This window comes from Planctomycetaceae bacterium (assembly GCA_041398825.1).
GTDB lineage: Bacteria > Planctomycetota > Planctomycetia > Planctomycetales > Planctomycetaceae > F1-80-MAGs062.
The window spans coordinates 1-57,671 of record JAWKTX010000006.1; the positions used below are offsets into that span (position 1 = coordinate 1).

The 57,671-nt window shown below is 54.0% G+C and carries 40 protein-coding genes (1 of these 40 running past the window's edge); 21 read left to right on the top strand and 19 right to left on the bottom strand.

Features of this window, described 5'->3' with window-relative positions:
- Positions 1-746, bottom strand: a 746-nt coding sequence (locus R3C20_12010; protein MEZ6041226.1) for a PAS domain-containing protein, incomplete at its 3' end; no start/stop codon positions are given.
- A 341-nt stretch (positions 747-1,087) separates the two neighbouring features.
- Positions 1,088-2,356 carry a family 16 glycoside hydrolase gene (locus tag R3C20_12015; protein ID MEZ6041227.1) on the bottom strand — a complete coding sequence of 423 codons (1,269 nt, stop codon included), beginning with the start codon at positions 2,354-2,356 and terminating at the stop codon, positions 1,088-1,090.
- Between the two features lie 339 nt (positions 2,357-2,695).
- On the opposite strand from R3C20_12015, the gene R3C20_12020 reads away from it, so the two are divergent.
- Positions 2,696-5,638, top strand: a complete 2,943-nt coding sequence (locus tag R3C20_12020; GenBank protein ID MEZ6041228.1) for a DUF1553 domain-containing protein — start codon at positions 2,696-2,698, stop codon at positions 5,636-5,638.
- Positions 5,639-5,646: 8 nt separating this feature from the next.
- Positions 5,647-7,038 carry a DUF1501 domain-containing protein gene (locus R3C20_12025; protein ID MEZ6041229.1) on the top strand — a complete coding sequence of 464 codons (1,392 nt, stop codon included), beginning with the start codon at positions 5,647-5,649 and terminating at the stop codon, positions 7,036-7,038.
- A gap of 34 nt (positions 7,039-7,072) precedes the next feature.
- Here the strand turns inward: R3C20_12025 and R3C20_12030 are convergent, their stop codons facing one another.
- From R3C20_12030 to R3C20_12050, 5 genes are all read right to left on the bottom strand, one after another.
- Entirely contained in the window at positions 7,073-7,960 is an 888-nt protein-coding gene (locus tag R3C20_12030) for a DUF1559 domain-containing protein (GenBank protein MEZ6041230.1), read from the bottom strand.
- 38 nt (positions 7,961-7,998) lie between these two features.
- The gene (locus R3C20_12035) at positions 7,999-8,892 is read right to left on the bottom strand and encodes a hypothetical protein (protein ID MEZ6041231.1); all 894 of its coding nucleotides are present in this window, start codon (positions 8,890-8,892) and stop codon (positions 7,999-8,001) included.
- 336 nt (positions 8,893-9,228) lie between these two features.
- Complete coding sequence (locus R3C20_12040) at positions 9,229-9,684, bottom strand: hypothetical protein (GenBank protein ID MEZ6041232.1); 456 nt, start codon at positions 9,682-9,684, stop codon at positions 9,229-9,231.
- A gap of 236 nt (positions 9,685-9,920) precedes the next feature.
- Positions 9,921-11,948, bottom strand: coding sequence for a sialate O-acetylesterase (locus R3C20_12045; GenBank protein MEZ6041233.1), 2,028 nt, complete (start codon positions 11,946-11,948; stop codon positions 9,921-9,923).
- 118 nt (positions 11,949-12,066) lie between these two features.
- Complete coding sequence (locus R3C20_12050; protein MEZ6041234.1) at positions 12,067-13,350, bottom strand: sulfatase-like hydrolase/transferase; 1,284 nt, start codon at positions 13,348-13,350, stop codon at positions 12,067-12,069.
- A 358-nt stretch (positions 13,351-13,708) separates the two neighbouring features.
- Between R3C20_12050 and R3C20_12055 the strand changes: the two genes are divergently transcribed.
- From R3C20_12055 to R3C20_12065, 3 genes are all read left to right on the top strand, one after another.
- Positions 13,709-14,131 (top strand): BlaI/MecI/CopY family transcriptional regulator, encoded by a 423-nt coding sequence (locus tag R3C20_12055; protein ID MEZ6041235.1) that lies wholly within the window; start codon positions 13,709-13,711, stop codon positions 14,129-14,131.
- 215 nt (positions 14,132-14,346) lie between these two features.
- Entirely contained in the window at positions 14,347-18,309 is a 3,963-nt protein-coding gene (locus R3C20_12060; protein ID MEZ6041236.1) for a M56 family metallopeptidase, read from the top strand.
- A gap of 305 nt (positions 18,310-18,614) precedes the next feature.
- Positions 18,615-19,976, top strand: a complete 1,362-nt coding sequence (locus R3C20_12065) for a membrane dipeptidase (protein MEZ6041237.1) — start codon at positions 18,615-18,617, stop codon at positions 19,974-19,976.
- Between the two features lie 190 nt (positions 19,977-20,166).
- Here the strand turns inward: R3C20_12065 and R3C20_12070 are convergent, their stop codons facing one another.
- Positions 20,167-23,346, bottom strand: a complete 3,180-nt coding sequence (locus tag R3C20_12070) for a DUF1553 domain-containing protein (GenBank protein MEZ6041238.1) — start codon at positions 23,344-23,346, stop codon at positions 20,167-20,169.
- A gap of 68 nt (positions 23,347-23,414) precedes the next feature.
- Between R3C20_12070 and R3C20_12075 the strand changes: the two genes are divergently transcribed.
- Together R3C20_12075 and R3C20_12080 are read left to right on the top strand one after the other, a co-directional pair.
- The gene (locus R3C20_12075; protein MEZ6041239.1) at positions 23,415-23,699 is read left to right on the top strand and encodes a hypothetical protein; all 285 of its coding nucleotides are present in this window, start codon (positions 23,415-23,417) and stop codon (positions 23,697-23,699) included.
- A gap of 430 nt (positions 23,700-24,129) precedes the next feature.
- Positions 24,130-25,056, top strand: coding sequence for a DUF2059 domain-containing protein (locus tag R3C20_12080; protein ID MEZ6041240.1), 927 nt, complete (start codon positions 24,130-24,132; stop codon positions 25,054-25,056).
- A gap of 273 nt (positions 25,057-25,329) precedes the next feature.
- Here R3C20_12080 and R3C20_12085 read toward each other — a convergent pair whose 3' ends face one another.
- Positions 25,330-25,515, bottom strand: coding sequence for a hypothetical protein (locus R3C20_12085; protein MEZ6041241.1), 186 nt, complete (start codon positions 25,513-25,515; stop codon positions 25,330-25,332).
- Between the two features lie 138 nt (positions 25,516-25,653).
- On the opposite strand from R3C20_12085, the gene R3C20_12090 reads away from it, so the two are divergent.
- From R3C20_12090 to R3C20_12100, 3 genes are all read left to right on the top strand, one after another.
- Positions 25,654-28,569 (top strand): PSD1 and planctomycete cytochrome C domain-containing protein, encoded by a 2,916-nt coding sequence (locus tag R3C20_12090; GenBank protein ID MEZ6041242.1) that lies wholly within the window; start codon positions 25,654-25,656, stop codon positions 28,567-28,569.
- A gap of 81 nt (positions 28,570-28,650) precedes the next feature.
- Positions 28,651-30,090, top strand: coding sequence for a DUF1501 domain-containing protein (locus tag R3C20_12095; GenBank protein MEZ6041243.1), 1,440 nt, complete (start codon positions 28,651-28,653; stop codon positions 30,088-30,090).
- Positions 30,091-30,348: 258 nt separating this feature from the next.
- On the top strand, positions 30,349-32,811 hold the full coding sequence (locus tag R3C20_12100) for a bifunctional serine/threonine-protein kinase/formylglycine-generating enzyme family protein (protein ID MEZ6041244.1): 2,463 nt from the start codon (positions 30,349-30,351) through the stop codon (positions 32,809-32,811).
- A 400-nt stretch (positions 32,812-33,211) separates the two neighbouring features.
- On the opposite strand, the gene R3C20_12105 is transcribed toward R3C20_12100, so the two are convergent.
- The 3 genes from R3C20_12105 to R3C20_12115 form a co-directional block, all read right to left on the bottom strand.
- Positions 33,212-33,553: a hypothetical protein gene (locus R3C20_12105; GenBank protein ID MEZ6041245.1), complete on the bottom strand. Its 342-nt coding sequence runs from the start codon at positions 33,551-33,553 to the stop codon at positions 33,212-33,214.
- A 66-nt stretch (positions 33,554-33,619) separates the two neighbouring features.
- Positions 33,620-34,060 (bottom strand): hypothetical protein, encoded by a 441-nt coding sequence (locus tag R3C20_12110; protein MEZ6041246.1) that lies wholly within the window; start codon positions 34,058-34,060, stop codon positions 33,620-33,622.
- Positions 34,061-34,385: 325 nt separating this feature from the next.
- A complete protein-coding gene (locus R3C20_12115; GenBank protein ID MEZ6041247.1) occupies positions 34,386-34,823 on the bottom strand; it encodes a BLUF domain-containing protein in 438 nt (145 codons plus the stop codon).
- Positions 34,824-35,118: 295 nt separating this feature from the next.
- Here R3C20_12115 and R3C20_12120 point away from each other — a divergent pair, with 295 nt between their 5' ends.
- Both R3C20_12120 and R3C20_12125 read left to right on the top strand, forming a co-directional pair.
- The gene (locus R3C20_12120; GenBank protein ID MEZ6041248.1) at positions 35,119-35,457 is read left to right on the top strand and encodes a hypothetical protein; all 339 of its coding nucleotides are present in this window, start codon (positions 35,119-35,121) and stop codon (positions 35,455-35,457) included.
- Between the two features lie 415 nt (positions 35,458-35,872).
- Positions 35,873-37,099: a sialidase family protein gene (locus R3C20_12125; GenBank protein ID MEZ6041249.1), complete on the top strand. Its 1,227-nt coding sequence runs from the start codon at positions 35,873-35,875 to the stop codon at positions 37,097-37,099.
- Between the two features lie 60 nt (positions 37,100-37,159).
- On the opposite strand, the gene R3C20_12130 is transcribed toward R3C20_12125, so the two are convergent.
- On the bottom strand, positions 37,160-38,809 hold the full coding sequence (locus R3C20_12130) for a hypothetical protein (GenBank protein ID MEZ6041250.1): 1,650 nt from the start codon (positions 38,807-38,809) through the stop codon (positions 37,160-37,162).
- 402 nt (positions 38,810-39,211) lie between these two features.
- On the opposite strand from R3C20_12130, the gene R3C20_12135 reads away from it, so the two are divergent.
- The 3 genes from R3C20_12135 (at position 39,212) to R3C20_12145 (ending at position 43,516) form a co-directional block, all read left to right on the top strand.
- Positions 39,212-40,984 carry a hypothetical protein gene (locus R3C20_12135; GenBank protein MEZ6041251.1) on the top strand — a complete coding sequence of 591 codons (1,773 nt, stop codon included), beginning with the start codon at positions 39,212-39,214 and terminating at the stop codon, positions 40,982-40,984.
- A 131-nt stretch (positions 40,985-41,115) separates the two neighbouring features.
- Positions 41,116-42,555 carry a sulfatase gene (locus tag R3C20_12140; GenBank protein MEZ6041252.1) on the top strand — a complete coding sequence of 480 codons (1,440 nt, stop codon included), beginning with the start codon at positions 41,116-41,118 and terminating at the stop codon, positions 42,553-42,555.
- A 136-nt stretch (positions 42,556-42,691) separates the two neighbouring features.
- Positions 42,692-43,516 carry a hypothetical protein gene (locus R3C20_12145; protein MEZ6041253.1) on the top strand — a complete coding sequence of 275 codons (825 nt, stop codon included), beginning with the start codon at positions 42,692-42,694 and terminating at the stop codon, positions 43,514-43,516.
- A 56-nt stretch (positions 43,517-43,572) separates the two neighbouring features.
- Here R3C20_12145 and R3C20_12150 read toward each other — a convergent pair whose 3' ends face one another.
- The gene (locus R3C20_12150) at positions 43,573-44,973 is read right to left on the bottom strand and encodes a DUF1501 domain-containing protein (GenBank protein MEZ6041254.1); all 1,401 of its coding nucleotides are present in this window, start codon (positions 44,971-44,973) and stop codon (positions 43,573-43,575) included.
- 403 nt (positions 44,974-45,376) lie between these two features.
- Between R3C20_12150 and R3C20_12155 the strand changes: the two genes are divergently transcribed.
- From R3C20_12155 to R3C20_12175, 5 genes are all read left to right on the top strand, one after another.
- A complete protein-coding gene (locus R3C20_12155; GenBank protein MEZ6041255.1) occupies positions 45,377-48,088 on the top strand; it encodes a PQQ-dependent sugar dehydrogenase in 2,712 nt (903 codons plus the stop codon).
- Between the two features lie 66 nt (positions 48,089-48,154).
- On the top strand, positions 48,155-48,676 hold the full coding sequence (locus R3C20_12160; GenBank protein MEZ6041256.1) for a YaiI/YqxD family protein: 522 nt from the start codon (positions 48,155-48,157) through the stop codon (positions 48,674-48,676).
- 127 nt (positions 48,677-48,803) lie between these two features.
- Complete coding sequence (locus R3C20_12165; GenBank protein ID MEZ6041257.1) at positions 48,804-49,034, top strand: hypothetical protein; 231 nt, start codon at positions 48,804-48,806, stop codon at positions 49,032-49,034.
- A gap of 111 nt (positions 49,035-49,145) precedes the next feature.
- The gene (locus tag R3C20_12170) at positions 49,146-49,796 is read left to right on the top strand and encodes a hypothetical protein (protein ID MEZ6041258.1); all 651 of its coding nucleotides are present in this window, start codon (positions 49,146-49,148) and stop codon (positions 49,794-49,796) included.
- A 265-nt stretch (positions 49,797-50,061) separates the two neighbouring features.
- Complete coding sequence (locus R3C20_12175; protein ID MEZ6041259.1) at positions 50,062-50,709, top strand: hypothetical protein; 648 nt, start codon at positions 50,062-50,064, stop codon at positions 50,707-50,709.
- Positions 50,710-50,833: 124 nt separating this feature from the next.
- Here the strand turns inward: R3C20_12175 and R3C20_12180 are convergent, their stop codons facing one another.
- The 3 genes from R3C20_12180 to R3C20_12190 form a co-directional block, all read right to left on the bottom strand.
- Positions 50,834-51,952, bottom strand: a complete 1,119-nt coding sequence (locus tag R3C20_12180; GenBank protein ID MEZ6041260.1) for a DUF1080 domain-containing protein — start codon at positions 51,950-51,952, stop codon at positions 50,834-50,836.
- Between the two features lie 154 nt (positions 51,953-52,106).
- Positions 52,107-53,480 carry an arylsulfatase gene (locus R3C20_12185; protein MEZ6041261.1) on the bottom strand — a complete coding sequence of 458 codons (1,374 nt, stop codon included), beginning with the start codon at positions 53,478-53,480 and terminating at the stop codon, positions 52,107-52,109.
- Between the two features lie 134 nt (positions 53,481-53,614).
- Positions 53,615-55,126, bottom strand: coding sequence for a sulfatase (locus R3C20_12190; protein ID MEZ6041262.1), 1,512 nt, complete (start codon positions 55,124-55,126; stop codon positions 53,615-53,617).
- Positions 55,127-55,411: 285 nt separating this feature from the next.
- Here R3C20_12190 and R3C20_12195 point away from each other — a divergent pair, with 285 nt between their 5' ends.
- Complete coding sequence (locus tag R3C20_12195; GenBank protein ID MEZ6041263.1) at positions 55,412-55,624, top strand: BON domain-containing protein; 213 nt, start codon at positions 55,412-55,414, stop codon at positions 55,622-55,624.
- Positions 55,625-55,725: 101 nt separating this feature from the next.
- Here the strand turns inward: R3C20_12195 and R3C20_12200 are convergent, their stop codons facing one another.
- Both R3C20_12200 and R3C20_12205 read right to left on the bottom strand, forming a co-directional pair.
- Entirely contained in the window at positions 55,726-55,965 is a 240-nt protein-coding gene (locus R3C20_12200; GenBank protein ID MEZ6041264.1) for a hypothetical protein, read from the bottom strand.
- A 381-nt stretch (positions 55,966-56,346) separates the two neighbouring features.
- Positions 56,347-57,671: the 3' portion of an aldo/keto reductase gene (locus tag R3C20_12205; GenBank protein MEZ6041265.1), read on the bottom strand. 514 nt of this gene lie beyond the right edge of the window; 1,325 of the gene's 1,839 nt are visible here — the last part of the coding sequence; the start codon falls outside the window, past its right edge; the stop codon is at positions 56,347-56,349.

Genomic DNA, 57,671 nt, shown 5'->3' on the forward strand with positions numbered 1-57,671 from the left:
GCACGATCTATACGTCGGCTAATCGCCCGACGCATAGATCGCAATTCGATAGAAACGAACTGGCAGATTTTCCCGCTGTCATCCAGATACGGAACAATGGTGTTCTTGATCCAGAATTGAGTCCCGTTCTTGCGGCGATTGCAGACTTCTCCCCCCCAAACCTCGCCAGCTCGAATCGCCTGCCACATTTTTTCCCAGAACTCACCGTCGTGATAACCCGAATTCATAATATGCGGTCGGGCACCAACAAGCTCATCGCTGGAATAACCACTGATTCGGCACAATCGTTCATTGGCAAACGTGATGACACCGCGAATATCGGTCGTCATGAAAATGGCGTGCGAGTTGATTGCAAACTGAAACACGTCCTGCCGTCTCAATGCGGTGGTTAGTTCATGTGTCTGCAGCTCCAGCCGCATCTGCTGATCGCGGTAGCGGCCCAGAATTTCTGACGTGAAGACGGAGACACAACTGGCCATCAGCACGACCAGGACAATAATGATCCCTGTGGCCTCCGCCGAGACTCGCCGTATGAACGCGTCGCCACCGTCTGGATCGGCGTTGAGTGGATAAGCAGCAAACAGTCCGAATACGGTGATCAGAAGCGCAAGCGAGGCAGTCCATTTTCGTCGGGCAGGCGTGGCAAATCGCAGCAGATAGCAGCGATCTGTCAACCATGTGATTGTCAGCGTCAGTAACACAAATGCGGCAGCATCAAGGTGGTACTGAGTTACAAATTGCATCATCGAACCGAATTCCAGGGAAACGACCGATACGAACGACACACCACCAGAAATCGCAACCCTGCGACTCTGCAGACTCGGCCGACAGTATTCCATTCCGAACACGAAGCCAGGAACTTAACCTTTTGTGCAAACGTGATCGGACCCGGAATACGGTACAGACGCAACGGGGTGACGAACTTAAGCTAGCTCCCACGAATCAAGACTCGGTTTCGAAACACCACCAACGTGGCAAATACCGGTTGACCCAACAATCGGAGATCGGTGCAGACGGAATAGTCGCTACCCAGTCGACCGATCCTGGGTAATCATTCCCAGGATGAAACCTCTACTCGGAACAAATGCTACAGCTTCTTTCTGTCTTTCAGATAAAGCAGTGCTTTCTGTTCGTACTGAGGACTTTTCAGACCAACCCGAGCTGCTTCTTCCTTTGCCTGTGGCACAGCAACGCGGCCGTTCATCACTCGATGCACCATCCACACCGCGCCCACTCGATTCGCCGAAGCGCAGTGCAGCAGAACTCCGTTTTCCGCGGAAGCCGACTTCAACTTCTGCATTGCTTTTTCGAAGACGTCGTTTGTGAGTTCATCGGATTCACGAAATGGTAACTCAACAAATGTCATCCCAAGTGACTCCACCAGCTCTCGTTCATTCCAGTCAAGCTCTCCGTCTTTTCGAAGACTAATGACCGTCCTGATGCCTAAAGCGGGAAGTCTCCTGATTTGCTCCTGTGAAGGCTGCCCGGCCAGCCAGACATCCCCGGCACGGGTTACGTTTTTGGTATCTCCAAGTTCAGCCGTCTCCAGTTTCGCGTTCATGTCGAACACGCCTGCAGCCTTCCAGCCACCCTGAGGTTCGACCTTTTCGGCATCCGGACCTATCTTTGCTGCAGCATCAGCAACTGTCAGGATTGGCAAATCGTCCGGTAACCGTTTGAGTTTCATGTTTCGATAGCGAATCTCCATCTTTGGTCCAACGTGAACCTGAACACCAAGGACTCCCGCAAGTGACCGTTTCTTTTCGTCCAGATCAATCAGGTCCGCAGTTGGAACATCGTCGATCCAGTGACGATGATGGTTACCTTCCACCAGAATTCGAAACCGATGCCACTCACCGGGTGCAAAATGCTGCACCGGCATTTTACCAACGATCCATGGCTGCCCCTTCGGATCAACAATCACTTTTTCTCCCGTGTGTGACAGAATCCGCCGGCCGCGTTCCTCATAAAGCATGCCGTTGTAGCGATCGTTGTTGGAAACAACGTCACATTGGTAACCGGTGACAACAAATTCACCAAGATCCGGCCGTTCTTCACTGCGGTACTGCAGCCCGCTATTGCCGCCTGCAGAAATCCAGACCTCAGCAAGCAGCTCAAAATTCCCGACTGGATCAATATCCGCAACGATAAAACGATTGGATCGCAGCGTCCCGTCAGCCGTGCCAATCAAAGTGCCTTCCTCAACTCGCCAGGAGCTCAAATCTCCCCGCCAGCCAGCCAGCGAATCCTTTCCGATCAGGGACTGGTAATCATCAGCGATGGCGTTCGAAATCATGCCGAAACATGCAGACAGCAGGATAGACCTGACGACATAGTTTTTGATGACATTGTTCATGGAAATCCTCTTCAGGCTGGATCAATCGTGCAACCTTGGCAGCTTAGCAGGCAGCCACCCTTCACGCACGTGTATAACCCCGGCCAGTCTCCGATGACATGCCCTGCGTCATACACAGTCGCGCTGTCTGCCGATAAAATGCGGTCGAAGACCGGATGTATGAACAAAAAACGAGGTGAAACAGGGTTCCTCCGATTCTGCGACGGAAATCATGTCGCGGACGCACTGTAATTCGTTATGCTATCCGGCCCGGAACAGTTGACGAAAGTCCTTCATAAGACGGATAGAAGTCGCCAACTTCAACGTTGTTGGATCCCCGCCTGCAAGGCAACCTGCCTGATGAATCACTCACCCCAACTATCCAGAAGCCACGGCCCGGATCGATGGCGACATTTCGCTCTGGCCAGTCTGTCCGTCTTCGTTCTTCTTACCGGCAGCAACCATTGCACAATGGTTTCCGCGGATGATCATGCGTGGTTTGAAACAAACGTCCGCCCACTGCTGGTCAGACACTGTTATGAGTGTCATTCCACCGAATCAGGGAGTGAACTGAAAGGTGGACTGGCACTTCATAGTCGAGCTGGATGGATGGCAGGTGGTGACAGCGGAGCCGCCATTGTGCCGGGCAAGCCCGAAGAGAGTCTGCTGATTCAATCGATTCGTTATGAATCGTACGAGATGCCACCGAAGGGACGATTGCCAGACAACGAAGTCGCCATCTTTGAAGAATGGGTACGCCGCGGGGCACCGGACCCCAGAGACGAGGACTACAAACCACAGTCAAAAGGTGAAATTGATTTCAATGTCGCTCGTGAGTTCTGGGCATTTCAATCCCCGACCACCCATCATCCGCCGGACGTGCAGAATTCTGCGTGGCCGCGCGATGCCATCGACTTCTTCATACTTTCTGAACTGGAACAGAATGGCCTGCAGCCAGCGAATGATGCAGATCCCGCAGCGTGGCTGCGACGCACAACATTTGATCTGACCGGTCTGCCTCCAACCGTCGATGAACTGGACGCCTTTCTGGCTCACGGTGAAGAGGCAAAGAAAGTTAACGGCCCTGCGCGTCAACAGGTCGTTGACCGCCTGCTGGCTTCCAGGCAGTTTGGCGTTCACTGGGGACGACACTGGCTGGACGTTGCGCGATACGCCGACTCCAACGGTGGTGATTTCAATGCGACGTTCTACAACGCCTGGCGTTATCGAAACTATGTGGTCGATGCATTTAACAGCGACAAACCATTCGATCAGTTTGTGCGTGAACAGCTGGCGGGTGACCTGCTTCCCGCCAACAACGATCAGCAGCGTGCTGAGCAACTGATTGCCAGTTCATTCCTGATGATTGGCGTCAAGATGCTGAGCGAACGGGACAAGAATAAGTTGACGATGGACGTTGTCGACGAACAAATTGACACCACAGGAAAAGCATTCCTTGGCATGACGCTCGGATGCGCCAGATGCCACGATCATAAATTTGATCCCGTCCCGACAAAGGACTATTACTCACTGGCAGGCATCTTCCGCAGCACAGTCACACTGGAAGGCGAGAGCCAGCAGTACGTGTCAACCTGGGTCGAAACGCCACTTCCTGTGTCACCGGAAGAGGCCCAGCGGATTGCGGATCACGAGCAACACATCAAAGAGGCGAAGACCCGTCTGGCAAACGCAAAGAAGCAACAACAGGAACTGGAGAAGAAGGTAGCGCTGGCGGGATCAGCTAAGGGGTCCATCCTGATTGACAACGATGCGGCAAAGCTGACCGGCAAATGGCCATCATCCAGCCTCGCCCCTGCGCGTGTGGGTGCGACCTATCTGCGAGATGATCGGGAGAACAAGGGTCAAAAGTTCGTTGTCTGGACGCCGGACATCCGAAACGCCGGCAAGTACGAAGTGCGAGTCAGTTATCCGGGAAAAGGTGGCTGCGATGAACGCGTACCGTTTACCGTCAGGTTCAGCGGTGGTGAACGCCGTGTGCTCGTCGACCAGTCAAAGCCAGCCCCCATCGATGGGCTCTTCTGCTCACTCGGGACATTCGAATTCGCCGCAGGCACAACCGGCAGCATCACGCTTTCGACGGAGGGGACAACAGGCTTTGTACTGGCCGACGCCGTTCAGTTCATTCCGCAGAATTTGCCCGTCGCATCCGACGCGTCAATGATGCAGCAGCTGGCATCGCTGCAGCAGGAACTGGAAGAACTGAAGGCTTCCATCAGCATGCAGGAATCGGCCTTGAAGACGGCAGAGAAAGAGGGACCCAAACCACCCATGGCCATGGCCGCCCGCGAGGCATCGACGATCGAAGATTGCGAAATCCTTGTGCGCGGCGAACTTGCTCACCCCGGACCCAAAGTGCCCCGAGGCTTCATGCAGGTTGTCGCAGCGGGGCCTGGTGTCGTTCAACAATCGGAAGAAAGTGGCCGAGCTGAACTGGCCGACTGGATCGCGCGAGCAGACAATCCGCTCACCGCACGCGTTATTGTGAATCGTGTCTGGCAGCACATGCTTGGGGAAGGAATTGTCCGCAGCGTTGATAATTTCGGGCACCTGGGAGACCCACCATCGCATCAGAAATTGCTGGATACTCTGGCAACGGAGTTTGTACAGAACGGCTGGTCCGTCAAGCAGCTCATTCGCCGCATTGCCCTGACGCGAACCTACGCAATGGCCACAACTTATGATGAGCCGTCCTTTCAGACGGATCCGGACAATCGATTACTGTGGCGGGCAAACCGCAAAAAGCTCTCTGCCGAATCTCTGCGAGACAGCCTGCTGATGCTCAGCGGTCAACTGGATCTGACCCCCGGTGAATCCCCCGTCGCCGATCTTGGCGCGCTGGCGATCGACAATTCCAAACAGGGGGGTAGCGGTCGAAAGACGGATGCCGTCAAACGCAGCCTCTATCTTCCCATCGTGCGAAACGAACTGCCCGATTTTCTGGTCACGTTCGATTTTGCCGATCCCGATATGGTGACCGGCAGAAGACCAGAAACTAACGTCCCGGCCCAGGCCATGTATCTGCTGAACAATTCAGTAGTCAGAGAACATTCTCAGAAGATCGCCGCTCAGCTGATGTCGTCTGTACCGAAAGATACAACGGCACCAGATCAAATCATCTGTCGGGAGGCCTTCAAACGAATCCTGAATCGCCAGCCAACCGAAACGGAGATCAATAATATCTCCACCTACATCGATGGTCATCCCGACAGTGAACGCAACAACGTCTGGGCAGAGGTCGTACAAACACTTTTTGCCTCGACAGAATTTCGAATGCTGGAGTAAGTCTGAATATGCTATCGCAAACGACATCTCGCCGACATCTGCTTCAGACTTCGGCCTGTGGTTTTGGCATGCTGGCATTCGCAGGCATGGCATCGCAGGTCCGGGCGGTCAGCAAGACAACAGACCTGGCCATTCCGCAGCCACATTTTGCCGCCCGGGCAAAAAGGGTGATCTTCTTATTTATGCACGGGGGACCAAGCCACGTTGACCTGTTTGACTACAAGCCGCAACTGCAACGGGACGACGGGAAAGAATTGCCATTTGCTGCCGCACCAAACATCAGCGCGGTGCCAAAGCTCATGAAATCTCCGTGGAAGTTTGCTCAACACGGACAAAGCGGTCTCCGGGTTTCCGAACTTCTGCCACACCTGTCGAAACATGTCGACGACTTGTGCGTGATTCGATCGATGCATAGCCGGGGCCAGTCACATGGGCAGGCGGTTTGTATGCTGCACACAGGCAGCGACAATTTTGTTCGCCCCAGCGTTGGCGCGTGGGTGTCGTATGGTCTTGGCACGGAGAACAGCAGTCTGCCGGCCTTTGTTTCCATCAGTCCACCGACCGGTCATGGCGGCCCTCGCAACTACGGACCTGCTTTTCTACCGGCCTGTCATCAGGCCACAACCATTGGAAAGTCCGGGAAACTGGGCGACGCGAAAATCGCCAACATGAACAGTGATGCCTCTTCACTGGAAGGACAACGGCGACAACTTAATTTGCTGCAATGGCTCAACCGGCAACATCTTGAACGAGCCGTCGCGGATCCAGCGATTGAAGGAGCCATCGAATCGTTTGAGCTGGCATTTCGAATGCAGCAAACAGCTCCGGAGGTCCTGAATCTTGAGGAAGAACCAAAGTCGATTCAGGACATGTACGGTGTGGGCGAAAAGACGACCGACAACTTCGCAAAGCAGTGTATTCTGGCGCGACGCATGGCCGAAGCCGGCGTGCGATACATTCAGGTATCCACCGGAAACGTCTGGGACCAGCACGGGGGACTCTACGACGGACATACGAAGAACTGTCTGGCGGTGGACCAGCCGATCTCCGCGCTTCTCACCGACTTAAAACAACGCGGAATGCTGGAAGATACCCTTGTTGTCTGGGGTGGAGAATTCGGAAGAACTCCGATTGTCCAGGGCAGCAACGGTCGCGACCACAACCCGCAGGGATTCTGTATGTGGATGGCGGGCGGTGGCACAAAAGGCGGTCTCGCATACGGCAACACGGACGACTACGGATACTACAGCGTAGAAAACCGGGTTCATGTTCACGACCTGCATGCCACGATTCTTCATCTGCTGGGGATCAATCATCTGGATCTGACGTACCGCTACGCTGGCCGCGATTTCAGACTCACTGACATTTACGGCGAAGTCGTCCACGATGTGATTGCCTGACACCTGCATAATGGCGTGAGATTACATCGGCGGGCTACTGTCCGATGACTTCACCACCATTCGCCGATGCAAGCTGAGGCATTATCTGAGCAGCGCTGTACGAAATGTGGCGGACGCTTCCGTCGCACATCAGAAACAACGCACCCCCGTAATGCAGACTCCAGAAATGCAGGACATCACACGGAGCAGAGATCTTTCCTGGCTGAAGAAACGATGGACCAGTGCAGGCGAAATTCAGTTCTAACCGACCCCAGGGAACTTCCTCTACGCCCAGGAACAAATCGCCGTTTCCGGAACCATCCTGCCCAGCGCCGCTGTACCACCAGCCAAGGTTGCTGTCATGACTCGGAGGGCGTTCGCCAATGCACAGGGTGTTGCTGGTTCCGTCAGTGATGTCGCGCAACTGACATAATGAATCAAGAAACAGAACGCCGTTTTCCTGATGCAGATTGATTCCCGAGACACCAACATAGCTGCTCAATGCGACACGCTGATAGTTTAGCGTCGAAGCCACCTGAGACGTCTGGCAGCGTCCGTCCTCCGGACAGGCAAATAGCGGGATGGGCGTTGAAAGCGGTGTATGCGGCGGATTATCAAACGGAGAACCTGAGACTGCGTAGGCATTCGTCGAGACTTCGTAAAGCGTTGATCTCTCGATCTGAGGTAGGATCGCCGATTGCCAACTCATGTGCGGTCGCTCGCTCATTGCCCCGGTTTTGCCCGACGGAAAATGACCAAAGGTAGACTCGAAGTTGTGAAGGGCTACTCCAATTTGTTTCAGGTTGTTTGAACACGCCATGCGGCGAGCTGATGCGCGGGATTGCTGCACAGCTGGCAACAACAGGGCTAGTAGAACAGAGAGGACTGCGACACAGACCAGAACTTCGACAACTGTAAACCCCTGACAACGATACAGTCGCACGGTGGATTGCTCGTTAACTCCATGCTGTAGCAGAGTCCTCACGGCTGCACCTTTCGCCGAAGGAAAACCGCCACAGCAACAAGCACGCAACCAGCAAAGAAAAAGGTCGGGTACCAAGCTGAACGCAGGGCTCCCGGGACTGGCGGCTCCTCAAATCCAAATGCGGAGAGCCGTAATGAGTCCGCCACAAATGCGCCATCAACAGGAGCAGAAACTCTGAGGGGGAAGGCAGCAGGCCCAAACGTATAGTCGGCATCAAATACATCGTTATCAATCCAACCAGATTCTGATCGAATCAATCGAAAGTCACCGTCATTGGAATAATGATTGTTGATTTTGAATGTATGGATGACTTCCGAGTCATTCTCAATGTATTGACATTCCGAAGAGTCTATCACCCAGCCGTGCTCTGGCACTAATCGCACGGCTCCGCCCTTCAACCTGAAAACGGTCCGATCCGGAACAATGTCTGCCCGGAACTGAACCTCAACTAACGGACCATCACGCTTCGAAGAAATGATTTCGAAGCCACGGCTACGCCAAACCTCAGTGATTAGAATCCATTGAAGGGACAGTGGACGAAAGTGGTGGTTGCGAAAAACGTGCGGTAGCGATTCATTCAACTGCAATCGCACTTTACTCAACACCCAGTTCCCACCTTTCAAATCCACTTCGAACCAGTAATCGTCGTTGATACAGGCAACCGATGTCACTTCCCCGTTAACGAACGTCTCCACGCGCGATCCAAATTCACTTCCCAACAATCGAACTGTGCTCCCTCGGCCTTTATCAATAACGGCGGAAGCAGATCCCAATTCAGCAAGCGATTTCTCCCACGTTTCAGGAAGATGCGACAGGTCAACCTCGTTCGATAAAGCCGCACGAGGGGCCATGAAAGTCAGCAATACCGCAATCGCGATTCGATTCACCATTTCATGAACCCTCAATGCAGCAACCTAAGACCTATCGACACAACCCGTCACTTACAGGGGCAATCAGAGTCCACAGGCGTACAGAGTTTTGGTGCGACACACCCATTGTTTGTACAACCCGCAATGGCAATATGACATTCGATCGGTGTTGGAGTCGGCACGATTGCGAAGGCCGTCTCGGTCCCAGCCTGGAATCCCGACCATAGAACCAAGCCAAGCCCGGCGAGAGAACAAAAAGAGGAAAGAAATTGATTCACGACTGTACTCCTTTGGTGCAAAACAGTTGACAAAACTTAATGGCAAAACGATTGCCTGGAACTCATCAGTCAGTACTCATCAGTCAGTACTCTCCGTCGGCTCTGGAACCGGCGCCAAGCCATCCATGAAGGCGGATTCGCCACCAGCGGCCTCAACAACGCGAATTATCAGTGTAGACCTAAGAGGGTCCGGTAGCGGGGCAACTTCAAGTTCAAGAGGAAAAGGCATAACGTTTTCCGAGTAGTCTTCGGGCACCGCCGCAACAAGGCGAATCTCACATTCCTCACCGGGATCAATCGCCACAGGAAATTCAGTCAAGAACCAACAAACACAGCCTCTGTGTGGACCATACACAACAATGCGATTGCTCGACAGATTCTTCAGCACCGCTGAAAGTGTCACACTACCACCTCGCGCGCAGACGAATGCCCCATTGACGGGGCGAAGTTGAATTTGATTCGGTCCCGCAAGAAGCAAGCCAGCCATCCATGCCGCAGCAGCCAACAAAGGCAAGAGAGCAGTGAGCCAACGCATTCGAATTTGCACAAGGCACCCCAAAGATTGCAGGGAGTAGCACGCAGGGAGTAGCACGCAGGGAGTAGCACGCAGGGAGTAGCACGCAGGGAGTAGCACGCAGGGAGTAGCACGCAGGGAGTAGCACGCAGGGAGTAGCACGCAGGGAGTAGCACGCAGGGAGTAGCACGCAGGGAGTAGCACGCAGGGAGTAGAATACGAGCTGCACCAATTAAGTCAACCACAATCTCTAAACTTCAGGGACTGAACTTTGTCAACGAATATGAAGCCTGCTTCATACCAATCGCAAAAAGCTGTCCAAGCATCAACTGACCCGCTGCGTCGTAGTGGACAGTGTCCGGTTGAAGTGGCAATCCGTCCGTGGAAATCATCCAGCATCCCGATACAGATTCATTGCTTCCGGATCGCATGTCGGCCAACCATTGCTGCTCCCGAATCTCTTTTCGATGAGTGAACCGGTCCAGGCAGGGTTCATAAGGCAGAATCTGGCCCATCACAAATGGTACTGGCACCGGACTGGATGAATCAGGGCTCAAGTCCTGCTCAATTCGGCACTTCAGATTTTGAATCGACGACGCATAACTCGTGGCGCTTTCCGCATGCTTACTATCCTGTTCCCCCTGCATCCAGACGATTCCCTTCAAAACAGGCTTTCGTTGAGTTGCGTGCAGATGTTGAAATGCGGCTTGTACGGCTGCAATCATATCGCGGTAGTGTGTGCCAATGCTGGCATCGTCCTTCGATCGGCCAGGATAGAAGTTTCGACGACCGGGAGAGGGATCGCCGCCTTCCCATTTGTTTCCATTCCATCCGTGATGAAGCGGCTGGCCACTGCGAGCAAACTTGACGATGTAGATGGCTTGATTGGGATTCAATGACGTCATGGTCACCGCAAATCCAACTTCCGGGCCAAATTCACCGGCCCTGTCTGACGTTTGCAGCATCCCGGGATGCATCGTTTCAAAAGCATTCCCCGTCCAGAACTGGGCTGCAGGAATGGCCTGCAACCAGTTCTTCGGTACATCCGCAAGTTTTGCGTTCCCCTGCATATTGGACTGACCAGCCAGCAGATAAACATCTACCGGCTCCATCCGGCCCGCCTCACGACTGCTGCGGACATTCGGGCTGGATGCAGTCTCCCCGTCGGAATGATCCTTAACCGGCGAATGGTCTTTCAAATACGTGAGCCACTGAGCGATGATCGCCCCCTGGATATCACCCTGGGCCTCGTTCTCCTCAATCGTCTTTCCCCAGTAAAAACTGATCCAGCCATCAACTCTGACTCGTGACTGCGAGATGAATTCATCTGCCTCGTCGATTCCGCAACTGAGAGGAAAGATCTCTTCAATTACGATGGGTTTACCGATGTCGTAAACGGCCAGCGCTTCCAGAGTTTCCTTCACCTGACCCTTCTTTGGATAAAAGTGCACGCTGACAAAGTCCAGCGGTTCAACAACATCCGGGGAATAAAACAGCGGCTTCGCTCCTGGAAAGACCTGAGCCCACGGAATGACACCCACAGTAATCAGGTGCCGTTTATCCACGGAACGGATCGCATCGCTCATCTTTCGTACCCAGGCTGCTGCGACTTCGTTCCGAGTCCTCCCGTGTAAATCCAGTGAAATTCTCTGAACAAAATGCTTGCCTCCCAGTTCTCCGGTCAGCCATTCTGATTCCGGCTCTTTGCCCGGAAGGATGGGTTCATTCATCAGGTCGTAGCAGAAGACGGCAGAACTATCCCTGCACGTGACAGCGACAGCCGACCAGAAGCGAGACTGAACCTCCCAGCGTTGTTCTTCGCTCAGCGGATCGTACCAATCCGGGACGTCCTGTTTGTGGTAGCACCCCAGCCCGGTCAGATCGAGATACAGGCCGGTCTGCTCAGCAAGCTTCACAAGCTTCGCAAGCTGAGCCAATTGTTTTTCATCAGGTTCCACTGCAGATTTCATGAACTTCGAGAGCTGCAAATGAATCCGAACGACGTTCAGATTCAGAGCTTTCATTTCACCGAAGTCTTCAACAACCGTATCCCATTCGTCGAACCAATAATCCTCGATCAGTCGTCCGGCACCGTCGTGATCGTAATTGGCCCCCCAGAAGACGGCCTTTGTTCCTGACTCCTGGCCTGTAAAGTGGGTGCCGTCATCACTGACGCGAATCCACTCCATCACTGGTGCAGTTATCGCCGGGCCATCATCAATAACAGCCAGACAGCGATCAACACTAACGCACACCAAAGCAAGGACAAGACAGTTCAAACGCATTCTGGTCATCCTCAATCCATTCCATGTTCAGGACACTCGAATCAAATACAATCAAAACAACACAACCAAGATGGCAGCAGGTTGACAGCTGTGCGGCGCTAATTTGTCTTTGCAATCGTCAGTTTTTTTGATCATTCCATTTCCGGAATTCCTGATCCAGTGCCTGCACTGTCAGTGCATTAGCGGAAGAAACATCCCGGGTTTCCCCGATGTCAGAGGACAGGTCGAAGAGCTGCCAGGGCTCTGTTGCTTTCTCCCGAACGATTTTCCATTTCTCCATTCGTAGCGCTGCGTGTGTCCGATACTGAAAAACCAGCGAACGATGGACCGGTCGACTTTCACCTCGAAGAACCGCCGTCATGTCGTGACCATCTGTCTGCAACGTTTCCGACAACTCAACCTGCGCAAGACCGGCGCAGGTGGCCAGCAGATCGCACGACCACAACACCTCCGAACACACCGTTCCGGGAGGAATTCGCCCGGGCCAGCGTGCCATGGCAGCAACCCTCAGTCCCCCTTCCCAACATGTCACGCCGCCACTTCTTAGTGGCGTATTCTCGCCGACATCCAAACCGTCGCGGTTCAAACGAAACGCTCCGTTGTCGGACATAAAAAAGACAAACGTATTGTCCGACACACCCGACTCATCGAGCGAACGGAGCACTCGGCCAATGGCATCATCCATCGCCGTTACAACAACTTCGTAGCGCCTTCGCGGGTCCGACTCGTCGGCCTTCCATCCATATTTTTCAAAAGCGACAGCCGGCGCCTGCCAGATGTCAGGCTGGCCCGGCCGTTTGTTTTTTCTGTTCGGGAAATGCGGGGCATTGAATGGCAGATAGCAAAACCATGACTGCCCTGCCTTGCTGTGTCGCTGGATGAAATCGATGGCCGCATCAGCAAACAAATCGGTGGAATAGCTGCCGTCGGCATGCAACTCCTGAGTACCCTGATACAAATCATGCCGCCCATTATAGATGTGATGATAGTAATCCATATTGCCCGAGACATGGCCAACAAATTCATCGAAGCCACGATCGGTTGGCCGTGAACCTTCCGCAAAGCCAATGTTCCACTTCCCAAAGCAGCCTGTCGCATAGGGCGAAGAGGCACGCTTCAAAACCTGCGGGATCAGTGTTTCACTCTGACGAAGGCCTGTACCGTAGTTCCCGTCAATGCCGGCCAGCTGATCAATCAGTCCGTGCCGCTGCGGAATACGCCCCGTCAGCAGACTCGCCCTGGAAACTGAACATGTCGGAGATGCCGTGTAGAAGTCTGTCAGTCGAACACCTTCAGCCGCCAGTCGATCCAGATATGGACTGATGATGCGGGATGATGCGTTGTAGCAACGCAGATCACCGTAACCAAGATTGTCTGCTGTCATCAACAGAATGTTCGGCATGCGGTCTTCGAATGCCAATGCTGCAGGTATCGCCAGGACGCACTGCAGAAACAGAACGCAGTATCCCAAGACATGGATTCTCACCCGGCTTCGTTGGGCATGCAAATCGAGAGACGTCTGAATGAAGCGATGCCTGGTCATGAACTCATCTCGGCGAATCCAGGAAGACGGACTGCACACACGGAACGGCAATTCTGGAAGTCATTTGTGCCAATCGACAAAGCGATTCATCACCCACAGACACAAACGGCTGCCCGGCATTCTGGCAGTCAGACGACAAAAGAGCAAAACACAGGTTGACCCTACTGCTCCAGCAGTACATACTGTCGACACAGTACTTTGACAACAGGAGAACGAAATGGCGAAGACACCAGGCGATGCCGGGGACAACCGACCGGCCGAATTCGAAATGCAGATTCTTGGCGCGATCTGGGAACACGGTCCCGGCACGGTTCGTCAGGTCATGGAACGCCTGACCGACGGCAAGGACAGAGCCTACACGTCGATCCTGTCCGTCATGCAGGTGATGCAGAAGAAAGGTTTGCTGAAAGTCACTGACCGCGACGGTCTGGCCAATGTGTTTGATGCAGCCGTTTCGAGAGAAAAAGTGGTCGTGCCTTTGCTCCGAAGCCTGGTCACCAAGGTTTTTGGTGGAAGTCGCAAGGCCGCGTTACAGCATTTACTGCACGAAGACAAAATTGACCCCGAAGAGCTCAGCGAACTGCGGGAACTGCTGGATGAATTCGAAGCGCGAGCAAAGTCACGAAAAAAGAAGTCTTAGCCGTCCGTTGAAAAACCGGAACAGGCGCACAGGACGACTGGAAACCAATTTGTTTTCCGGTCTCCCGCTCGAGCCAGTCCCGTTTTCAACAGGCTGTCAGCGCCAAATAACGAAGCACCGACGCGACTTGTTCATTCCCCCAAACGATGCAATCGCGAACGATGCAAGTTCTCAGAGACAGCGATCTCGTCACAGCAAACAACCGGAGCTGAATGATGACTCAATTCCCAGACTGGCTGGCAAATCACGCTCAGATCATCGTCGAAGCATTGTTGCATTCTCTGTGGATCAGCGCAGCGATCGGGCTTTTCGTCTGGTTTGCATTAAGTCGTCTCCCCGCACGGCATTGCAATCTGCGATACGGAATCACGCTGGCCGGACTTCTGCTCACCACTGTGGGCACATTTGCCGCGGCCTCAGGCCTGCACTATTTTCGAGCGCACAATGCCCTTCGAGAGACCAATGCCCTTCGAAAGTATGAGACCGATCCTGCGTCTGAAGCTCATGTCGCTGTGCCTGACGTGCATGCCAACCATATTTCGCACTCCGACCATGCAGGACTCGACCGAAAAACAGAAAACACAGGCGACTCTGGAACGATGTCGGCCCCGCTGACGTCCGGCGACAACACACCTCCAGTCCATGCCCCGAATGTAAGCGAAGGATCCGGACCGAGTACAACATCGCCGTTTACTGTGAAACAATCGGATTCGCCGAAGCAAACAGTGACAACGGATTCGGAATCAGATCCAGATCCAGAATCAGGAAGAGCGACCGCTCAACAATGGCAGCGTGCCAGTCGATGGCTGTTAGTGATCTGGATCGCAGGCGTGCTATTCATGTTTTCCCGAACGCTGAATGCTCTGATTGGCATGCGCACTCTGAGGCAGGAATTACTCTCAGACGAACAATCGCAACTGGCTCAACTTGAATCCTTTGCCATGGAATTATGCAAGCGCATGCGGCTGCCCCAGCTGGTCAGACTCGCGATGAGCAACCAAACGACAACGCCTGCGGTTATCGGTTTTTTCAAACCTGTCGTGCTGATTCCGCCAGCGATGCTGACCGGCGTTCCGATCGACCATTGGGAAATGATTCTTGCCCACGAACTTGCCCACGTCCGCCGTTACGACGCGCTGGTTAACCTGCTTCAGATGATGATTGAATCAGCACTTTTCTTTAATCCAGCTGTCTGGTGGATGAGTCGACAGGTAAGGATTGAGCGAGAGGCCTGCTGTGATGCTGTGGCCGCCAGAACCACGGGAAGGTCAATTGAGTTCGCGCGGGTCCTGTTGAACGTGGCCGCCGGTACATGGAATGAAGAGTCGCGTGACCCAAACTTGAAGATACCGAACACTCAAGCGGGACAACAGCGTGCTTTCGTGATGGCACTTTCGGACAAGACCGATCTCACAACATTAAAGGATCGTGTCACCCGGCTGGCTGACCCTGAGCAACGATCAACCCCACGGTTTACTCGAACGGGTTTGATACTCGCTCTTGCCGCCCTGATCGGAACAACTATCGCCATTCAGAAAGGCACCGACATCGCTGTGAAGAAAGTGGCAGAACTGCTGACTCCGGCGGAAAGAGTGGAAACGCTGGCTCGTCTGCAGGCCGAGAACACCGGAGTCTTCGTGCCCGGAGGCAGCTCCCTGTTACAGCGGTCTGAACAGGATGTCGATCGGTCAGACAATCCAGACGCCACGGAAGATCGCTTTCCGGATCCACAGACGGATATGCTGGATGTCAAAGTGATTCTCCGGACCGAAGACGGAACACCAGTTCCAAAAGAACTTGTCATTCGTCGGCAATATGTCGTTCGTTTACCGGGCGGTTCAACTCATTCCACAGGAGACAATTTGTCGGGCCCCACAGAACCCGTTGAGGTCCATGAGATCACAATGAAGCTGCCTCGCTGCCAGTTTATCCTGGGAGGGTCAGCGCCCGGCTTTGCTCCGTTTACCACTGAAGCCAGGGATCTGTTCGAACAGTCAGACGCGACCACAATGGAAATCACACTAACCCGCGGTTTCGACACAACGGTACATGTAACCAACGAACAGGGTGAATCTATTTCCGGGGCAACGATAACCGGGGGCCCGATTTTCAAGCTGCGAGGCGGTACGACAGGAACAAACAATCTTCAGCAAACAACCGGTGAGAATGGAATCATTCCACTGCGTCACTGTGGCCCGGTGGTTTACCGGTTGATCGTTCGGGCACCGGGGTATCAGCACAACTCCTGGGAAGTCAATCTCTCATCAGACTCACCAACTCAACTGATGTTGAAGACAGCGAGGCCATCGGTCCTCAGAATCGTGGATGCCGAAACAAAACAACCCGTGAAAGGAGCCGTCTGCGTCCAGACCCTTTTGACACAGAATCATGCGGGCCATCCCTCAACAATACATTCAAGTGATCCGCGAAGCAGTGACCGGCGGTATTGGCTGACTCTGGGCGAATCAGATGCAGACGGGCAACTGGTGATCGATCAACTGCAGGATGAATCTACCTATTCAGCCGCGATTGTCGCAGACGGATATGGTACTCAGGGAATCACGGAACTGCAGGCCGGACAACAGGAACGGACCATTCACCTGGCGAAGCCGGTTGTCGTCTCCGGAAAAATCACGGGCGAACTCTCGCAACTTCCACACAACACGGGATCCGGCAGAAAAGCAACCAAGTCCACCTACCTTCTGCAGTACGAAAACCCCCTGTACAGTTCAGACACCAATGGGTCCCTGATGAACACCAGTGTCAGCTCGGATGGTCATTTCACGATTCCTGACGTCGTGCCCGGTTCGCTGGAATTTCGCCTTCCGGATTTCTCTACCCGCCACCGGGTACAAGTAACACATTCGATCGATGACCTTGTTGTCAATCTGCCTCCGAAGGAGGCCGTGCAGGAGACAACACAGACCAACCTTCCCACTCGCAATGTCATTCTTCGACTCACCGGGATCAGGGAAGATGCTCCGGCACGTGGCTATCTGCAGGTATCATGGTTTGGCACAGAACCCGAAATGAACGAACCTGTGCGTTCCATATTGTTAGACAGGAATCAGGTTCAGCTGAGTGTACCAATCGGAGCTGTCCTCCGTTACGAACCCCAGAATCTGGTGGGTTACTTTGTTTCTTACGAAGGGCAAACCGCAACGATTACAGGTGGGACCGGACCGCAAGTCATTGATATCCCTGCAGAACCAGCGGGCGCTGTGACGGGAGAAATTCGAAATCCGGACGGAACACCAGCCGATTCCGGTTTTGTCACTGTCTATCCCGCGAAAGTCTCATGGTTTTCGAAGTGGCAGAAAAACAATCGCCGTTTGAATCCTTCATCGGCTTCCGGCAACTCCAGATTCTTCCAGTCACTGCCCTTTGGCGGGACCTACGTCGTTTTCGCACGCCATCACGATAATGGTGGTCTTCTATGGTGCCTGAGTCACCCATTCACGATTGACGGGGAAAATCCGATTGAAAATCTCGAATTGCAGCTGGCACCAGCAAAGCCAGTCTCTGTTCAAATCACCGCTCCTGACGGATCGCCACTGACAACTGATTCTGTCGAGCTATCCATCAGCCTGAAGTGTGAAGGAACCGATGCAGGAAATAGCCTTTCACTGACCGCAGCAACCGACCAGAATGGTGTCGCTCGCTTTGAGCATGGACTGCCTGATGTGAAAGACGGACCGCTGACAGTGAGGGGCTTCGTGCGAATCCGAAACACCCACGGCTTCATCGGAAAACTGGCGGCGCTCGACGAATTGAGCCGGAAGGACGGCCATTACAGTGTGCAGCTTACGCCTGCTGTATCTGCACGAGGAATTCTGATTGACGCAGCCACCGGACGACCTGTGCCCAACGCAGACATCCGGATCTATCCGCGGGATTTCACGAAAGCGTCATTTGCAGACAACATCCGAACAAAGACAGATGCCATCGGCGAATTCCTCTTCGACAATCTCGAACCGATTACCTACACCGGACAGGTTGAAGGTGCCGCTATCAAAGGATCAAAGATCACATTGCTTCCGGCGGGTGGTTATCGTATCCAACCTCCAGCGACGCCGAAGAACCAGCATCTTTCATTAACCGGTGGAGAGACCTCGCCCGTACGATGGGAAGTTGAACTGGTGCCTGGACGAGGCCTTTCGCCAGTACCACCAGAATAAAAGCCATCCGTTCACTCCGCTGTAAGTCATTTAGAAGACTGATCACTGTATTCGACAGAAGAACTCTGAGCGTTCTGCTCATCCAGCGTTCTGCTCATCCGCGTTCTGTTCACCCAGCGTTCTTTTCACTGTGCGACACATGCAACCATCACACCATCCGGATGGTGCGAGACAACAAAGTTGACCTTCCTGCCGCAACTTCACATGATGCAGGCAGCACATGCGATGTTGGATCACCGATCGAATCGATCATTCGCTGATTCCGTTGGTGAAGGACGAGTCCCCGGGGCTGGAAAGGCAATTCGATGCAGAGGCGTACGTTCCTGAAGGCCACAACCTGCAGTTCACTGGCGTCAGCAGCAGCAGCGACAGGCGCATCAGTGACAGGCGCATCGGCGGCAGGTGCTCGGACAGATCAGCAAGCTGACGACTCGCTCAGTGCGTTAACTCACAACCTGAATCCTCAGATCCGGAATGCCCGTGACATCGCACTGTCAATCCTGAAGCCGACGGCAATGGAACTGGAGCGAGGCCTGCGGATCCACAGCGAATCGGTTGTGTTCGATTCCTACGGATTTTCGCCGAGAGCAGCCATCGATGGAGACTTGTTGGCCAAACAGATGGAAGCAGGTGCCTCACAGCAGGAAATTGAAGATCTGCGTGAGGAAATGACCATGACACGGTACGTCCGTGATCTCGTCGAGCAACAGGAGTATCTGAGTGCTTGGCGGGCTTCCGGCGTCACCTGTGTCTTCCAGAATGCCGGCCAGGAGGGCCAGGATCCGATGCGACTGGTCAAACGACTCGCTCGATTCACATTTGCCACTGACATGCTGCGAGATTCCGTTGTCAAAGCCGCCGTCCCGGACGACGTCAAGGCAGCAAAGGCGGCTGGCAGGCATGCGCTTTACCTGACCGGCAACGGCATACCGCTGACCCAGCAATGGGAGACAAAAGAAGATGAACTGGCTTACGTCCGGATATTCTTCCAGCTTGGCATTCGCATGATGCATCTCACTTATCAGCGTCGCAACATGATTGGCGATGGCTGTGGAGAAACGTCAAATGCGGGTCTGAGCGACTTCGGGCGTACAGCAATTGCAGAAATGAATCGCATCGGTGTGATTCCGGATTGCGCCCATTCGGGATGGCAGACCAGTCTCGAAGCAGCGCAGGTCTCAACAAGCCCTGTCGTTGCCAGCCATTCGACCTGCGCGGCGCTGTTTCCACATATCCGCAGCAAGCCTGATGAAGTCATTCAAGCGATCGTCGACTCGGGCGGCTATATCGGCATCTGTTGTATTCCCCGATTTCTTCGAAGAACCGGAGATATCAACGCGTTGCTGGATCACATCGATTACGCCGTCAGGAAATTCGGAGCGGATCATGTGGCCATCGGGACGGATGTTGCGTATTCCTCTCAGAACACGGCAGCGGAAAATCGCAAAGTGCCCAGACGCGGACGAAGCCGGGATCCGTTTCGTTCACTCTGGCCGAAGGACGACTTCAGGGAAACGCCCGAAATGACCGCCAGCCTGTCATGGACAAACTGGCCGTTGTTCACGGTAGGGCTCGTTCAGCGCGGTTATTCGGATGATGACATTCGCAGGATTATCGGCGGCAACGTGATGCGAGTCATCAGTGAGTCGTTGCAACCAGAAGGATGAACAATTGCCGGTTCCATCCTTCGGTTCGATGCCAGGCTAGACGGATCCAATCATCTCAATGCAGGCACCCTGCATGGGTCTTGATTCCCAGGACTTCCGTGATCGCAACGAATCCGAACAGACTCCGTTGTGTCAGCCACGATCAATGAAACAAAAACCAAAGCTGCCCTGCAAGACTGAGTCCCGGGCTTTACCCTCGAGTCAGAGTCTCATCCAGATTCAGGATGATACTGGCGATGACAGACATAGCAGCGTGTCGGCTTGCCGCAATCGATTCATCGCGAGGCGATTCACCGGCAGACAATAACTGAGCGGCTGCTTCTTCATCCTGCTCGAACCGCGCGAGCTCTTCGGCAAATGCATCTGTCAGCGTTTGAAGAGTCAACTTGCTCGGGCGGAGCCCTGTCGCCAGACGATATGCGAAAATGATCTGATCACTGACAGAATCGCCCCCCGATCGAATGGCTCGTTCTGCCAGCACCCGGGCCGCTTCCACAAACTGCGGGTCATTCAACGTCACCAGCGCCTGCAGTGGAGTATTTGTGCGTCCTCGCCGCATCGTACACTTCTCGCGCGTGGGTGCATCAAAAATTGTCAGCATCGGAGCAGGAGATGAACGCTTCCAGTACGTGTACATCGACCGTCGGTACAGCTTATCCCCCGCGTCGGCAACAAAGCGGAGATTTCCATCCAGACTGACTTCATTCCAGAGACCGGGCGGCTGATACGGTTTGACTCCTGGTCCACCAATATCGGGGACCAGAAGACCACTGGCCGCCAACGCATTGTCACGAACGAATTCACCCTGAAGTCGGTAGCGTGTACCGCGTGCCAGAAGCCGGTTTTCAGGATCTGCCGACATCTTTTCGGGAGAGACGGCCGCGGACTGGCGATAGGTCGAAGACATCACCAATTGCTTTAACATACGCTTGATATTCCAGCCGGATTCCACGAAATCGACGGCCAGCCAGTCAAGCAGATCGGGGTGACTGGGCCATTCTCCCTGAGCACCGAAGTCTTCCAGAGACCGGACAATGCCTTCACCAAATAACATCGCCCAGTAACGATTGACGGCCACTCTTGCTGTCAAAGGATTCTCCGGCAATACCAACCACCGCGCCAGCCCAAGCCGATTACCCGGCGCGTCGACGGGAAGGGGTGGAAGCACAGCCGGCACACCAGGTTCAACTCTGCGATCCTTCAGCGGCGAAGCGTAATCTCCGCGATTCAGAACAAACGTTTCCCGCATAGCAGGAACGTCGTTCATGACCATGACGTTAACATAGGGCTTTCGAAGTTCCGCTACCTTCGAAGACAGCTCAGCCTGTCGGGCCGTCAATGCCTTGTAAGGCTCGTCCAGAACATTCAAATAGTGGTTGCGAAGTAATTCCCGTTCACCATCGGTCCGTTGATCGGCTGCTTTGGCCAGCAGTGGAGTGATGGGATCGTTACCAGCCAGGGCCGCCACTTCAGATTCGGCAAGAACCCGACCATAGACACGTACGTCATCAATCAGTCCGTTGTAGTTGGACCCACCGTTGCGTCGCCCCAGGTAGAACGGCCCTTCGGACTTGATGCTCCCCTTCAAGCGGTCCTGTTCGATATCCCAGTCCCAAACCTGACCGTCAACAAACAGCTTGACACCGGCAGCTTTTTTCGAACCGTCGTACGTGACAAACACGTGCTGCCAGGTATCCGGCTTGAGTTTATTTTTTGATCGGACCTTGATCGCATCGTCCGGCCATCTGTGGATGATGTGAACGTCAAATTCACCGTTCACAAGATGAATATCGTAACCGCGAAATCCATTGGCATTGTTCATGCGTGCTATGGGAGCCCCCGTGCCGGGCCCCTGCGGTTTGATCCACGCGCCATAACTGAATCCATGGCTGCCATCGAAGTCGCCGGCATCCTTCATATCAACATAATTCTGCGAGTTACATTCGAACGCTTTGCCAAACCGACCATCGGCCCATTTCACCGGACCATTCAGCCGCCCTTTACGTTCATTATTCGAAACGTCGGCAACGTCTCGTCCCCTGCCCTCGTCCAGTGGAATATGTGATCGGGTATCAGAGGGAATCAGTGGCTGCCCCGAAGCATTGACTGTCGCCGCGACCAGCCACTTCTGAAAGTCTTCTTCCGCTGCCTGCGACCGCGCATCCAGCTGCGGGCTGATTGCCTCAAGCTGCACCTGAAGTTCATCCGCCTGAGCCAGTTTTTCTTTGTCGAACAAATCAACAATCGGGGCCTGATTTCCGTTGCGAGTCTGGTTGCCCGGGTCGGAAGCCTGATTAAAGAAGGCAAAGAATTTGTAATATTCATCCTGGCTAATCGGATCGTACTTGTGGCTATGGCATTGACCACATTCCATGCTTAAACCCATCCAGACCATCGATGTCGTTTTCACTCGATCGATCGCGTATTCCACACGATATTCTTCTTCAATCAGTCCACCTTCGTCAGTGGTTGCGTTATTGCGCAGAAATCCGGTGGCCACTTTCTGTTCCGTTGTCGCCTCTGGCAGCAGATCACCTGCCAGCTGCTCAACAGTGAACTGATCGAACGGCATGTTCCTGTTGTAAGCTTCAATGACCCAGTCTCGCCATGGCCACATATCGCGAGGGCCATCCGCATGGAAAACACTGGTATCGCCGTACCGAGCGGCATCCATCCAGACGACCGCCATCCGTTCGCCATAGTGTGGAGAGGCGAGCAAACGATCAACCACTTTCTCGTAGGCATCGTCAGACGAGTCAGCAATGAAGGCATCAATCTGCTCAATCGTCGGAGGCAGCCCGGTCAGATCCATTGTCACCCGACGCAGCAGACGTTCTTTGTCAGCTTCGTTGTTCGGCTTCAGATTTTCCGCAGCCAGTTGCTGCATGATGAACGCATCAATGGGATTTCGAATCCAGTTCTGCCGATCAGGCTCTTCAAACATCGGAACATTCGGACGATGCGGCGCCAGAAAAGACCAGTGTCCTTCCCACGGAGCTCCCATTTCCACCCACTGCTTCAGCGTGGCCAATTCATTCACGTCAAGCTCGTGATTCGAATCCTTCGGGGGCATCACCAGCTCTTCGTCGTCTGAAATCATCCGTGCCCATGCTTCACTGTTCCGGATTCCTCCGGCAAAGACAGCATGAATTCCCTCTTCCTGATCAAGTCGCAGATCCGCTTCCCGGTGTGTATCATCCGGGCCATGGCATGCGACACACCTGGCCGACAGAATGGGCCGCACGTCACGATTGAAACGGATCTCTGCAGCCGTGGCGATCGATGAAAAGGCGAGCAAAACAAGAGACGGAACAACTATTCGAAAGTAGTTCACGGGAAATCCACTTTGGAAGAAGGTCTGAAGAAACATCGGCGGGACCCTCATGGTAACGCGTTGATGACCGAACCACCATTATTCTGTGACTTGAGTTGCAATTCATGGCCGACACGCACGAAAACCCCATTGACGCCAGCGCCGACTCACAGAACCCTTACTCGGCACCGCTATCTGAAACTTCGACCGACAACCCGAATCACCGATCCCGGCTCTTTGGTCACGTCGTGCAGAACGTGCTCACGGGCGGGATCCTCGGCACTGTCATGATGAGTGCGCAATTCGGGCGACCATGGTTTGGTTGGGATACCGTCGGCACCGGATTCCTGATTGGTGCTGCCGTCTCTGCCGTGTTGACCATTCTCACACGTCCTCAGGCACCAGAATGAACTCACTCGCCTGCCACTTATCCCGGATTTCGGGAGGGCGGCATTGCTTCAGGGATCGATGCACCAATTTCAGCGGAGGTGACAATTGATTCGTCCATCGAAGGGAATGAAATCGAAACCGTTTGCACACGGATGGAATCCACATGGATGGAATCAGGACAGGCATCGATCGGTGGCTGCACTCGAACTGTCTCGTGAGAAGAATGCAGTTCCTTGACAAGGCTTCGCCCAGAATCAATAACAACACGCCACGATCCGCTAGCTGTCCGCTGAAAAACTGGGACAGGCACGCAGGGCGACTGGAAACCGTCGTGTTTTAAGGTCTCCTGCTCGAGCCACCCCCGTTTGTCAACAGGCTGCAAGCTGCCAGCAGCAAGCCTCGCACAATGAATACCCGGCCTCAGAATCGTATAGCGTCTGGAAAGAAACCATGTCCACGAGAATCTCAGAGCTTACGTTGTCGTCCTGTTTTCTTGTGGGGCTGTTGTTCGCTGGCAATGGAATCGCTCAGGACGCTGGAGACCATCCCTCAATAAAGCTTGCGCGGATACTGATTTCCGATACCGCATTCAATGAATTTCTGGATCAGGTCATCACGGTCGCTCCGGACGTCCAGATTCCATTTCAGGGGGAGATCAACAGCAGGAAGAAATTGATCCGGCAGCTTCAGGCTGTTCGTCCTGACCTCACTTCAAGGATTCGCTGGGAGAAGTTACAGGACAAGCTTGCCAGGGATCTGGCATCGCGTTTTTCAGAAGACGAACTTCAGGCTTTGCTGACCTTTCATCGATCGGAGATCGGTCAAAAGTGGCTCGGACAGCAGGCCGCCCTGTCTACAGAAGTCTTCAAGAACATCACTCAGGAAATTGTACATTCCTATCTGAAAGAGATCGCACAATCGCAGGTCTCAAGAATCGAAGCGGCCATGGAAGGAGTCGGGCGGAAGGCCATAGAAAATGCTCGAAATGGAACTCCACTGCCAATGGAACAACTCTGCCGCTCGTGGTACGAAATCATCGAAGAAACCCCGGGCCTTACAGACTACAACCTGGTGGAACGCAAAACAGATGGGTCATTCAAATTCACTGGTGTGACAATCGATGCAAACGAGAAGACCTACACGCGAATCACAAGCCGGTCTCATTGGTTCCTGGAGGGTCGTCTGTTAATCGAAACCAATGAAGCAGACCCGGAAATCGTCACTATCTATATCATCGAGCAAATCTCTGCGACAGAACTGCAAAGTCGTTTGGTTGAAGAAGGTTCCCCGGTTGAAGATTGGATCGAAATCAAGGAAACAACCACACCATTCAGGATCCCTTCCATACCGGATGGCTATGAGTTGATCGAAGAATGAGCCGGTGACAGCGGCCGGCGGGAATACCGCTTTCGTCTCAGCAGGGCCGGCCGCGCATCCGACATCTGAACCTGATTCCTTCCATGAGTTTCTCCCGGACCATTTGTCTCAGGATCGATCGTCCCTGCGTGGCCTCAAATGCCTTGCCGACGGAAGCCGATCAAACCGACCGCAGGATTTCATCGGGACCCAGTAAAAGGCGGCAAGGCCGCAACTCTCGCTCAATTCGGGAGTGCACTGGCTGAAGATCATTGGTAACCTGTTGAATCGGCTTCACAGATCCGAAAAGACACGCCACAACGCTGCCTCTGAGACAGGAACGAGAGATTGAGGAGAAGTTGAGTGCCACAGCACAATGCCGATTTCAGGCACCATCATCGATCCTGCCGCTTTTTCCCCCGCGGCTTTTTCTCCTTCGGGCTTTTGAGCGTCGCTGTATTTTGGCTGACCGTCTGTCATTCATTTGTGCTCGCCCAATCACCATCTTCAAGCGTCGAAGACATCATTGCCATCGAGACGTTCGATCAGACATCGCACCCTCTCCACCGGGCAAACAGCGGATCAGGCTGGCGTGGACCATGGAAGACATCGCGATTCATGACGGCAGAATCCATCATCGAATCTGTCATGGAGAACGGGACGACTGAGATCACGGAATCCTTCGGACGGATTCGTGGCACCGGCGATCGCAACAACCCCATCCGTCGTCCACTGGAACAGCCAATCAGCCGCGAAGATGTTTATGTCGCTTTCGAAATTCGTTACTGCAGCGACGCAGCATCAGAAACAGACTCAAAATCAACGGCGGTAGACCCGGAGTTCTTCGTGCTTTGGCTGGATCGCATTGATGGCGGTGACCAGGCGACACATGCGCGAGGGGTGCCGAACATCGGGATTCATCACGCGGACCGAGGCCCTTCAAAGGGCCGCAACGTATTCATGGTGCGTACGGATCCCGCGAACACTGTGTGGAGCCGCATCGAGCCGAAGAACGGACAGTGGCATCGAGTCGTCGTGAGACTGACAAATTCCGATGAAGAATCGCGGTCAGAATACAGCACAATTGAACTCTGGATCGATCCACATCCAGACGATGCAGCCAAACCCGATGCGACCCTGACCGGCGCGCCGAGCATCAGTGCGATTCAGTGGCTGGGATTTGCAACCGGCGTGAAGACCGAATCCACCGACGAAATCAGCGTACGAAATCTGTTGCTCACTGCCAGTTGGGAGACAGTCACAAGTGACGTCACAACACTGCGGCAGACGACTTCGATGGAATCGCCCGGACACAACGGCGTGGTTTGGAGTCAGCAGGTCGATTTCAGGCGAGATGTTTATCCGTTGCTTCAGGATCGCTGTTTTTCGTGCCATGCGGGTGACAATCCGGAGTCTGGTTACCGGCTGGATGTGCTGCGTGAGTATTTTGGGCACAGCACAGGAGATGTTCTGGCCATTCGCGGTCGAAGTAACCACAGCAAGCTCATCGACGCCGTGACTACGTCCAAACTGGAACAGCGTATGCCTCCACAGGATGAGCCCGCACTCGAAGACCAGCAGATCGCGCTGCTGAAAGCGTGGATAGATCAGGGAATGGTCTGGGACGAAGAATTACTGCCGACGCCGAGAGTCACATCGGATCACTGGGCGTTTCAGCCGATCCGTCGACCTGAAGTTCCCAGGATCGGTGACTCATGGGTGCAAACTCCGGTGGACGCATTCATCCTGAGATCCCACATCGATGCCGGGCTGCAGCATGCGAACGAAGCGCCACCAGACATACTGGCTCGGCGATTGTATCTCGACTTGACGGGCTTGCCGCCAACTCCGGAACAGCTGACCGAGTTCCGGCTGAAGTCGCCCGACAATGCCTGTTCGGAATTGGTAGATGAACTTCTGGCATCGCCACATTATGGGGAACGCTGGGGGCGGTACTGGCTGGATCTGGCTCGATGGGCTGAGAGTCAGGGTTACCAGCATGATTTTGTCCGCCCTTATGCATGGCGTTATCGCGACTACGTCATAGACAGCTTCAATCGGGACAAACCTTTTGACCAGTTCATCAAAGAACAACTGGCTGGCGACGAATTGCAGCCCTATTCGGATGAGAATCTGATTGCGACCGGATTTCTCGCAGCAGCGCGTATCAGCGGCAATCAGGAAGACGATGCGATTCAGCGCAATGATGTGTTGGTGGATATCGTTAACGCAACAGGAAGCGTATTGCTGGGTCTGACGCTCGAATGTGCTCAGTGCCACAATCATAAAATCGATCCCATCAGTCAGCGTGACTACTACCGCATGCAGGCTTTCTTTATTCAAGGTCAGCTGGGCAATCTTTCGCTGCGTGACCCGAATATTCCGAACCCGACAGATATCAGCGAATGGATTCCTGAGCCATCCTTTGATTTCTATTCCAAAGAGGTGAAGTCTCTGACCTCGAAGAAGCTGTTCCAGGCAACTGATCGGCCGCATACGTGGGGATACCTTTCGGCAGCCACGGGTGATCCGGACATCGAACGATTTCCAGTGGTGAACCGCCGTCCGATTCGCTGGCAGCCAGCAGCACTAAAGTCGATGCAGGCACACATGCTGATCCGGGGCGACGCTGGAAGTCCGGGCCCGCCTGTCCGTGAGGGATGGCCGGAAGTTCTGGGAGCAACCCCCGACAAATTGGGACCCAGAAGTCGTTCTGCGCTGGCCGACTGGATGACAGACCGGCAGAACCCACTCGTCGCTCGAGTGTGGGTGAACCGAATCTGGCAGGGGCATTTTGGACGCGGCATTGTGGCGACAGCCAGCGATTTTGGTATTGGCGGGTCGAAGCCCAGTCATCCTGAGTTGCTGGATTGGCTGGCGTGTGAGTTGATGGACCATGGCTGGAGCACGAAGCATATCCACCGCCTGATTGCCGACTCCGCCGTGTTTCGACAGCAAAGAATGCATCACGAAACGAACGCAGCCATTGATCCCGAAAATCAGTTGCTTTGGACATGGCCGCGACGACGTTTGGAAGCCGAAGCAATTCGGGATTCCGTGCTGGTTGCAACCGGTGAACTCGATCGCAGCCTCGGCGGAATAAGTATTCCGCCGGAACGTGAAGAACAAAAGCCTCGACGGACCATCTACCTGTTTCAGCAGCGCAGCGCGATGCCATCGGTCATGGAAATGTTTGATGCACCCAGCGGCATTGCGAGCTGTTCGCGCCGAGCTGTTTCGACAGTCGCACTTCAACCTCTGTTCCTGCTCAATAGTGAGTTTATGGCGCGGCGAGCGACTGCGCTGGCCGAGCGCGTTTCCGAAGCGGCCAGCGATCAGGATTCACAAATCGATCAGGCGTTTCTTCGGACACTGTCAAGGCTCCCGGATGCGGCGGAACGCGTGCTCGCCCACGAGGTCCTGGCAACTTCCAAACAGTCCCCCCCTTCCAATTCTTCCACTTCGACACATCTGCCGCTCACCCGATTGTGTCACGCATTGTTGAATCTGAATGAGTTTGTTTACATCCCCTGATCGTCAATTCAGCGTCCAGTAACCCCCCCGGCTTCCTGTAACCAACTGCTTCCCATTATCGCCTCCTGTGAGAATGAACGAGTGAATAATTTCTCATCGCGTTTGAGCCAAAGCGTGCCCACGTGGACTCGCCGAACTTTACTGCAGGAAAGCGCGCTTGGCTTTGGCTCCCTGGCATTGTCGTCGTTGCTGATGGAGGAATGCACAGGCGCTGAATCCGCCGTGGGGCAGTTGGGACCGCATCATGCTCCACAAGCTCGCAGCATCATTTTTCTGTTCATGTCGGGTGGCCCGGGACAGACAGATACGTTCGATCCCAAACCTATGCTATCGAAACTGGATGGGCAGCTTGTTCCCGAATCGATCGCGTCGACGGTCCCTAATATTCCCCGATCGGGTGTGAATTCGAAGCTGTTCGGGTCGCCGTTTTCGTTTCGGCAATACGGCGAAAGCGGAATTTCGGTTTCCAGCCTGTTCCCTGAAACCGCACAAATGGTGGACGATCTGTGCGTGATTCGATCGCTGAATCACCGGATCCCTGTGCATGGTCCTGGCGAGTGTATTGCGTTGACGGGAAGCGGAGTGGGCGATCGCCCCAGTCTTGGTGCCTGGGCTGGCTATGGTTTGGGAAGTGAATCGCAGAATCTTCCCGGATTCATGGTCTTTCTATCCAGTGTCACCGGACCGCCGCCGCAACTGCCGGGATGGGGGACCGGGTTTCTTCCAGCCAGATACCAGGGGACTCTGGTTGACGGCCAAAAAGGGGTGCCCTTCACCGAGATGCCCGGCGGGTACACGGAAAAGACCCGTCGCCAGCAGCTGAAATTCATCAATGAAATGAATCAACGTCACCTGAGCCGCCAGGGACCGGATCAGGAACTGGAAGCGCGTATCGCATCGTTTGAGCTGGGTTATCGCATGCAGGCGGCCGCGCCAGAAGTGTTCGACATCTCAACGGAACCTCAGTCGATCCAGTCCATGTATGGGTTGGATCAGCCAGAGACTGCTGAATTTGGGACTCACTGCCTGCTCGCGCGAAGACTTGTTGAACGCGGCGTGCGATGCATCCAGCTTCGCAATGGCGGCTGGGATGCCCATGGCAGCCTGGAGTCCAATCACCTGAAGCGGGCCGCTCAAACCGATCGCCCCATTGCAGCCTTGCTGAAGGATCTCAGGCAGCGCGGCCTGCTGGAAAATACGCTGGTGGTCTGGGGTGGCGAATTTGGAAGGACACCAACCATTGAAGGGGGGGCCAGAGGAGCCAGACGCGGCCGTGATCATTCGCCGGCTGGCTACACCATGTGGCTGGCCGGAGGAGGAATCAAAGGAGGGCAGGTGATCGGATCCACGGATGAACTGGGGTACGTCCCTGTCGAACGTCCACTGGCACCGGCGGACCTGCACGCAACACTGCTTCACGCTCTGGGAATTGATCAGTACCGACTGACATGGCGTCATAATAATCGAGACGAAATCCCAACGGTCTTTGGTGGCGAAGTCATTCAGGAAGTCTTCGCCTGATCAGAACGGCGATCTGATCAACACCTGAGTCCTGCGACGCGACATCGTTGCAAAGGCCACGCCTGTTTCCGTTGGCAGAAATCGCACTCCGTCTCTCATGGAATCAGTCTCTGTCTGCTGGTATCCTCCCCGGCTGCACTGACCCGGAGGAACATTCGGGGGTTGCGGGCAAAACCCACACTCAATCCAAATCCTCAATCATTCACAAGGCGGAGCCAGGGGCGCTGTCGCCTGATGGAAAAACAGGAACCGATCATCTTGGGCCAGGAACCTCCGACAAAGCAGAACAATGATGCAACCGGTGAGGAGCAGAACCGGCAGGGAGATCTGACCAACGATGAAACCATTCTGGGTGCACCGAGTCCAACGCATGACGACGAACAACCGGCGTTTCAACTTCAGTCAAATGTCCGGCGAATTGGACGATATGAGCTCCGGGAAGAAATCGGCAGGGGCGGCTTTGGAAAGGTCTACCGTGCAATTCAGGTAGAACCCGTGCGCCGACAGGTTGCCATCAAACTGTTGAAAGCCGGTACAGATTCGGCATCGATCGCAAGGCGATTTCGAACGGAACAGCAACTGCTGGCTCTGATGAACCACAACGGCATCGCGCGCGTGTTTGATGTTGACACAACGGCGGATGGCACCATTTTCTTTGTCATGGAACTGATCCAGGGCAGTTCGATCGCCGACTTCTGCGACACCAATCGGCTTTCCATCGAACAACGAATCAAACTGTTCATCGATGTGTGCCACGCCATTCAGCATGCGCATGAAAAAGGGATTATCCATCGAGACATCAAGCCATCCAATGTGATGGTTGGTCGACAGGACAATGAAAATGTCGTGAAGATCATCGACTTTGGAATCGCGAAAGCGATGCAGTCTGTCACTCTTCAGGATGCGGAGACTCGGACTAACGAGCTTCTCGGCACGCCCAGATACATGAGTCCTGAGCAAACCGGAATGCCAGGACTAACGGTCGATCACAGGACAGATGTGTATTCACTGGGTGTGCTGCTGTTTGAACTTCTGGTTGGTGAACCTCCGTTCGCAAAGGAACTGCAAACGGCCGAATCCCCTATTGCCTGGCTGTCCGTGATCCGCGAAAGGGAGGTAATGCCGCCATCCTCAGCCATCCGAATGCAGGGAACCCGGCAAACCGCGACTTCAAGAAACGAATCCGACGCAGAAAGACTGGCAAAGAAACTGACAGATGATCTGGACTGGATCGTCCTGAAATGTCTGGAGAAGGACCCCCATCTCCGTTACGCAAGCGTCTCCGAGCTGGCGGATGACCTGCAAAGATACCTGAAGCATTTGCCGATCCAGGCACGCCGTCCGGGGCTCATTTACAAACTCCGAAAACAGATTCGTCGAAACCAAACGGTTTTCAAACTGTCTGCAGTCTTTGCAATCTTGCTGACGACCGTAATTTCTTTTTCGATCTGGCGACTGAAGGACAGTCAACACGTCGTTTCGCGTCTGGAGGATTTGACGCACATCACCGAACTCATCAGCCGGCACGGCGCACTCGTGAACCTTCCGTTGAAAGATCGAAGGACTCATATGCTCGCCTGGATGTCGGAGGCTGACGATCTCCTCACTCGAAAAGATCTTGCCGACAAAGCTCTTGCCGAGCTCGGGAATTCGGAACTGTCAGACGGCCCGGTGATGTCTTCGACAGATTCGGCACTCGATACCACTCTGACTCAGAGTAAAGCCGAACTGCTGGTCCGGGAATTTGAAAACCTGGCATCATCGGACGGACCGAGAGCCGCTGTTGTCGGATGGCTGCAACGAACCCCTTCCGACGCACAACTGGCCGAGCGCTGGCACCTGGCAGATGAAACTCTCCGGGCCGAATACAACGGTCTGGTCCTGGAGTACCGCGAAGGTCTCTGTCCCATTGGAAAAAACCCACAGTCAGGACTCTATGAATTCGTCGACCATCGGCACGGACTCCTGCCCGAGATCCGGAATGGCGAATACCGTCCGGACGCCGTGACCGGGATCATCTATGTGCTGATCCCGGGTGGTCGTTTTCTCATGGGAAGTCCCGCATCCGAACCCGGCAGAAAACGCGACGAAGATCTACACGAAGTAACGCTCAGCCCGTTCCTGATTTCAAAATATGAAATCACTCAGGGCAACTGGGCACGCATCCATTCTGTGGTCGCCGGCGACACCGCAGCATTCGATATGCCCGTTTGCGGAATCAGCTGGGCCGAAGCGGAATCCTTCTGCAAGACAGCAGAATGCTTCCTGCCAACAGAAGCACAGTGGGAATTTGCATGTCGAGCCAACTCTCCATTGCCGTATTCCGGAGCCCACAGCATGGATGATCTCGGATGGCACGTGGACAACTCTGGTTCTGAACGACATCGGATAGCAGAAAAACAACCCAACGCTTTTGGATTGTTCGACATGCATGGCAACGCCATCGAATGGTGCCGTGACGTTTATTCAAACGACTTCTATCTGCAGCCCGAAGCTAAAGTGCCAGATCCCATAAACGAAGGATTGGCTCCGGGAACGCTGAAAGAAAAACGCGTGCTGCGCGGCGGAGGATTCGATGGGCAGGTGAACTACTGTCGGTCAGCCGATCGGTACGCAGAATACCCCTCGCCCGAAAATGGACATCGCACCTTCGGAGTCAGGCCCGCCCGGCCAATCCATCCGCCGGAACCTTCAACCGCCGCCACTACCGACCGCTTGTAGACTCGACGACCCCGTCGACACCGCGTCCCTAGCGGTCGACGTCCAGGATCAGCGTTGCAACCCCGGATTCAAGCTCGAAGTGACGTCCCGAACGGACCCGCAAACACCCGCGAAACGCCTGGTGATTGACGCAGCAGAACACCGAGGGGCATTTTCCCGAATGAACGCCGAACATCTCCGGGCTATCGCAGTGAATTGATGTTCCACTCCAATGCTGCCCGAGCAGCATATCCGGTGCAGGACCTTGTCAGACCTGCCGTCAAACGATTCTGTGCACAGAATTCACGCATTCGCGAAGGCAGTCGGGAAACCATCGTGTTGTCAGGTCTCCTGCTCGAGCCAGTCCCGTTTTTCAGCTGGCTACTAATCTAAACTAAGGTTAGGCAGTCTGGTGATGCTGCTACTTCGATGACGATGTTGCTTCGGGCGATTGTTGGGTTGCCTTGTCCGGCCATTTTAGAATTCGGATGCGAAGAAACAGAATCAATTCACCGGTCTGGTACAGGATGTCAGGCAGGATGAATCCGATCATCCAGAGCGGCGACTGAATGAACTGAAAGTAATTGCGACAGCCGATGAATGCCACAATCCCGGCCATGCTGGCAACTCCGGGAACAGCACTTGTAGATGAGCGGCCGCGGCATCGGATAAAGAACACACCAATATCAATCATCGCCGACACTGCCCAGTAGAACAGTGCCACCGCTACCAGAATCCCGACAAGTGCATCAACAATAATCATGGCAAGGGCATCCCGGCAACCAGAAACGGCGCGATCCCGCAACTCCGGCTGAACTGATTGTTATTCTTATTCAGGTGAACCCACAACATCGGTTTCCAGAAATCGTTCACCGGGTGTGCCGTACAATAGTCTGAGCAACAATGACCGGGTGTCGAGCGGCAACTTGTCACACGGTATCAGCAGCACAATTATCAGGGCGCGCTGCGGAGTGGACTTCGATTGCAGGCGTGCCAGCAACCAGTCGATATCCGAAAGCAGAATGCTGGATGCGCAACCTGACGTGTATGCGAAAAGAGTAACGTCGCGAAGAAAGTTGGTTTGTTCTGTTGTCAGTGCGCAGCTGCAATCCGCAAGCCGATCATCAACGTGCTTCAGGACTTTAAACAGTTTGGTCCTGGAGTCTCCATCGAAGGAATTAAACATGCGGGTCATTGCAGCGGACGACCACCGCGGATCAGCCGGATCGGCAAGAAATCCATCGAGCAAATTTATGTAGGTTCGTGTCATGCGATTCGCAACGCATCAGAAGCAGGACATTACGCCGTGATCACGGGGACGGTCTGGAATCAGATTGGCAAATTCAGATCGGAAGTGCAAACAACGGCGTCCCTGATTGCGGGGTGTTATGCAGACTTCCCCGCAATGCCTCGCGACGAACAGCAACTTTCCTGCTCATCCGGCCGACCGAATCCACTTCGGCGGAATGAGACCGCGTCGAAGGGGATGCTCACGATGCTCACGATGCTCATCGCGATCACAATCACAGACTCACGACAACGACGGCAACACGGCGTGGTTTCCAACAAGCAGACAGCACACCACACCACAGGGATTACTGTAGTACGGACTCGTTGATGAAACCTTTGAAGACCTGTACCAGAGCTGCGGGACGGGTTTTGAAATTGCGGCGATAGCTGTCTCTGATCAGTTCCAGAAACTCCAGGTTCAGTTCCTCGTCGCGACGAAGCTGGAAGCAATCCATGCTCCAGTCCGGAAAACCCCGATAATCCAGACTTTCATCGAAGAGATATTCCATTGCACGGTGACGGTTGTCTGCTTTCAGTTTAGCCGTCAGCTTTCGTAGTTGTGATTCTTCACCTTCCAGAAACTGAAGAAAACGACCGTTCTGATGGAACATGACGCCCGTAATTCCATTGGCGGCGTTGTTACGTTTGGCCACTTCCAGAATGTCGCTCAGATCCTTCGTCAGCGAATTCTGATTGCCCGTGTATTCACTCGTATAAACCAGCAAATGCAGGTCATCGTTCATTTCTGTGTCCCCCCAAGCTGAGAAGTGAAGCTTCTCCAGACGCAAACGTAGCATTCCCGACACAGAATTCCTGGAAAAATTTCTGGTGCCAGGGGTTTTCACTACTTCCTGCGGATGCCGCCTTTCCGAAATTTGCAGGCGTCGCCCGATGAGCTGTCAACGGAACGAATGAATCGCGCTGGAGAGTAAAGGGGCTCACTGACTTTTCGGAGAATTCGATTCCCACTGACGCGGCATCTTTCCGGTCCTACTCCCGGCTTCAATTGGATGGCTGTTTTGTCGCGCGTATGAGCTGATGCTTCTGACTAATCACTGGTGGAGTCAACGAACAACATCGCTGTGTTATGGTCCGTCGGCTTTGATTGATGTAATGCGGAAGTGGCTGCCTTCCATGGCGAACCATATTCAGGAGTTCCAATCGCGCACGACTCGCTATGCACGTTCGCGTGGCTTTCAGGGAATTATTTGCGGACACATCCATGCCCCCAGACATGAAACACTGGACGGAGTGACATACTTTAACATCGGCGACTGGATCGAAAGCTGCACGGCGCTGGTTGAAGAGAACGATGGCCGCATGTGGTTGCTCAGGGACCGCGCAGATCCCGTCGCCTGGCCAGCGTCCTGGGGTTAACTTAGCTCAGCTTGGCAGTCTGTTGAAGAACAGGACTGGCTCGAGCAGAAGACCTTGAAACACCACGGTTCACAGTCGTCCTGCTCGCCTGCCCCGGTTCTTCAACGGACAGTTAATGGCGAATCTGCGATGCCCGGTGTTTTCGATCGCGGGCATTTGCGTTGCACTTCATCGCGATGGGGCACCGTAGCCGCCGTGACTGGTTCATCGGAGATGCCAGAAGCAGTTCTTTTGCTCATCCAGCTGACCAAACCTGTTTCGCCTGCTAAAGTCAGATGGCAAGAGACCCTGTTCAGGTTTTTCGCTGTGTAACAATCGTTGTGTATCGATCGGGGTGGATCGGGTTTCGATCCGGCGAAACTCGACGAGTCACGACGGCGCGTGTTTCTTCCGCTCCCCATTTCGGAGTCATCAGATGTCTGCCCGATCGCCGTATACCCATTCTCTCGATCGCCGTAATGTGCTCAGGACGATGTGTGCCTCCGCCGCCGGCGCGGTCGCCTGGACAGGTCTGCATTTGAGCGCTCAGGCCGGAACTGCAAACAAATCGTTGGCAGTTCCGAAATTTGAATTGCTGGACCTGAAGACATTCAGCCTTCCGGACGACCGATATTATGGCTGGCCGACTGTCGCCCGACAGAAGAACGGGCGGCTCCTCGTAGTTGCGTCCGGAGGTCGAGAACGCCATGTCTGCCCGTTTGGCAGAGTCGATTTGATCCAGTCAGATGACAGCGGCGATACGTGGTCGTTCGCCCGCACAATTGCCGACGGTCCTATTGATGATCGTGATGCTGGTATCATCGAAACGTCGCACGGTACGCTTCTGGCAACCACCTTTACATCCCTCGCCTATTTGCCGACTTTGCAAAAAGCCATCGAATCGGCAGGCACCGATAAACCGCTGATGAAGCCCGAACAGCTGGCTCGATGGCAGGCAGCTCACCGTCGACTTCCGGAGGGGCAACACAAGGAACACACGGCTTGCTGGCTGTTGCGATCTGAAGACAATGGGCTTTCGTGGTCCAGCCCCTATCGTTGCCCGGTCAACAGTCCGCACGGTCCGATTAATCTGTCGGACGGCACTCTCTTGTATGCAGGTAAAATGTTGTGGGAAGAACCCAACAAGGTGGGTGTTTGCCGCTCCGAAGATGATGGACGGACGTGGAAGTGGCTGGCCGATATCCCGACGCGTCCTGGTGATGATCACAAAAACTATCACGAACTGCACGCAGTGGAAGCATCTGACGGACGTTTAGTCGTTCACATCCGAAACCACAACAAGACGAACGCCGGAGAGACACTTCAGTGTCATTCAACCGACGGTGGCTTGACCTGGTCCATGCCCGCTTCGATTGGTGTGTGGGGAATGCCCTCACATTTGATGAAATTAAAAGACGGGCGTCTCCTGATGAGTTATGGTCACCGACGAAAACCGCTGGGAAATCAAATTCGACTCAGCAGTGACAACGGCGAATCCTGGTCTGAGGCTATTGTGCTGTACGGCGATGGAGCAACCGGCGACCTCGGATATCCTTCAACCGTGGAATTCGACGACGGTCGCCTTCTGACTGTGTGGTACGAACTCATGCCCGAAACCGGCATGTCTCAACTCCGTGCTGCGCGATGGAAGCTCGTTGATTGAAGCCTGCACCTGCTTGTCTGTTCTCTCTCATCCAACGACGGTTGAAGATGGATTTCGAGACTAAATCTGCAGTTTTGGTTGCGGGTACGTCTGGTTGATGTGTTCGATGAAAGTCTGCCAGGTTCTGTTGAACGAATCGAGCCGGTCCTTTTTCTTGTCTTCGTCGAGCAAGCTTTGTCGGATGGAATTCCTGGCCAGCTCTCTCAACGTCATCAGATCCAGATCCCACGCCATGCAAACGGTCCAGAAGTCGTAACTAAGCCCGTCGTTGCCAAGAATGCAGGGGTCATCTGAGGAAATCACGCAGGTGAGCCCGCGTCGAATATATCCGTTGGCTGGATGCAGGCGCACATCCGCCACATAGCCGAGTGTCTGATTACTAATCGGGCAGACTTCCAGCGTTGTCGGGCCGGCTCGAAATTCCTGTTCAAGAGACGGGAACAGGTACAGGTTGATGCCGTGTCCAATTCGCCGAGTCCCCAGAACATGTGCATCGACAAGGTTCTCGTCGTCGGCCCAGTCACTTTCACCGTCATGCAACAGGAGTGTTGGGAATGGGTGGCCCTGTTCCTGGCAGACGTTCATCAGGGCAGGCCAGATGTTCAGCAGTTGCGAGGTGGGGGAATTGTCCGTTTCCTGACCGACCAGATCATAGCCGACAAACAGATGAGGGAATTTCTTCATGACGTCGATTGCATTTCGGAAGTTTCTGACCATGTCTTCCGTGCTGGCCCCGCGCCAATCGCTGGCGATCAGGCGAAGATCGAATTCCGGGAATTTCTGACGAACGGAATTCATCGCTTCGACATAATTGGAAATCGCGCGTTCCTTTGGAAATGGTTTGCCATCGCTGGAATAGAGGATCGGAAAACCTGTTCGCAGTTCCACGTACATCACACCGTCATTCGCCAGCGTCAGAAATGCGTCTTCAAAGTATTCTCGATAAGCCTGGTCATTGGACAGGATACTGCCCAGACGAAGAAAGCAGTTATTGAACTCGAACCATCGGTCGCGCGTGCGTGGATCTTCCGCCCCGATCGTCAGCAGTTGCAGGAGTTTGCTGGGAAGATCAGGTGTCGTGGCCAGTGCTTCACGGATTGGAATGAATCCTGCCGGAGCTGCGCCCGTCTGACTGAACCGAATCTCTCCGACCAGATGCTGCAGGAAGCCATTTGCATAGGTACTCTCCGGCCAGCAGATGTAGCAATCCTCTCGACGAAGGCACTCCTGAACCAACCATTCTGCACGCCCTCCTGCCGTGCTGTGAATATGCAGAGCTCCACCTTTGGGCATGCGTCGAATGATTTGAAAGACCTCCGATTTTTCAATCAACGGTTTGGCCTGATGGAAAGCGATCATCGGCGGAAACTCGTTCTTCTCCCGATAGTCATTGATTTCCAACGCCTGCAGGTGACCGAACCTGCGTGCAGCAGCCTCTTCTTCGGGAGTTGTTTCGAGAGGATCGGGGAACCGCATGCTCCGATCAGCTTCCAGCAGCGTCTGCCTGTGGTCGACGATTTTCTGACGGATGGGGTCAACGCTCATCGGCTCTGCCTGAGCGGGTTCCTGTCCCTCGGCAACAGAACCAGAAGCAGGCGACTTGTTCAGTTCCGTCCCGGCTGACTGACTGACAGCCCCCCCGCAGCCAGGTATTGCCAGGACAAGTAAACACAGTTGCACTGCTGTCGTCATTAAATAAGTGGACAGCACGCATCGGAAATTTCCGGGATGTCCGTCAGTCGTCGAGAAGCAATCAGGCACGACGGTTCTTTCTTTTGGGGCATTCAGGCGAATACGGCGGCGATTCAATTCTGTGGAAGTTGGCCTGTATTCCGGCATAGATCGCCATGGGTTGTCAAACGTCATACTGAGCGTTTCCAGAGAGTTCACCGACTTGTGATTTGCACGGCGCCGTGGGTTGCACCTACCCACGCGAGTGTAAAAAATGCGTCCGCAAAACAGCGACCTCCTTTGGATCAGAGTCATCAATAAGTGCAGTCTTCAGGAATCTGCACACGAGTCCATTGGTTTGCACGACGAATGGTGCGGTCCGTCTCGTGTATGGCTGCCAGCTTTGAACCTATTCGCATGAATTTGTAGAGGACTTAATACATGGACGCTGGTGTTTTGCAGCTACACGGTGGCACCGAAGAAACGCATTTTGACGAGCTCTTCCGCGACTACCTGAAGCTGAAACCTGCGCCTGATCTGACAATTCAATCTCCGGTGGCACAACTTCAACCACTTTCGCTCATCATTCCAACGGCACTCAATCAATCCGTGAAACATGGAGTCCTGCTGCGCGTACTGCGAGGCATTGAAGCATCCCAGTGCATCCGCCAGGTCGTGCTCGTTCAGGCGGAATCATCGGACGGGCCTGGAGCACGAGAGGCAGAGCTTCAATCGCAAATCAGCGAACTACTTCAACAGGCCGGAAAAGAAGTCGTGTGGCAGTCCTGTGAACCTAATCGGCGCGGTGCGGCGCGCAACATTGGTCGAGCCGCAGCGACAGAAGAATTGTTGATGTTCCTGGATGACGACATGCTGCTCCGTGACTGGCGAGTCGTTGACGTCATTGTCTCCGAATTACTGGCCGGCCAGTTTGACGCCGCCATGTTTCCGGCTCGGCACTATATGCGTTACCCCCGCATCCATGATGACACCAAACTGACTCAGGCCATCGCACGATGGAGATCGGATTCCCTGAACGTTGTCGCGGACGAGGTCTTTGATCCTGTCGCGGAAGGGGAAAAGTTTCAGACCATGGGCTTCTGTTTTCCCGGCTGCTTCATGGTCATACATGGGGCCGCGTATGATACCTGCGGAGGGTTTGCAGATTTCCTGGGTTGGGGGTTTGAAGATTCAGTGATGGCCGTTGCGGCTGCACGACGACTTCGCATTATGAACCTGTTCCATCGTGTCGAAGCACTGCTGCACATCGACCATCCGGTAACACCCTACAAGTCGTGGGAGTTTGGGACCAATCGCAAGCTGTATTACGAAGCCCATGCCACTGCCCAGGAAATGGCCGACCTTCATCGCAGAGTCTTTGAGGGAGGCGATTTGACGCCGGAACAGCTGGCGACAGTCGATACGGAATCCATAGGTGAGGAGGTCGCTCGCCTGCTGATCGAAGGCGGAATTTCATCCAGAGTATCCAAGGCGGTTCGTGCGATTCAGCGTGTTGCCGACAAACTCACGGAAGCCGGGCTGAATCCGATGCCCCGGTTCATGGTTTTGTTTGGTTCTCGTGGCAGGCGTGAAGAATCCGAGAGCAGCGATGTCGATCTGCTTCTGTTGTACCAAAATGGGGGCGTTCGTGATTTCTATGTGACGCCAGGCGAAGGCAAACATCGGCTGGAGCTGGAACTTTCCGGGATCGACAAGTTCGAATCCATCTCCATCGCTCCCGCCATGTACGGTGGCAGTAGTTCTCTGGAGCTCTCCAAGCTGGCAGGCGCTCGCCTGATTGATGGCGAGGACAAGTTGTTCTGCGAATGGCGTGATTCTGTCCTGACGACGGGTCTGGAATGCGGTCGAGCCTACTGGCTGATGATCATTGCCGGATTGAGTCTCCGATCCGGAGAACTCGGCGGTATGCGAACCCTGCTGATCAGGGCTTTCCGCCAGATTGTCAGTCATACGCAGCTGGGATCCATGGAACGGGATCTTGAGATCCTTCGCCTGCTGGAGGAGCGGCAGTTTGAAGAGGCGGCCGGGCCGATGATCCAATTGCTTGACCTGGAAGCACCGGACTGGCGATATGACACAGGGATTGGTCTGCGGAGTTTCGTCAACCAGGTGCCGGAAGTCTGGACCGCAATTCACTGGCTCTGGGAAATCGTCATCAGCCGTCCGATTGAGAAAGTAGAGGCGGTGTCATAGTGGAAGCCGTGTGATAACGTTCTTTCCAACGGAATGACTTCAGAATCGTTTGCAGGCATGATGCAGCGATACCAGTTCCGTTCCATTCAGGAATCAGGCCTAATTCCATGTCGCCTCTCCGAAGTGATTCAGTGAAGTTCTTTCGCCTACTAGCTCTTTGCCTGATACCCCTCGCGTTCAGGGCGAATACCGTTCAGGGCTCAAGCAATCCGGATACGCGCCCGAATCTTATTCTGATACTGGCAGACGATCTGGGTTGGGCTGATCTCGGATGTTACGGCAATCAATACAATGAAAGCCCCCGCATCGATCAACTCGCCGCAATGGGGATGCGCTGGACGCAATTCTACGCTGGCCCTGTGTGTTCTCCCACGCGAGCCAATATTCAGTCTGGTCAGGATCAGGCTCGATTCGGAATAACGCAGCACATCCCCGGGCACCGAAGACCATTTGCAAAACTGCGTGACCCCGAAGTGCCCCGACAACTTCCTCTGGAGGTGACGACATTCGCCGAACTGCTCGGGAAAGCGGGCTACAAGACCGGCTACTTTGGAAAGTGGCATCTGGGCGGCACTGGCTTTGGCCCAAAGGATCAAGGCTGGCAGACTGCCGTTGAAACTCAGGGAAATACTCTTTCACCAGCGATGGCGAAAGTCGCCGGTACAGATCGAATGGCCGAATATCTGACAAACATGGCCGTTGATTTCATTGAACAGAATCGTGACCAGCCATTTCTGCTTCAGGTATCACACACGGCCGTACACATCCCGCTTTCCACAACAAAATCCAGGCGTGAGAAATATCAACAAAAGCCTGCGGCCAGTAATTATCCGTCACGGCCGGATTATGCCGGACTCATTGAAGAACTTGACGAAAGCGTTGGACGCATTCTGGACACGATCGAACGACTTCAGTTGTCAGGCAGAACATTAATCATCTTTACATCTGACAACGGCGGGCTTGAAACCGAACAGAATGGCACAATCACCACGTCTAACAAACCACTGCGTCGAGAAAAAGGCACGCTCTACGAGGGCGGAATCCGGGTTCCGATGATCGCCTGCTGGCAAAACAAAGTTCAACCGGGGACGAAGACAGATGAGATTGCCAGCACCATCGATCTATTCGCAACGTTCGCAGATCTTGCAGGTTGTCAGCTTCCGAAGACACAACCAAACGACGGGATCAGCCTGAAAGGAGTGCTTCAGGATGCAAGCTGTTCACTGCCTGAGCGTGCCCTGTTCTGGCATCTTCCCCACTACCACCACAGTACGCCTGCGAGCGCGATTCGAATGGGCGGTTATAAACTGCTGGAATTCCACGAAGACCACCGACTGGAACTCTATGATCTCAACAATGACATCGGAGAATCCACCAACCTGAGCGTCACCCGAACAGATATGGCTGCACGCCTGCACACAGCCCTGCAGACATGGAGGCACCAGGTTGGAGCGAGAATGCCCGAACCAAATCCCGACTACGACGCCGAACGATCCACGGAGCTGGCAAAACCCAATGGTGGTGTTCAGAAAAAAGAAAAACGCCGGAGACCCGTTAAAGACGGCAGATAGCCCGCGTCCGCGATGGACAGGTTGACAGTCAGACGACTCCGTTTCATTCAGGAATCTGCGAATTCGATTGAACCAATCCTGCATGCCACACACTTCAGTAGTCATGCCCCGCACGTCTCACTGAAGGATTCAACGGATGAACTCATTTCGCTTAACGGTACTCCTTGCATGCCTGTTCACTTACTGTGTGTCCGCGGCTGCGATATCGACAGAATGGAATCCTTCTCTGTCCGCAGAACAGAAGGCTGAGGCACCGCCCTCGGGTCCGTCTTACAGGAGTGACAGTGACAGCGGAAACGACATCACACCCTCTGAATGTACGCCCACTCTCGACACACCGCTGGCCCGAGTGTATCAGCATCTGCTTTCCCTTCGACAAAAACATGCGAACTTCGTCGATGATGGAAACACACGAAAGGCAGATGAACTGCAGCAGCAAATCCAAAGCGTGGAGCGACCGTTCCGCCACGCCGTATCAATGCCGTGCCACGCCGAACCCTTCATACATGCTGTCGGAGCCTACACGCAGAAAAACCACAACGACGTCGTCGTCGTCAATGTGACCGATGACACCGGACCAGTGATCCTCGTCCTGACCGGCTACAGCGAAATCAACTGGCAGGTCAAATGTGCAGACGAGGTTCAGATCGATTTCATTATCTGCACCGGCTATTGCGATCAAAGGGTCACATGTGTTCCCGATGGAATTCCGGTACTCAATTTTTCGTACTACCACAATTCAGGTGAGTACGCCTACGCTTACGGTGCGGACCGAACTCAATGGGATGACCTGGACGTCTTCATCCGCAAACAAACCGGAGGATTATCCATTCGAACAGCCCTTGGGTCATACTACGCGCATGAGACGTACGAAGTAGGCCCCCGGAATGTGGAATGGCGAATCCAGATGCTGGACAGCCTCATCGGTCAAGGCAACACGCCCACGGAACAGGACAGGTAAACTCTATTGTCGCGCCACGACTGCACCGTGACCTTGTCGGAAAGCCGGGCATACGTTCAGACCAGCTCATGCATCGGAAGGTGACCCGGATCCACCAAGTACTGCGGGACACCGGACTGGTCGAAAACACGGGTATTCTCGCTGTCAATGCCAGCGCATTTGTAAAGAGTGGCGAAGACTTCCTGAAACTTGACCGGGCGAATTTGCGGCACTTCGCCATAGCGATTCGTTGAACCAACCACCTGCCCGGTTCGCATTCCTCCACCTGCCAGGACAGCAGTGTTTGCCTGTGGCCAGTGGTCGCGACTGTTGTTGGCATTGATTTTGGGCGTCCGACCGAATTCTCCCCAGACAACGATCGACACGTCCTGGTCCAGCCCCCGTTCATGCAGATCCGTGACAAGCGCGGCCAACCCCTGATCAAGGCGAGGGCATTCCTCGCGGCACTTCGGGAAGTTCATTCCATCCGGACCATGCCAGTCCCAGCGACTGAAATTGAGCGACACAAAACGAGCTCCTGCCTCTACCAGGCGCCGAGCCAGACAAAAGTTCTCCACCATCGGAGGTGCGCCATCACGCTGGAAGGCCTCACTGCTGTGTCCATAACGAGCGAGAACTCGCTCATCTTCTTTGGAAAGGTCCATCGCATCCATCAGTGCTGATGTGGTCAGAATCCCCATTGCCTGCTGAGCATAGACATCCAGACTTTCCATTTTCCCCTGCTGGTCGGCTTCTCTGCGAAACGTATCAAGCGACGCGCGGAGTGCGTTGCGATCGCGCAAACGATCCAGAGTAATACCTCGCAGCATCATGTTGTCGGAGCGACTGCGGGCTTCGCGGCCGACAAGATTGAATGGCGAATGTCGCACTCCCAGAAAACCGCCGTCTCCCGGTTCACCCCATGTTTTGTTTCCAGTTTGATACATCATGGCGACATTGGCCGGGATCGCTTCTGTCACCTGCCCAAGCATGTGTGATACCCACGCCCCACCGGACGGCCATCCACCGGGAGGCTGCCGTCCTCCTTTCCTGCGACCTGTCATGCACTGATAGGCATCGTGCGCACCGTCGGAGTCCGCAAGCGAACGAACAATGGCAAACTTATCCATCATCTGAGCCATGCGAGGAAATAGCTCACTGACGTAAATGCCGGGCACGCTGGTTTCGATGGCCGAGAATTCACCGCGAATCTCTCTGGGAGCTTCCGGCTTCGGGTCCCACATGTCCAGGTGGGGCGGCCCGCCCGGCAGATAGATGTTAATGATGGCCTTGTGAGAAGTCGTTTGCCCGGCGGCGTCATCCGCTCGGAGTACATCGGGCAACGCAATTCCGCCCATGGCCATTCCGCCAATCGTCAGAAAATCACGTCGCGTTGGTTCGCCGCTTCCAACACGCCCCACTCCAGCTCGATCACAGCAATTCCCGTTATTGCGTCGTGGCCCCAGGATAGTCAGCATGGAGGATTCTTCTACCAGGCAGGCTGAAATTACGAACGGATGACAGAAGGCACTGCTGCCGATTCTGAACGGAATGGGCTCACATGAAAAGCTCAAGGTGAAAGAATCGACCAAACGCCGGATTGCTCGTTGTCTGCAGAAACGATTCTCCGACCTGCGCCTGAACAGTTACTCAACCCAATTGACCCTTGCGAATCGTGCCGCGGTGCCGTAATTTGGCCTCCCCTGCCCGTCCTGTGGCACGACCTCACAACGCATTACCCACCACCAGTTGAGCCATTCAATGATCCGCCTAACAAGGGCGTTGCCCTTGACTCGATGCGAGCGAACGCTCGAAAACGCCTCATTGTCGCTTCTCCATTCAAGTGACCATTTTGCATGTTCGACAACCTTCAGAGCTCTGATGACTGTAATTCTTGTCATCGTGGTGGCAATTTCGCCTCAGCAAACTGAGGCCGCCGAAGACAGTTCCTTTGATTCCACCCGATTCGAGCCAACAGTTCTGGCAACAGGACTAATGCGTCCCATGGAACTGGAAGTCGCGGCAGACGGCACGATCTACTTCATTGAACTGGAAGGCGATATCAGGGCCCTGGATCCGGTCACACAGGTGGTTCGAAATGTCGGCAGGGTGAACGTAACGACGGAGCAGGAAAACGGTTTGATCGGAATGGCGCTTGATCCGGATTTCACCAGCAATGGATGGATCTATCTGCAGTATTCTCCACCCGATTTCGAAGGTCAGCATATCAGTCGCTTCACGCTGATCGACGGACAACTGGACGCGACAACGGAAAAACTTCTCTTCAAATACAACGAACAGCGCAAACAGTGTTGTCATCATGCCGGCGCTTTGCAGTTTGGTCCGGATGGATGTTTATTCGCATCCACCGGCGACAATACAAATCCGTTTGAAGATTCCCAGGGCTACGCACCGATTGACGAACGTCCAGGACGCGAGCCATGGGATGCGCAGGGCACGGCCGCCAACAGTCGCAGCGGTAACGGTAAGGTGCTGCGAATTCGCCCGCTGTCCGACGGAACGTACGAAGTTCCGGACGGCAATCTGTTTCCAAAGGACGGTTCAGAGGGCATGCCGGAAATCTACGTGATGGGCTGTCGTAACCCCTGGCGTATTTCTATCGATCCGGCCAACGGATTCCTGTACTGGGGCGACGTCGGTCCGGATGCTGGCGGCAACAATGCGCGTGGGCCGCGTGGACATGATGAAATCAATCAGGCCCGTCAGGCAGGATTCTTTGGGTGGCCATACTTTAACGCAGATAACCAGCCCTATGCCGATGTGAACTTCGAAACAGGCGAAATCGGCCCACTGTTTGATCCCCTGCATCCGGTCAATGATTCGCCCAACAACAAAGGTGTGCGGGAACTGCCCCCTGCTCAGCCTGCAATGATTTTTTATCCAGGAGCTGCATCGGAGAAGTTTCCGGAACTTGCGAGTGGTGGTCGGACCGCCTGCGCCGGCCCTGTTTATCACTTTGATGCCACCCTCTCTTCAGCGACAAAGTTTCCGGCAGCGCTTGATCGAGTGCTGTTTATTTACGAATGGTCACGGCACTGGGTCAAACTGGTTCACCTGGACGAAGACTACAACGTCGCCAGGATTGAACCTTTCATGCCCGAATATCACTTTGTCCGGCCGATCGATATGCACTTTGGATCAGACGGTTCGCTCTACATGCTGGAATACGGAGAAACCTGGGGCGTGAATAAGGACGCTCGCCTGATTCGCATCGATTATGTTCGCGGCAACCGCCCTCCCGTGGCAGTCGCCAAAGCCGAAAATAATATCGGTCGTCATCCATTGACCGTAACTCTTTCCAGTGAGGGCAGCTTCGACAAAGACGGCGATGTGCTGACTTATGAATGGCGATTAATCAATACCCTGGATCAGGCAGCTGCCCCCAGGTCACTCGCAAATGTCGCCAACGCAACCGTCACGATAGAAGAACCGGGTGTCTATAACATCGAAGTTGTTGTCACCGATACATCCGGGGCATTTCAGACTGCCGCTGTGCCTGTGCTTGCGGGCAACTCACGGCCGGAGGTTCGATTCGCAAGCCCAAACTCAGGTGATTTCTTCGATGCCGATCAACCGCTTCGATACGAAGTGATCGTGAATGACGTTGAAGATGGGACCAACGACGAATTCCTGCTCGACAACGAGAAAGCCAGCGACATTGACCGGGAATCACCGGCTCGCGTTGTCGTCAACGCCCAGCATTCACCGGACGTATTTTCGTTCAGCGGACCGGTGGCAGGAAGTGCTGCCAATGATCCGCCAGGCCTGAAGAGGATGAAGGGCAGCGACTGTTTCAACTGTCACGCAGTCGATCAAAAGCGAGTCGGGCCTCAACTCATCGAGATTGCGAATAAATACAGGGATAAGCCGGAGGCTCTTGAAGCGTCGGTGGCGCGAGTCATGAAGGGCTCGACGGGTGTCTGGGGCAAGATTCCGATGATTCCGCATGGTCATCATTCGGCCGAAGAAGTTCGCGAAATGGTGGGATGGATTTATAGTTTGCAACCCACGGGACTCGTCCGTGTTTTCAACGGATTTGTTGGCGAAATTCCCGTCAACCCGGAAGAAGCGAACTCGCCAGGCCACTATCGTCTGGACGTCAACTACACCGACCTGGGCTCTGGCATTGTTCCTTCACTGAGTTCATCGGCGGCGGTCTACCTGCGGCCTCGTCTGGTTGAGGCGGAATCAGCTGATGAGATCAACGGCCCGCAGGTCCTGGGTTCGGGCAACGCCAGTGGCCAGAAGTTTCTCGGAGCAATCAACCACGGCCATACTCTGCGATTCCGAAAGATCAACTTTGATCAGGTTGGCGAAGTCAAACTGAAGATCGCCAGCGCTGGGTCCGGCGGTACTATTGAACTGCGCGTCGACAACCCCGAAGGCCCTTTACTTGCGACAGTGGATGTTGAAGTGAATGGCAACTGGGAAGAGTTCTATGAACGCACGGTTGAAATCGACCACCAGGACACCAGTATTTCCGGTCGACACGACCTGATCATCGTTTTCACTCACCCCGAAAAGGCGGGTGGCCTGATGAACCTGGATGCAATTCAGTTTTCGAATCCATAATGTCTGTTTTTGAACGCCCCCTCGCCAATGGAGAGCTACGGCGAGAGATGAGAAAGTCATCAACTCTTGACAGATCAAAAGCCGATTAAAACTGATTCGATCAGAAAGGACAAATCGCAATGTCCCGATCAACCTTTGTGCATCTGGGTGGATGCCGATGCCTGTCCGGCTTCAGTCAAGGATTTGCTTTACAAGACTGTTAAACGCGTTCACGTGCCGATGGTCCTGGTAGCAAATCAGGGCATGTATGTACCGTCGTCGCAGTGGGTTCGCCTGGTGACCGTCGCTCACGGGGCCAACGTAGCGGACGACCACATTGTCGAACAAGTGAAAGTCGGGGATATCGTCATCACCAGCGACATCCCACTGGCTGCGCGAGTCGTTGAAAAATCGGCCATTGCGATCGGTCACAGGGGTGAAGTTTTCGATGAGCAAACCGTTCACAGTCGCCTGGCAACAAGAAACCTGATGGAAGAATTTCGTTCTGCAGGGATGGAAACATCCGGTCCCCGGCCGCTGAATCAGAAAGATCTACAGCAGTTTGCCAATTCACTGGATCGTACGCTGACTCAGAGGATGCGGCGATAATCCATGTAAATTCGATGAATCCGCGCAATTCCAAAACCGCCAGAGGCATCGGACGGCGGGGTCGCTTTCGAGTGAATTGCGGGGAAGAAAAACCTCTGTTCTCTTTAAGCAATAGAAGCGATACGTCATGGAGATCAGTGACAGCGGCTCTGGTGGATTTCAGATTGTCTTTCAATCGCCCTATCGATTTGGAGATCAGGTATGGTTCGAATCACTGCATAACGGAAAAGGGACAGGAACTATTCTGGACATCATTCTACAGGAAGATGGGCAGATCTATTACGCCGTTCAGCTTGATGGGGGCGAAATTCAGAGTGGTATCTATCCGAATGACATCAAGTTCTTTCAGCGAACATGACGCTGTCGATCCCAAACAAACGCTATTCTCGAAATTGCTGGCGGAACAAACCGGGTTCCGGACGTTACACACTCAATCTGACTCGAAGTATGTCCGGTTGAATGAGGTGTCATGATGCCATTAAGCCTTCCCCTGGTTTCTGTTCGCAGACAATCCATCATGTGTCTGTCCCTGATCACCAGCTGTGCGATGGTTGTTACTTCGATTGAAGCCGGTCCACCGGGAAGAGGTGGACGTGGAAATGGATCTGGTCAGAATGGACCGCAAGGAAATTCGCCGAGCCAGTTTTCACAGACGGGCGGTCAGCATCGCGGACAAGGTCCGGGACAAGGCGGTCAGCACGGATTGCCCGGAAACCCGACATCCATGATTCAGCAGTGCATGTCGCTCGATACAAATGGCGATGGGGCTTTATCGGCAACGGAAGTCGTCGACCCCCGAATTCAGCAAATGCTCGCACCGGCCGATGTGAACCGCGATGGACTAGTCACATTCGCTGAGCTAAACACCGCGATGGCAATCTCGGGTGGAAGTTCCATGAGCGCACAACCCAGTGGTCGGCCTCCCGGCCATGGTCAGGGAATCAATGGACCGCCTCCCGGCCGTCCAGGTGAAGTGCTTCCATCATTCGTTCAGAATCAGCTTCAGCTGAGTGCATCTCAGCGGCAGCAGGTCGCCGCACTCCAGGCCCGTGTGGATGCTGAGCTGAAGAAGATTCTTTCGTCTCAGCAACGGCAGCAACTGCAATCCGGGCGGCTCTGATTTCGGCGATCTTATACACCAGAATCTCGCCTGAGAAGCACTACTCCAACAACACCGCATCGTGACCAAACACGAATTGCGGTGTCGTTCTGCGCGGCGTATCGTCGCATGATTCGGCCGACGCGAAGCACGGAATTTCCAGAATCGGCTTGTCCGATCGTGAGGCTAACTGCGTTTGAATCTGCGGAACGGTCGAGGGTTGCTGGCCAGCCCCTCTCAACAACCGTTCTGCCACCCAACGCAAACCTCCATCAGGATGACGGCAATGGAATACACCTACCGACAGAATATCTTCCATAAGTCCGTAACAATCCGTCTGGATGAGCAGGAGTTAGCGATTCTGGATGAACACCGCACCGTTGTTCGCTCGATCCCGCTCACCGAAGTCAAATCGCTGTTCGAATACGACGGGATCAAAGCACAGGATCCTCGTCACGGTACTTACAGGTCTCGGTATTGCCGAATCAAATTTGTGAATGCAAAAGCTCTCACCGTCCGGAATGGTCAGTATCTTCGCCCCAACGGAAAATACAGCGAATATGCGACCAACCAGGAGGAATCGTTCATGATTCTCATGCTGGAACTGAAGAATCGGCTGGCAGAACTCCGGCCGCAAACTCGAATTTACTCCGGCTCGTATGCAGTGGTTGCTGTCTGCGTGTTTGTGGCAATGTTCGGTTTTTTCATGTTGATGCCGTTGTTCTCGCCGGACCTGATGACGTCTCAACCAACTCTCTCTATGAAAATCGGGATCTTCGTATTCTTTCTTGCCTTCGGAGGACTCACGGCTGGCTGGGGTGTTCGAAAAGCATACGAATACTGGCCACGAAGTCGGCCCGTCTTCGAAGATGTCCTAAAGCTGCCCCGCTTGCTGAGTCAGTCTGACTCCGTTTCAAACCAGCCCATGCTGTAAGTTACGATGCGGCCCATCTCCAATACTGGGCAGTGCCCAAACGACATCGATACATCAGTTCTGGTGATGGACTTTCCAGCTCCACCTGCCCATCGGAACGACGCGATTTCGAACTGCCTCTTCCTTACCGGGATTCCCGAACGTAGAAGTTTGCAAAGTCGGCGGGTCCGACAACATACAGGGAAAATGGCAATGACTCTGCCACCGGATTGTCCGAGGTGACTTCTTCGCCATTGATTCGGATGGCCATCGCTTCGTTACGGATGGTCACTTCAAGCCGATACCATTCTCCGGGATTGGTCAGCCGCGTTGGCAACATTGCTCCGCAAATGGCAACGCCATCGAAGCCCTTCCCCGGCTTCATGTCAAAAAGAAAGACGCGATCACGAATTGTCTCGCGGCTGGTGAGCGTCTTCCCGTCAACAGACTCCGCTTTGCCGTCGTACGACAGCACCCAGTCTTTGACATGCCAGTGACGAAGATTGTCTTCGTTCGTCTTCCAGTTGTTCAGATTCAGTCCGCTATAAAAACTGTGGAAACCTCGATTCGAAACAGCAACATCGTCAGGGTCAACCGGAGTGTCCGGTAATTCGCGAATCTTCATGTTGCGATAATGAACAACGCCACCCTCGGATTCAATGCAGATGTATCCTTTGCGGGGACTTGCATCGTATCCTTTTGTGACCACCTTACCATTCACAGCCAGACTGATCCTCCCGTCGTTGCACTCGATTCGGTAGTGATTCCATTCGGGTGAAGGCTTTGAACGCTCTTCGGTTGGGAATGCACGACTTCCACCGCGACCGTTGACTGGAGTCATTTTCGCGCCGTGAATCGGGAAGATATCTCCATGCGTCGTGTGATGCGGACTTTGTCCGTATGCATTTTCCAGAACCTGCACTTCAACGCCTCGATGGAATGGCACTCCCCTGGCTGTGATGTCATCTGCCCAGACAAAGATGCCCGCATTTCCACCGGGCACCATATGCCGCCATTCGACTTCCATCACAAAATTCTGGTACATCCGCTCCGTTCGGATCTCTCCAATCGGTTTGCCGGTGCAAATCAGCATTTCGTCCTGCACACTCCAGGTTTCTGCTGGAGTATTCACAAGAATCCACCCTTCCAGATTCCTTCCATTCAGCAGGGGGCGAAATTCTTCTTCTGCGGCATTCGCCATGCCACCGAAACTGAACGAGGTGCTGCACAGGAAGAGCACAGCAACGGTGCGGATGAATGACATCGAAACAACCTTCGGAAGATGCGACAGTATGGCCCACCAATAACGGTTGGCATCAGGCTATCGATCGAAGAGAGAATTGCTAGTCATCCGCACGAGCGAAAACCATCGCAAGGGCGAAGGTTCTCGTTTGGCAGACGCGCCTGATCCGTGTTTGCTACCTTTTCTTTCCGGGCTTTTTATCCCGCATGGGCCAGTTGGGATCTTCAGACCGGGCTGTCGTCATCAGTTTTGTGGCCTTTGCCACCAGGTCAGGATGTTCCTGAGCGACGTCAGTCGTCTCTCCCTGATCGCTGACCAGATCATACAATTCGACTTTCTCACGAGGCCCGTTGCGCACCGCCTTCCAGTTGTTAAACCGAACCGCCTGAATACTGGCACCTTCGTGCAGCTCCCAGTAGAAATAATCTCGCACTGGCGCGGCGCCGCCTTTCAGGAATGACACGAGCGAATGTCCGTCTGTAGAAACGCCCGGGGGAATCTGTGACCCCGTTAGTTCAGCGACAGTGGGTAGAAAGTCCCAAAACGCCCACGGCTCGTCAGTAACGCGGCCCGAAGGGACCGTTCCCGGCCACCAGGCGAAGGCTGCGTTGCGAAGACCGCCTTCATACATGCTGCGTTTGAATCCTCGAAGCTGCCCGCCCATCGTCTGATCAAACAGTCGACCAATCTCGGATGTTTCGGAAAACGAAGACCCATTGTCGCCGGAAAACATGACCAGTGTGTTCTTATCAATTCCAAGTTCGACGAGCAGATTCGTGAGACGACCAAGATCACTATCGAGTCGCGTAATCTGTGCAGCGTAGGCTTTCTGTTGATTCGTCCAGGGCTTGTTGGCGTAGATTCCAAAGTCATCGATTTCATGACGGCCATGTGGAAGGGTAATTGCATAGAACAGAAAGAAGGGTTGATCCCTGACGGATTTCACCCAACGCAACGTCTCATCAGCAATCAGATTCTGAGCGTATGTCGCGCCAACAGCTTTCCCTTCATTTCCTGGCAGATCAAATCGCTGGTCGTCGTTGTAAAGGTATGTGGGAAAGTAACTGTGTGCGTGTCGCTGACAGTTGTAACCATAGAAATGGTCAAACCCTACTTTCAGTGGACTTCCCGATGTGTCAAACATACCCATGCCCCACTTACCGATGCATGCCGTTGCGTAGCCCCTTTGCTTCAGCAGTTGCGCAACAGTAAATGTTCCCGCAGGCAGAGGCATTTGACCCTCCGGCTGAATTTCGCGATTCGCTCGCACAGGACAGTGCCCGGTGTGCAATCCCGTCATCAGCGTCGACCTCGCCGGCGCACAAACCGTCGTTCCTGTGTATGCCTGTAGATAGCGAGTTCCCTCAGAGCACAGGCGATCGAAATTTGGCGTCTGGATGAGCTTCTGTCCGTAAGCTCCGCAATCTCCCATGGCAAGATCATCGCTCAGGATGAAGACAATATTCGGCGTCTTCAACTCTGCGGACCACGCCACAGAGAATGCAAGCAGATTCAACAGGGCAATGAACTGAACGGTGTAAAACTTCACAGGGCAACTCCGGATCTGAATGCCTGACGACATGCAATGAATGTATTCAGGAAAATGGTCCACTACGGCGGACAAACTGACGGGGCGGACAAACTGACGGGGACGACAAACGTCGAAGATCCTGGCATCTGAAATTATCGAGCCTTCTTCTTGCCCTTCTTTTTCTTCGGACTGGCAGGCGGCTTCTCTGTGGCTTCAGTGTGGCGTGGCATGCGAGTCAGCGCGAGCATCTCTGTTTCCTGGCCGTTGTCTCCCTGTTGCTGCATCCAACGATCCAGTTGATCGGTCAGTTCGCGACGTATTTCCACCAGTGAAGGGTCGTCAATCAGGTTGCTGCGATTCCACGGATCACTGACGCAGTCGTAAAGTTCCCAGGCCGGACGGTGCTGGTAATCGTGCACCAGCGAAGCTGCCTGTGCATCTCCATCGGCTGCCAAACTGCGCCAGGTTCTGAATGTAGGATCGTTCGTTGCGGCATTGACAAAAGTTGTTTCCGGGGTGAGGTTGCGGATCAGGCGATACCGTTCACTCCGAACGCTGCGAATGCCGTAATGCTCGGGGCCGGCATTGATTCCACGTGACGTCTGTAATCCAAACACATACTTTTTATGTGTCGAAGCATTGCCTGTCAGTACTGGAAGAAAAGACTTTCCATCAAGCACGTCTGGTCGGTCAAGGCCGATAGCTTCCAGGACCGTGGGAACAATGTCGACGTATTCAACCATCGCATCGCTGCGGCTGCCCGGTTTGATTCGCCCCGGCCAGCGCACCAGGCATCCACTCTGCAAACCAGTGTCGTAACAGGTCCACTTGGCAAAAGGGAAGCTGTAACCCTGTTCGCTCAACACAATCACCATTGTGTTTTGTACCTGACGATGTTTCTCCAGCAGTGCCAGAATCCTGCCCACCTGATCATCGAAGTATGTGATCTCAGCCAGATACCTGGAGTAAGCTTCACGCGTATCAGGCGAATCCACCAGAATCGGATGCAGTTTGAGCGAAGATGGCGGATAAGCAGAGGCATCCCCCTTGTTCCATGGCGTATGCGGTTCATTTGAGGCCGCAATCAGCAGAAACGGAGTCTCCTGAGCCGAACAATCACCCAACACCGCATCAATCGCGTCGAGATCCGGATTATTTCCCTGGCCACTGTATTCAAAGGGGAAGACCGCCCGTGGGCCGATATGCGTCTTCCCGGACAGGAAGGTCCGATAACCAGCGGGTTGCAGGTACGTTGCGATGCTCTGCACCCAGTCATGAGCCATTGTATGATTCGGATAGGCGCCGGACTTGACCGGATAAAGCCCCGAGTAAAGACAGTGACGCGTCGGAGAACACATTGGGGCGGCCTGAAAGCACCGATCAAACTGCATACCCTGCTCAGCCAGTTTCACAAGGTTGGGTGTTCTTGCCTGACCACCATACACCTCCAAATCGCGATAGGTGCAGTCGTCGGCAATGATCAACACAATATTCGGTTGCACAGAATTCGGTTGATCAGCAGGAATGACTGGCGATGCTGCGAACGACACAGCGCCAGAAAACATCACGAACATCAGCAGAGACAGCCGCGCGCTAAGCGCGCAGGCTGAGTGTTGATTGAACAAATGACAAAGGCGTTTCTTATCTGAACCTGCGAAAAACATGCTTTCATCCCAGAGAATTCTGTGGTTGATTCACTGGGGCGTATCTTATCCAAAATGATTTCCACAGAGCCAGCATTTACTCAAACCATTGCGGGATGAGATGTTCCGACAATTTTGTAACTTCGACAATTCGTCGGACGATCAACCTCACTTTCCGGACCTTGCCGAAGGTGATGTTAAAGGCGGATTTCTGGTTCAACGCGGCATGGGATTTGCCATCTCGTCGTGAACAGGAGGCAGGCGCCAAGAGTGGTGAATCAGGTTCAGAATGGCAGGGATTTCAAAATGCACGAAGAAATCGTGGACCGTATCGTCAATGCACTCAACAGCCGCCACAGCGACATGAAGGACGTGGCCGTTTCCGTACAAGGGGGCGCGGTCCTGCTCGACGGTAAAGTGCGTAGTTTTTACGCAAAGCAAATGGCTCAGGTTCTGACAAAGCACATCCCCGGGGTTCGGCAGATTGTCAATCGAGTGCATGTCCAGCAGGATTGTTGAGCCCCTTCAACTCAAACAAGCTGGCGTGAGTCGAAACAGACGCCTCAGATCACGGGCGCCCGGGCGACTCATCCTGAATGATCAACACATGAGTCTGCGATCTATCCCTGCGGTTCGTCCTCGCGGGCCCCTTCAATCTGCAGCTGGTTGACAATCGATTCAACACTAAATTCACTCCAGGCCATTTCCTCAGCCTGAAGCTTTATCGCTTCGCTTCCGACGATGCCCCACATCACCAGCATGCCGTTGACGAGATAACAACTGACTCTCGGAAACAATCGTTGAAGTTTGCTTTTGCCAGCCATGACTTCCACAGTCGATGTTGAATTCGCTCGATTCATGTTTTCTCTCCTTTGCAGAACAGAATTGAAACTGAGCATATCTCCATGAAAGTCTTGTGCCAAAAACCGGAAAGAGTGGTCTCACCAGTGAAACACCGGGCCTTCAGCAATCTTTCTCGGGCACAACACCAAAGCCAGTGATCATGGTTTTCTCTTGAAGCGCACGCCTCATCCAGCGAGCGGGAAAACTTATGCCAGGCAAATCGATTCAGGAAGAGCCAGCATTGTTGGGTTTGCTTATCTGCTAACTTCACGTCTGGGATCCATTCAAACGTGAACGCGTTTCCCCCACCAGAGTACATCCAGGTCCAGGAGTCCAATTGAAAAGCCTCGGCGGATGACCGAGGCTTTTCCGTATCAACCAGACGTTCCACATTTCTGTCAGTCGTAAATTGGCAGGAACGTATTGAAGGCGGCCTCGCCGAAGTGGCCTGGGTCATTGAAACGCCGGTGCTGGTCCAGATCGTCGATTGCCATCATCTGATCTTCGGAGAGTTCGAAGTCGAAGATATTGATGTTTTCTCTCATCCGTTCGACGCTGGAAGTTTTGGGAATCACGGAGGTCCCGCGCTGAACACCCCATCGCAGTGCGACCTGCGCAGGTGTCTTGCCAACCGCACCTGCAATCTCAATCAGAACGGAATTCCCCAGGACGGATTCTGCAGGGTCAGCCATCCCAAGACTAAAGTAGCTCTGTGCGCCCAGCGGGGAAAATGCCGTGTAAGCAATTCGTTCCTGCTGGCAATAACGCAGCAATCGCTTCTGCGCGAGCTGTGGATGCGTTTCTACCTGAATGACGGACGGACGAATGTGGCACCAGGACAGCAGATCCCGCAACAAGCCGGTCGTGAAATTACAGACACCGATTTGCTTGATCAAACCTTCTTTGGCCAGCTCTTCCATCGCCTGCCAGGTTTCGCGAATGGAAACACGCACCTCTTCAACCACAGGATTCTTTGCATCCGGATCGGTGAACCAACCGGGAGGATATCGTCGCTCGAAAGGGACAAATCGCTGGGCGATCGGGAAGTGGATCAAATACAAATCCAGGTAGTCCAGACCCAGATCATTCAAACTTCGCTCAAATGCCGGCCGAACATGTTCTGCTGCGTGATAGGTGTTCCAAAGTTTGGATGTCACCCACAAGTCTTCGCGTTCGCAAAGTCCTTCGCCGATCGCTGCGGCAATACCCTGCCCCACTTCGACTTCATTCCCGTAATCGCAGGCACAGTCCAGGTGTCGATACCCAACCTGGATCGCCTGACGGCAAACATCAGCGGTCTTGTCTTTATCAACCTTCCAGAATCCAAAACCAACTTTGGGCAGCCGGGCACCCCATTTCAGTGGAATGTATTCCATGGTTTCTGAGTAATCCCGTTCCGGGTTGGACGCTGGCTTAAGATTCATACCTGAGGTTACCTTTTTAGACACACCAGAACCTGGCGATTCAACAGCATCTTCACGGACGGCCTCCCTTTCGTCGTGGTCGGCATCAGCCAGGGACGTTAAGGAAACAGAGGCTTCTTCCAGTTTGAGTGATTCGGACGGGATTGTTTGTGCGGAACGTTTGGAACGCCGTTTCGTCACCGGAGATGCAACAACCTCGTGCGTCGCTTTTGACCGGACAGACTTGTCCCTGTCGGAAGCTTTCCGTTTCACTCGGCTAACCAATGCCGTTTTCTTCGAGGATGCATCGACCGCTGAAT

What these genes read in the sequence shown, in the direction of transcription:
- R3C20_12110 (MEZ6041246.1), bottom strand. Translation starts at nt 34,060, where the DNA reads ATGACACGAACCTACATAAATTTGCTCGATGGATTTCTTGCCGATCCG.
- R3C20_12020 (MEZ6041228.1), top strand. Translation starts at nt 2,696, where the DNA reads ATGAATCACTCACCCCAACTATCCAGAAGCCACGGCCCGGATCGATGG.
- R3C20_12180 (MEZ6041260.1), bottom strand. Translation starts at nt 51,952, where the DNA reads ATGTCATTCATCCGCACCGTTGCTGTGCTCTTCCTGTGCAGCACCTCG.
- R3C20_12080 (MEZ6041240.1), top strand. Translation starts at nt 24,130, where the DNA reads ATGTCCACGAGAATCTCAGAGCTTACGTTGTCGTCCTGTTTTCTTGTG.
- R3C20_12015 (MEZ6041227.1), bottom strand. Translation starts at nt 2,356, where the DNA reads ATGAACAATGTCATCAAAAACTATGTCGTCAGGTCTATCCTGCTGTCT.
- R3C20_12195 (MEZ6041263.1), top strand. Translation starts at nt 55,412, where the DNA reads ATGCACGAAGAAATCGTGGACCGTATCGTCAATGCACTCAACAGCCGC.
- R3C20_12150 (MEZ6041254.1), bottom strand. Translation starts at nt 44,973, where the DNA reads ATGCTGACTATCCTGGGGCCACGACGCAATAACGGGAATTGCTGTGAT.
- R3C20_12085 (MEZ6041241.1), bottom strand. Translation starts at nt 25,515, where the DNA reads ATGACAGACGGTCAGCCAAAATACAGCGACGCTCAAAAGCCCGAAGGA.
- R3C20_12115 (MEZ6041247.1), bottom strand. Translation starts at nt 34,823, where the DNA reads ATGAACGATGACCTGCATTTGCTGGTTTATACGAGTGAATACACGGGC.
- R3C20_12060 (MEZ6041236.1), top strand. Translation starts at nt 14,347, where the DNA reads ATGACTCAATTCCCAGACTGGCTGGCAAATCACGCTCAGATCATCGTC.
- R3C20_12105 (MEZ6041245.1), bottom strand. Translation starts at nt 33,553, where the DNA reads ATGATTATTGTTGATGCACTTGTCGGGATTCTGGTAGCGGTGGCACTG.
- R3C20_12155 (MEZ6041255.1), top strand. Translation starts at nt 45,377, where the DNA reads ATGACTGTAATTCTTGTCATCGTGGTGGCAATTTCGCCTCAGCAAACT.
- R3C20_12070 (MEZ6041238.1), bottom strand. Translation starts at nt 23,346, where the DNA reads ATGTTTCTTCAGACCTTCTTCCAAAGTGGATTTCCCGTGAACTACTTT.
- R3C20_12125 (MEZ6041249.1), top strand. Translation starts at nt 35,873, where the DNA reads ATGTCTGCCCGATCGCCGTATACCCATTCTCTCGATCGCCGTAATGTG.
- R3C20_12045 (MEZ6041233.1), bottom strand. Translation starts at nt 11,948, where the DNA reads ATGCGTTTGAACTGTCTTGTCCTTGCTTTGGTGTGCGTTAGTGTTGAT.
- R3C20_12170 (MEZ6041258.1), top strand. Translation starts at nt 49,146, where the DNA reads ATGATGCCATTAAGCCTTCCCCTGGTTTCTGTTCGCAGACAATCCATC.
- R3C20_12055 (MEZ6041235.1), top strand. Translation starts at nt 13,709, where the DNA reads ATGGCGAAGACACCAGGCGATGCCGGGGACAACCGACCGGCCGAATTC.
- R3C20_12120 (MEZ6041248.1), top strand. Translation starts at nt 35,119, where the DNA reads ATGCTTCTGACTAATCACTGGTGGAGTCAACGAACAACATCGCTGTGT.
- R3C20_12065 (MEZ6041237.1), top strand. Translation starts at nt 18,615, where the DNA reads ATGCAGAGGCGTACGTTCCTGAAGGCCACAACCTGCAGTTCACTGGCG.
- R3C20_12090 (MEZ6041242.1), top strand. Translation starts at nt 25,654, where the DNA reads ATGACGGCAGAATCCATCATCGAATCTGTCATGGAGAACGGGACGACT.
- R3C20_12200 (MEZ6041264.1), bottom strand. Translation starts at nt 55,965, where the DNA reads ATGAATCGAGCGAATTCAACATCGACTGTGGAAGTCATGGCTGGCAAA.
- R3C20_12190 (MEZ6041262.1), bottom strand. Translation starts at nt 55,126, where the DNA reads ATGTTTTTCGCAGGTTCAGATAAGAAACGCCTTTGTCATTTGTTCAAT.
- R3C20_12025 (MEZ6041229.1), top strand. Translation starts at nt 5,647, where the DNA reads ATGCTATCGCAAACGACATCTCGCCGACATCTGCTTCAGACTTCGGCC.
- R3C20_12040 (MEZ6041232.1), bottom strand. Translation starts at nt 9,684, where the DNA reads ATGCGTTGGCTCACTGCTCTCTTGCCTTTGTTGGCTGCTGCGGCATGG.
- R3C20_12050 (MEZ6041234.1), bottom strand. Translation starts at nt 13,350, where the DNA reads ATGCCGAACATTCTGTTGATGACAGCAGACAATCTTGGTTACGGTGAT.
- R3C20_12165 (MEZ6041257.1), top strand. Translation starts at nt 48,804, where the DNA reads ATGGAGATCAGTGACAGCGGCTCTGGTGGATTTCAGATTGTCTTTCAA.
- R3C20_12035 (MEZ6041231.1), bottom strand. Translation starts at nt 8,892, where the DNA reads ATGGTGAATCGAATCGCGATTGCGGTATTGCTGACTTTCATGGCCCCT.
- R3C20_12075 (MEZ6041239.1), top strand. Translation starts at nt 23,415, where the DNA reads ATGGCCGACACGCACGAAAACCCCATTGACGCCAGCGCCGACTCACAG.
- R3C20_12175 (MEZ6041259.1), top strand. Translation starts at nt 50,062, where the DNA reads ATGGAATACACCTACCGACAGAATATCTTCCATAAGTCCGTAACAATC.
- R3C20_12145 (MEZ6041253.1), top strand. Translation starts at nt 42,692, where the DNA reads ATGAACTCATTTCGCTTAACGGTACTCCTTGCATGCCTGTTCACTTAC.
- R3C20_12135 (MEZ6041251.1), top strand. Translation starts at nt 39,212, where the DNA reads ATGGACGCTGGTGTTTTGCAGCTACACGGTGGCACCGAAGAAACGCAT.